The sequence below is a fragment of the Streptomyces sp. NPDC048696 genome, assembly GCF_043198895.1.
GTDB lineage: Bacteria > Actinomycetota > Actinomycetes > Streptomycetales > Streptomycetaceae > Streptomyces.
Genome location: NZ_JBICVJ010000034.1, coordinates 1 through 45491, shown reverse-complemented (window position 1 = coordinate 45491; position 45491 = coordinate 1). Strand labels below are relative to the sequence as shown.

36 protein-coding genes and 2 pseudogenes are annotated in these 45491 nt (G+C 72.2%); 21 read left to right on the top strand and 17 right to left on the bottom strand.

Features of this window, described 5'->3' with window-relative positions:
- From ACGFRG_RS36180 to ACGFRG_RS36155, 6 genes and pseudogenes are all read left to right on the top strand, one after another.
- Nucleotides 1-336: pseudogene (locus ACGFRG_RS36180) on the top strand (ABC transporter substrate-binding protein); the annotation flags it as partial.
- A 217-nt stretch (nucleotides 337-553) separates the two neighbouring features.
- Nucleotides 554-1342 (top strand): ATP-binding cassette domain-containing protein, encoded by a 789-nt coding sequence (locus ACGFRG_RS36175; RefSeq protein ID WP_361432732.1) that lies wholly within the window; start codon nucleotides 554-556, stop codon nucleotides 1340-1342.
- Nucleotides 1339-2679, top strand: a complete 1341-nt coding sequence (locus tag ACGFRG_RS36170; protein WP_393270974.1) for a sugar ABC transporter permease — start codon at nucleotides 1339-1341, stop codon at nucleotides 2677-2679. The genes ACGFRG_RS36175 and ACGFRG_RS36170 overlap by 4 nt, the downstream gene beginning before the upstream one ends.
- Before the next feature lie 178 nt (nucleotides 2680-2857).
- A complete protein-coding gene (gene dxs, locus ACGFRG_RS36165; protein ID WP_361432730.1) occupies nucleotides 2858-4807 on the top strand; it encodes a 1-deoxy-D-xylulose-5-phosphate synthase in 1950 nt (649 codons plus the stop codon).
- A gap of 152 nt (nucleotides 4808-4959) precedes the next feature.
- Nucleotides 4960-6435 (top strand): amino acid permease, encoded by a 1476-nt coding sequence (locus ACGFRG_RS36160; protein ID WP_393270971.1) that lies wholly within the window; start codon nucleotides 4960-4962, stop codon nucleotides 6433-6435.
- A gap of 50 nt (nucleotides 6436-6485) precedes the next feature.
- Nucleotides 6486-8030: an ArnT family glycosyltransferase gene (locus ACGFRG_RS36155; protein ID WP_393270968.1), complete on the top strand. Its 1545-nt coding sequence runs from the start codon at nucleotides 6486-6488 to the stop codon at nucleotides 8028-8030.
- Between the two features lie 185 nt (nucleotides 8031-8215).
- Here ACGFRG_RS36155 and ACGFRG_RS36150 read toward each other — a convergent pair whose 3' ends face one another.
- The gene (locus ACGFRG_RS36150; protein ID WP_393270965.1) at nucleotides 8216-8608 is read right to left on the bottom strand and encodes an NTP pyrophosphohydrolase; all 393 of its coding nucleotides are present in this window, start codon (nucleotides 8606-8608) and stop codon (nucleotides 8216-8218) included.
- A 159-nt stretch (nucleotides 8609-8767) separates the two neighbouring features.
- Between ACGFRG_RS36150 and ACGFRG_RS36145 the strand changes: the two genes are divergently transcribed.
- A complete protein-coding gene (locus tag ACGFRG_RS36145; RefSeq protein WP_393270963.1) occupies nucleotides 8768-9925 on the top strand; it encodes a hypothetical protein in 1158 nt (385 codons plus the stop codon).
- A 92-nt stretch (nucleotides 9926-10017) separates the two neighbouring features.
- Here ACGFRG_RS36145 and ACGFRG_RS36140 read toward each other — a convergent pair whose 3' ends face one another.
- From ACGFRG_RS36140 to ACGFRG_RS36120, 5 genes are all read right to left on the bottom strand, one after another.
- Nucleotides 10018-12147 (bottom strand): 3-hydroxyacyl-CoA dehydrogenase NAD-binding domain-containing protein, encoded by a 2130-nt coding sequence (locus ACGFRG_RS36140; RefSeq protein ID WP_393270960.1) that lies wholly within the window; start codon nucleotides 12145-12147, stop codon nucleotides 10018-10020.
- Nucleotides 12144-13370: an acetyl-CoA C-acyltransferase gene (locus ACGFRG_RS36135; protein WP_361432716.1), complete on the bottom strand. Its 1227-nt coding sequence runs from the start codon at nucleotides 13368-13370 to the stop codon at nucleotides 12144-12146. The genes ACGFRG_RS36140 and ACGFRG_RS36135 overlap by 4 nt, the downstream gene beginning before the upstream one ends.
- Before the next feature lie 207 nt (nucleotides 13371-13577).
- Nucleotides 13578-14864 (bottom strand): HRDC domain-containing protein, encoded by a 1287-nt coding sequence (locus tag ACGFRG_RS36130; protein WP_393270957.1) that lies wholly within the window; start codon nucleotides 14862-14864, stop codon nucleotides 13578-13580.
- A gap of 216 nt (nucleotides 14865-15080) precedes the next feature.
- Nucleotides 15081-15743, bottom strand: a complete 663-nt coding sequence (locus tag ACGFRG_RS36125; protein WP_274563363.1) for a response regulator transcription factor — start codon at nucleotides 15741-15743, stop codon at nucleotides 15081-15083.
- A 671-nt stretch (nucleotides 15744-16414) separates the two neighbouring features.
- The gene (locus tag ACGFRG_RS36120; RefSeq protein ID WP_361432712.1) at nucleotides 16415-17059 is read right to left on the bottom strand and encodes a DUF3000 domain-containing protein; all 645 of its coding nucleotides are present in this window, start codon (nucleotides 17057-17059) and stop codon (nucleotides 16415-16417) included.
- A 91-nt stretch (nucleotides 17060-17150) separates the two neighbouring features.
- Here ACGFRG_RS36120 and hemE point away from each other — a divergent pair, with 91 nt between their 5' ends.
- Nucleotides 17151-18215, top strand: coding sequence for a uroporphyrinogen decarboxylase (gene hemE, locus ACGFRG_RS36115; protein WP_361432710.1), 1065 nt, complete (start codon nucleotides 17151-17153; stop codon nucleotides 18213-18215).
- Nucleotides 18216-18487: 272 nt separating this feature from the next.
- Here hemE and ACGFRG_RS36110 read toward each other — a convergent pair whose 3' ends face one another.
- Both ACGFRG_RS36110 and ACGFRG_RS36105 read right to left on the bottom strand, forming a co-directional pair.
- Complete coding sequence (locus tag ACGFRG_RS36110; protein ID WP_393270953.1) at nucleotides 18488-19864, bottom strand: FAD-dependent oxidoreductase; 1377 nt, start codon at nucleotides 19862-19864, stop codon at nucleotides 18488-18490.
- A gap of 14 nt (nucleotides 19865-19878) precedes the next feature.
- Nucleotides 19879-20529, bottom strand: a pseudogene (locus ACGFRG_RS36105) (DUF4349 domain-containing protein); the annotation flags it as partial.
- Nucleotides 20530-21066: 537 nt separating this feature from the next.
- Here ACGFRG_RS36105 and hemG point away from each other — a divergent pair.
- Complete coding sequence (gene hemG / locus ACGFRG_RS36100; protein ID WP_361432703.1) at nucleotides 21067-22497, top strand: protoporphyrinogen oxidase; 1431 nt, start codon at nucleotides 21067-21069, stop codon at nucleotides 22495-22497.
- Between the two features lie 4 nt (nucleotides 22498-22501).
- Nucleotides 22502-23215: a hydrogen peroxide-dependent heme synthase gene (gene hemQ, locus ACGFRG_RS36095; RefSeq protein ID WP_361432701.1), complete on the top strand. Its 714-nt coding sequence runs from the start codon at nucleotides 22502-22504 to the stop codon at nucleotides 23213-23215.
- Between the two features lie 75 nt (nucleotides 23216-23290).
- Here hemQ and ACGFRG_RS36090 read toward each other — a convergent pair whose 3' ends face one another.
- The 5 genes from ACGFRG_RS36090 to ACGFRG_RS36070 all read right to left on the bottom strand — a co-directional run bounded on the left by ACGFRG_RS36090 (nucleotide 23291) and on the right by ACGFRG_RS36070 (nucleotide 28936).
- The gene (locus ACGFRG_RS36090) at nucleotides 23291-24889 is read right to left on the bottom strand and encodes an alpha/beta hydrolase (protein WP_361432699.1); all 1599 of its coding nucleotides are present in this window, start codon (nucleotides 24887-24889) and stop codon (nucleotides 23291-23293) included.
- Between the two features lie 124 nt (nucleotides 24890-25013).
- Complete coding sequence (locus ACGFRG_RS36085; RefSeq protein ID WP_361432696.1) at nucleotides 25014-25760, bottom strand: TIGR04222 domain-containing membrane protein; 747 nt, start codon at nucleotides 25758-25760, stop codon at nucleotides 25014-25016.
- A gap of 74 nt (nucleotides 25761-25834) precedes the next feature.
- Nucleotides 25835-26605 carry a DUF4142 domain-containing protein gene (locus tag ACGFRG_RS36080; RefSeq protein ID WP_393270949.1) on the bottom strand — a complete coding sequence of 257 codons (771 nt, stop codon included), beginning with the start codon at nucleotides 26603-26605 and terminating at the stop codon, nucleotides 25835-25837.
- Nucleotides 26606-26785: 180 nt separating this feature from the next.
- A complete protein-coding gene (locus tag ACGFRG_RS36075; RefSeq protein WP_393270946.1) occupies nucleotides 26786-28078 on the bottom strand; it encodes a DUF692 domain-containing protein in 1293 nt (430 codons plus the stop codon).
- A 132-nt stretch (nucleotides 28079-28210) separates the two neighbouring features.
- Nucleotides 28211-28936 carry a peptidyl-tRNA hydrolase gene (locus ACGFRG_RS36070; protein WP_361432688.1) on the bottom strand — a complete coding sequence of 242 codons (726 nt, stop codon included), beginning with the start codon at nucleotides 28934-28936 and terminating at the stop codon, nucleotides 28211-28213.
- Nucleotides 28937-29006: 70 nt separating this feature from the next.
- Here ACGFRG_RS36070 and ACGFRG_RS36065 point away from each other — a divergent pair, with 70 nt between their 5' ends.
- Genes ACGFRG_RS36065 through ACGFRG_RS36055 form a run of 3 tightly spaced genes read left to right on the top strand, consistent with a single transcriptional unit; the run spans nucleotide 29007 to nucleotide 31239 of the window.
- Nucleotides 29007-29684: an AIM24 family protein gene (locus ACGFRG_RS36065; protein ID WP_361432686.1), complete on the top strand. Its 678-nt coding sequence runs from the start codon at nucleotides 29007-29009 to the stop codon at nucleotides 29682-29684.
- Nucleotides 29685-29689: 5 nt separating this feature from the next.
- Entirely contained in the window at nucleotides 29690-30574 is an 885-nt protein-coding gene (locus ACGFRG_RS36060) for an ATP-binding cassette domain-containing protein (protein WP_393270943.1), read from the top strand.
- On the top strand, nucleotides 30571-31239 hold the full coding sequence (locus tag ACGFRG_RS36055; RefSeq protein ID WP_393270941.1) for an ABC transporter: 669 nt from the start codon (nucleotides 30571-30573) through the stop codon (nucleotides 31237-31239). Before ACGFRG_RS36060 ends, ACGFRG_RS36055 begins: the two co-directional genes overlap by 4 nt.
- Before the next feature lie 66 nt (nucleotides 31240-31305).
- Here ACGFRG_RS36055 and ACGFRG_RS36050 read toward each other — a convergent pair whose 3' ends face one another.
- A complete protein-coding gene (locus ACGFRG_RS36050; protein WP_361432678.1) occupies nucleotides 31306-32199 on the bottom strand; it encodes a polysaccharide deacetylase family protein in 894 nt (297 codons plus the stop codon).
- Between the two features lie 673 nt (nucleotides 32200-32872).
- Between ACGFRG_RS36050 and ACGFRG_RS36045 the strand changes: the two genes are divergently transcribed.
- The 4 genes from ACGFRG_RS36045 to ACGFRG_RS36030 all read left to right on the top strand — a co-directional run bounded on the left by ACGFRG_RS36045 (nucleotide 32873) and on the right by ACGFRG_RS36030 (nucleotide 38908).
- On the top strand, nucleotides 32873-34156 hold the full coding sequence (locus ACGFRG_RS36045) for an MFS transporter (protein ID WP_393270938.1): 1284 nt from the start codon (nucleotides 32873-32875) through the stop codon (nucleotides 34154-34156).
- A complete protein-coding gene (locus ACGFRG_RS36040; protein ID WP_393270935.1) occupies nucleotides 34153-36039 on the top strand; it encodes an alpha/beta fold hydrolase in 1887 nt (628 codons plus the stop codon). Before ACGFRG_RS36045 ends, ACGFRG_RS36040 begins: the two co-directional genes overlap by 4 nt.
- A 222-nt stretch (nucleotides 36040-36261) precedes the next feature.
- Nucleotides 36262-38199, top strand: coding sequence for a RiPP maturation radical SAM C-methyltransferase (locus ACGFRG_RS36035; protein WP_393270932.1), 1938 nt, complete (start codon nucleotides 36262-36264; stop codon nucleotides 38197-38199).
- Between the two features lie 31 nt (nucleotides 38200-38230).
- The gene (locus ACGFRG_RS36030) at nucleotides 38231-38908 is read left to right on the top strand and encodes a DUF5825 family protein (protein ID WP_393270930.1); all 678 of its coding nucleotides are present in this window, start codon (nucleotides 38231-38233) and stop codon (nucleotides 38906-38908) included.
- 23 nt (nucleotides 38909-38931) lie between these two features.
- Here the strand turns inward: ACGFRG_RS36030 and ACGFRG_RS36025 are convergent, their stop codons facing one another.
- The 3 genes from ACGFRG_RS36025 to zapE all read right to left on the bottom strand — a co-directional run bounded on the left by ACGFRG_RS36025 (nucleotide 38932) and on the right by zapE (nucleotide 41566).
- Nucleotides 38932-39801, bottom strand: a complete 870-nt coding sequence (locus ACGFRG_RS36025) for a PPK2 family polyphosphate kinase (protein ID WP_393270927.1) — start codon at nucleotides 39799-39801, stop codon at nucleotides 38932-38934.
- A gap of 216 nt (nucleotides 39802-40017) precedes the next feature.
- Nucleotides 40018-40443, bottom strand: coding sequence for an OsmC family protein (locus ACGFRG_RS36020; protein ID WP_393270924.1), 426 nt, complete (start codon nucleotides 40441-40443; stop codon nucleotides 40018-40020).
- Between the two features lie 52 nt (nucleotides 40444-40495).
- Entirely contained in the window at nucleotides 40496-41566 is a 1071-nt protein-coding gene (gene zapE, locus ACGFRG_RS36015) for a cell division protein ZapE (protein WP_361432660.1), read from the bottom strand.
- Nucleotides 41567-41602: 36 nt separating this feature from the next.
- On the opposite strand from zapE, the gene ACGFRG_RS36010 reads away from it, so the two are divergent.
- The 4 genes from ACGFRG_RS36010 (at nucleotide 41603) to msrB (ending at nucleotide 45075) form a co-directional block, all read left to right on the top strand.
- A complete protein-coding gene (locus ACGFRG_RS36010) occupies nucleotides 41603-42367 on the top strand; it encodes a pyrimidine reductase family protein (RefSeq protein WP_393270922.1) in 765 nt (254 codons plus the stop codon).
- A gap of 161 nt (nucleotides 42368-42528) precedes the next feature.
- A complete protein-coding gene (locus tag ACGFRG_RS36005) occupies nucleotides 42529-43014 on the top strand; it encodes an indole-3-glycerol phosphate synthase (RefSeq protein WP_361432655.1) in 486 nt (161 codons plus the stop codon).
- Between the two features lie 227 nt (nucleotides 43015-43241).
- On the top strand, nucleotides 43242-44636 hold the full coding sequence (gene murC / locus ACGFRG_RS36000; protein ID WP_393270919.1) for a UDP-N-acetylmuramate--L-alanine ligase: 1395 nt from the start codon (nucleotides 43242-43244) through the stop codon (nucleotides 44634-44636).
- A 13-nt stretch (nucleotides 44637-44649) separates the two neighbouring features.
- The gene (msrB, locus tag ACGFRG_RS35995; protein ID WP_393270916.1) at nucleotides 44650-45075 is read left to right on the top strand and encodes a peptide-methionine (R)-S-oxide reductase MsrB; all 426 of its coding nucleotides are present in this window, start codon (nucleotides 44650-44652) and stop codon (nucleotides 45073-45075) included.
- Nucleotides 45076-45491: the final 416 nt, after the last annotated feature.

Genomic DNA, 45491 nt, shown 5'->3' with positions numbered 1-45491 from the left:
CTCCCCCCGGTCACCGGCCAGGACGCGGAACTCGCGGGCGTGCAGCGCATCGTCGCGGGCGAGCAGTTCATGAGCGTCTACAAGCCGTACGTCCAGGAGGGCCCGATCGCGGCCGAGATGGCCGTCGCGCTCGCCAAGGGTGAGAAGCTGGACTCGATCGCGAAGTCCAAGGTCGACAGCCCGACCACGAAGGGCGTCCCGTCGGTCATCCTGCCGGTCGTCTCGCTGACCAAGGACAACATCAAGGACACCGTCATCAAGGACGGCATCTACAAGGTCGACGAGATCTGCACCGCGAACTACAAGGCCGCCTGCGACGCGATCGGTCTGAAGTAGTTCCCCGCCGGGTCCCCCTCGCGTACGCGGCCTCCCGCTCGCGTACGTGACCGGCTCCCGGCCCCCGAAGCCCCTCCGGCGCCCTGCCCTCCTTCTCAGCCCCCGCTATCGGGCGGGGCGCCGGACGGAACGCTTCTCCTCCTCGTTCTCTTCTGCTCAACCTTCGCGCCCCCTCTCCTCGGGGCGCGGCATCCCCGCCGGTCAGGCGGCGAAGGAGATGGTTCACGTGTCCGCTACGCCCGTGCTGGCGTTGCGCGGGGTCTCCAAGCGGTTCGGTGCCGTTCAGGCGCTCACCGACGTAGAGCTTGAGGTCCACGCCGGTGAGGTGGTCGCCCTGGTCGGCGACAACGGCGCCGGAAAGTCCACGCTGGTCAAGACGATCGCCGGGGTCCACCCCATCGATGACGGTGTCATCGAGTGGGAAGGGAAGTCCGTACAGATCAACAAGCCGCACGACGCCCAGAGCCTGGGCATCGCGACCGTCTACCAGGACCTCGCGCTGTGCGACAACATCGACGTCGTCGGCAACCTCTACCTCGGCCGGGAGCTGCGCAAGCGCGGCATCCTCGACGAGGTCGAGATGGAGCGCCGCTCGCGTGAGCTGCTCACGACGCTGTCGATCCGCATCCCGAGCGTGCGCATCCCGATCGCCTCGCTCTCCGGTGGCCAGCGGCAGACCGTCGCCATCGCCCGCTCGATGCTGGGCGAGCCCAAGCTCGTCATCCTCGACGAGCCGACCGCCGCCCTCGGCGTCGAGCAGACCGCGCAGGTCCTCGACCTGGTCGAGCGGCTGCGCGAGCGCGGCCACGCGGTCATCCTCATCAGCCACAACATGGCCGATGTGAAGGCCGTCGCAGACAAGGTCGCGGTGCTGCGCCTCGGCCGCAACAACGGAGTCTTCGAGGTCAAGACCACCTCGCAGGAAGACATCATCTCCGCCATCACCGGCGCCACGGACAACGCCGTGACCCGCCGTGCGGCGCGCAACGCGGAGGTTCAGAAGTGAGCACCGACAAGACCTCCCCCGTGGACAAGACCCCGCCGGCCGACCCGACGGAGCCCATCCACCTCGACAAGCCGCACGAGGCCCCGGTCGACGCGCCGCCCGCCGCCGGCGAGGCGGTCACCGCCGTCGACCCGCGCCTGCTGGTGCGCGAGCAGGGCTTCGCCGGGTACGTGGGCGAGTTCAAGCGGAAGATGAAGGCGGGCGACCTCGGGTCCATCCCGGTCGTCATCGGCCTGATCATCATCATGGCGATCTTCCAGAGCCTGAACTCGAACTTCCTGACCGCCGGCAACCTCTCCGACATCTCCGTGGCCATGGTCGGCACGGGCATGATCGCCACCGGCATCGTCTTCGTGCTGCTGCTCGGCGAGATCGACCTGTCGGTCGGCTCGGTCAGCGGTGTGGCGGGTGCCACCTTCGCGGTGCTCAACGTCACGCACGGGATGACCGAGTGGGTGGCGCTGGTCCTCGCGATCCTCACCGGCACCGTCGCCGGCGCGATCCACGGCTTCGTGTTCGCCAAGATCGGCGTCCCCGCGTTCGCCGTGACCCTGGCCGGTCTGCTGTTCTGGAACGGCTTCATGCTCCAGATCCTCGGCAGCAACGGCACGATCAACCTGGACTCCGAGGGCCTGGTCGCCAAGCTGACCAGCTACTACTTCAGCGATGTGGCGGCCGCCTACGGCCTGGCCGTGGTCGCCGTGGCGCTGTTCTTCCTCACCTCGTTCCTCGACAGCCGCCGCCGCGAGGCGGCCGGTGTGCCGTCGCGGCCGCTGAGCGAGATCGTGCTGCGCACGGTGCTGCTCGCGATCCCCGCGTTCGCCGTGGCCGCCGTGTACAACCAGTACAAGGGCCTGCCGCTCGCGGTGGTGCTCTTCCTGGCGGTCCTGGTGATCACCGACTTCGTGCTGCGGCGCACCGCGTACGGCCGCAAGGTCTTCGCGCTCGGCGGTTCCATCGAGGCCTCCCGTCGCGCCGGCATCAACGTCGTGATGATCCGCACCTCGATCTACGCGATCTCCGGCACCTTCGCCGCCATCGGCGGTCTCTTCCTCGCCTCGAAGATCACCGCGGCCAACCAGGGCGCGGGCAGCGGTGAGCTCCTGATGAACGCCATCGCGGCGGCCGTCATCGGCGGCACCAGCCTCTTCGGCGGCCGCGGCCGCACCTGGAACGCGCTGCTCGGTGTGCTGGTGATCACCTCGATCCAGTACGGCCTGGCCCTGCAGGGCATCGCCTCGCCGATCCAGTACATGATCACGGGTGGCGTACTGCTCGCCACCGTCGTGATCGACGCCGTCACCCGCAAGACCCAGAAGTCCGCGGGCCGCGCCTGACCGCGGTCCCCCAAGGCGTGCCCGGTGCCCTCGCGGCGCCGGGCACGTCTGTGCGTACCCGCCGATGTCGGCCATTCGCGGGACGCGGAACCCACCGCCCGATGAACGCCGTCGCGGGCGGAACATTAGACTCGGCCAATCGGCAATGCTCGACCAGCACGGATGCAAGGAGGCACGGGTGCCGCTGCTTACCCGTATCAGGGGACCGCGCGATCTCGACCGGCTCAGCCCGGAGCAGCTGGACCAGCTGGCCGCGGAGATCCGGACCTTTCTCGTGGACGCGGTCTCCAAGACCGGCGGGCACCTCGGACCCAACCTGGGCGTCGTGGAGCTCACCATCGCGCTGCACCGCGTCTTCGAGTCCCCCAAGGACAAGGTCCTGTGGGACACGGGCCACCAGAGCTATGTGCACAAGCTCCTCACCGGTCGCCAGGACTTCGCCAGGCTGAAGATGAAGGGCGGCCTCTCCGGCTACCCGGCCCGTGCCGAGTCCGAGCACGACTTCATCGAGAACAGCCACGCCTCCACCGTGCTGGGCTGGGCCGACGGGCTCGCCAAGGCCAACGAGGTGCTGAAGCGGGACGACCACGTCGTCGCGGTCATCGGCGACGGCGCCCTGACCGGCGGCATGGCCTGGGAGGCGCTGAACAACATCGCCGCCGCCAAGGACCGCCCGCTGGTCATCGTCGTCAACGACAACGAGCGCTCCTACGCGCCGACCATCGGCGGCCTCGCCAACCATCTGGCGACCCTGCGCACCACCGACGGCTACGAGCGCTTCCTGGCCAAGGGCAAGGACCTCCTGGAGCGCACCCCGGTCGTCGGCAAGCCGCTCTACGAGACGCTGCACGGCGCCAAGAAGGGCCTCAAGGACTTCATCGCCCCGCAGGGCATGTTCGAGGACCTGGGCCTGAAGTACGTCGGCCCGATCGACGGCCATGACATCGAGGCCCTGGAGTCCGCCCTGACGCGCGCCAAGCGCTTCGGCGGCCCGGTCATCGTGCACTGCCTCACCGAGAAGGGCCGCGGCTACCAGCCCGCCCTGGCGGACGAGGCCGACCGCTTCCACGCCGTCGGCAAGATCCACCCGGACACCGGCCTGCCCGTGTCGACCTCGGGCCTGGACTGGACTTCGGTCTTCGGCGAGGAGATGGTCAAGCTCGGCAAGGAGCGCGAGGACATCGTCGCGATCACCGCGGCCATGCTCCAGCCGGTCGGGCTCGACAAGTTCGCCAAGGCCTTCCCGGAGCGGGTCTACGACGTCGGCATCGCCGAGCAGCACGCGGCGGTCTCCGCGGCGGGCCTGGCCACCGGCGGTCTGCACCCCGTCTTCGCCGTCTACGCCACCTTCCTCAACCGCGCCTTCGACCAGGTCCTGATGGATGTCGCGCTGCACAAGTGCGGTGTGACGTTCGTCCTGGACCGGGCCGGTGTCACCGGCACCGACGGTGCCTCGCACAACGGCATGTGGGACATGTCGATCCTCCAGGTCGTCCCCGACCTGCGGATCGCGGCGCCGCGCGACGCCGACCAGGTGCGCGCCCAGCTGCGCGAGGCCGTCGCGGTCGAGGACGCCCCGACCGTCGTGCGGTTCTCCAAGGGCGCGGTCGGCCCGGCGGTCCAGGCCGTCGGCCGGATCGGCGGCATGGACGTGCTGCGCACGGCCGGCGCCGAGCTCCCCCATAGCCTTAAGGGCATGGGAGGTGCCCCCACCGACGTCCTCCTCGTCTCGGTCGGCGCGCTCGCCCCGATGTGCCTGGAGATCGCCGATCTGCTCGACGCGCAGGGCATCTCGACGACCGTGGTCGACCCGCGCTGGGTCAAGCCGGTCGACGAGGCACTGGCGCCGCTCGCCGAGACCCACCGGGTCGTCGTCACGGTCGAGGACAACAGCCGCGTCGGCGGCGTCGGCTCGGCCGTCGCCCAGGCGCTGCGCGACGCGGGCGTCGACGTGCCGCTGCGCGACTTCGGCATCCCGCCGCGCTTCCTCGACCACGCCTCCCGAAGCGAGGTCATGGCCGAGATCGGGCTCACCGCGCCCGACATCGCCCGCCAGGTCACCGGCCTGGTCGCCAAGCTCGACGGCAAGTACGACAGCGAGCCCGCCGTGGAGCCCGTGCGCGACTGACGCGACCGCGCACACCGGTCAACGGGCCGGTCCGATCACCCTGTACGGGTGGTTGGACCGGCCCAATTGCGTGAATTACCGCCGCCGCCCGGTACCCGTACGGCCACTCCTCCCGATCATGGCGAGGACGTTGAGCTAGCGGAGGTGCACAGGTGGTCAGTAACGGTCTCTTTCGGACCAAATCCATTGAGAAGTCCATCAAGGACACAGAGGAGCCCGAACACGCGCTCAAGAAGTCGCTCTCCGCGCTGGATCTGACGGTCTTCGGCGTCGGTGTCATCATCGGCACCGGCATCTTCGTCCTCACCGGCAAGGTCGCCAAGGAGAACGCGGGACCGGCGGTCTCCCTGGCCTTCGTCGCGGCGGGCGTCGTCTGCGCGCTGGCCGCCCTGTGCTACGCGGAGTTCGCCTCCACCGTCCCGGTCGCAGGCTCCGCGTACACCTTCTCCTACGCCTCGCTGGGGGAGCTGCCCGCCTGGACCATCGGCTGGGACCTGGTGCTCGAATTCGCCCTCGGCACCGCCGTGGTGGCCGTCGGCTGGTCGGGGTATGTGCGCTCGCTGCTCGACAACGCGGGCTGGCACATGCCGGAGGGGCTCAGCGGCCGCGACGGCGCGCACGGCTTCGGCTTCGACATCCTGGCCGCCGCCCTGGTCCTGATCCTGACCGCCATCCTCGTCCTCGGGATGAAGCTCTCCGCCCGGGTCACCTCGGTCGTCGTCGCCATCAAGGTGACCGTGGTGCTCATCGTGATCATCGCGGGTGCGTTCTTCATCAAGTCCGAGAACTACACGCCGTTCATCCCCAAGTCCCAGCCGCAGACCGCGGGCGGCAGCCTCAAGGCGCCGCTCGTCGAGCTCATCTTCGGCTACGCCCCGACCAACTTCGGGGTGATGGGCATCTTCACCGCCGCGTCCGTCGTCTTCTTCGCCTTCATCGGCTTCGACATCGTGGCCACCGCCGCCGAGGAGACCAAGAACCCCCAGCGGGACATGCCGCGCGGCATCCTCGGCTCGCTCTTCATCTGCACCGTCCTGTACGTGGCCGTCTCCATCGTGGTCACCGGCATGCAGCACTACTCCAAGCTCTCCATCGACGCCCCGCTCGCCGACGCGTTCAAGAGCACCGGGCACCCCTTCTTCGGGGGCGTCATCAGCTTCGGCGCGGCCGTCGGCCTCACCACCGTCTGCATGATCCTGCTGCTCGGCCAGACGCGCGTGTTCTTCGCGATGAGCCGGGACGGGCTGCTGCCCCGGTTCTTCTCCCGTGTCCACCCGCGCTTTCGCACCCCGCACCGGCCCACGATCCTGCTCGGCTCCCTGATCGCGGTCCTGGCGGGCTTCACCAGCCTCAGCGAACTGGCCGAGCTGGTGAACATCGGCACCCTCTTCGCCTTCGTCGTCGTCGCGATCAGCGTGATCATCCTGCGCCGCACCCGCCCCGATCTGCCGCGCGCGTTCCGCACCCCGCTGGTGCCGCTGGTGCCCATCCTGTCGGTGGCCGCCTCCCTCTGGCTGATGCTCAACCTGCCGGCCGAGACCTGGATCCGGTTCGGGATCTGGATGGCGATCGGTTTCGTCGTCTACTTCCTGTACGGACGGTCCCACAGTCGAGTTAACGTACAGTGATGATATCGAGTTCCCGGAGTTGATCGACCGGCCCCGTATGTCCCGCTTCGATGGGAACTGCGGGGCCGGATAGCGTGCTTCCCGTGCACCGTACGCTCGTCGAGTCCGCCACCCCGTCACGCTCCGTACGCGCGTCTCGGGTGCCCCGGCCGCGGGCCGCGCCGGGGCGGGGGCGGCGCGCCGGGTACTGGACGCGGCTGCTGCCCGCGCTCGCCGCGCTGGCCGTGCTGACCCGGCTGCCGTCCTTCCGCCATCCCCTGTGGAACCCGGACGAGGGCTATCTCGCCGTCCAGGCGCGCCAACTCGCGGCCGGGGGGACGCTGTACGACACGGTCGTCGACCGCAAGCCGCCGCTGCTGCCCTGGCTGTACGAGGCGGCGTTCGCGCTCTTCGGGGACACCTCGCTCAGCCCGCTGCGGCTCGCGGCGGTCGCGGCGCAGCTGCTCACGGCGGTGCTGCTCGCCTCCACCGCCCGCCGCCGCTGGGGCGACCGGGCCGGGCGGGTCGCGGGCGTCCTGCATCTGCTCGTCTCCGTCGGCCTCAACCCCGAGGACGCGCAGGCCGCCACGTTCGAGATCTTCATGCTGCCGTTCACGGTCGCCGCGGTGCGCTGCGCCGACCGGGGCCACTGGGGCCGCGCCGGGCTGGCCGTCGCCGGGGCGCTCCTGACCAAGCAGACCGGCGGCGCCTGTCTCGTCCCGGTCCTGTGGCTGCTGTGGCGCACGGCGGCGCCGCGCCGAAGTGCCCTGCTGCGCACGGGAGCCGGGCTGTGCGGCCCGGTGCTGCTCGGCGCGCTCGCCACCGGACCGTCCCGCTTCCTGTTCTGGACGGTCACCGGCTCCGGCGCGTACGCCTCCTTCACCGGCTCCGAACTCCACGTACTGGCACGGGGCCTGGGGAACACGGCGCTGCTCGCGCTCGCCTGCGCGGGGCTGATCCCGCCGGTGGTGCGGGTGCTGCGGATCGCGCGGACCGGCGCCGCCGACGTGTGGCTGTGGCTCGCCTCGTCGGCCGGCGCCGTGCTCGTCGGCTTCCACTTCTTCGGCCACTACTACCTCCAGCTGATCCCGCCGCTGGTGCTGCTCGCCGCCGCGGCGCTGCAGATCCTGCCGCCGTACCGGCTGACCAGCGCGCTGCTCGCGTCCGCGTGCGGCTGCGCGCTCTTCCTCGGCTGGGGCCTGCTCGCGCCCCGCCCCGAACTCGCCCACGCCCAGCGCCTGGCCGCCGCCGTACGGGCCCGCTCGGCGCCCCGGGAGCGGGTGCTGGTCTGGGGCATACACCCCGAGACGTACTGGCTGGCCGACCGCACCCCCGCCACCCGCTATCTGACGGCCGGACTCCTCACCAACTACAGCGGCGGCCGCGACGGCCCCCAGGTCGGCGAGAAGTACGGCGTCGAGGGCTCCTGGACCGTCCTGCGCACGGAGCTGACGGCGCGGCCGCCGGTACTGATCGTCGACGACTCACGCGGCAAGCCGTACGCCCCCGAACGCCTCCCGAGCCTGCGCCGCCTGCTGGCCGCGCACTACGAACCGCTGGCGGGGACGGTCGACGGGGCGGTCCTCTACGTACGTACGCGGCCGTCGGGGGACTAGGGCCTGTCCGGTGGATCTTGCCTGGGACGCGGGGGTGTGGTACGCCCATCTGCCGCGTTGTCGTCGGTTGCCGACGCTCCGCCTCGCCGCCCTCCTCCGCCTTGCAGCTGGACGTACCACACCCCCGCTCACCAGCACCGAAACGGCGGCCCGGACCGAAGGCGGCCAGATCCACCGGGCAGGCCCTAGGGCCTGCCCGGCGCCTGGCGCACCGTCCGGGGGCCCGCGCACTCGGCGCCGTGCGCCTCGACGCGGCGGCGCAGTTCGCGGTCGGCCGTCACCACCAGGCAGGGGCGGTCCGCCGCCCGCCCGGCGACCAGGTCCACGATCGTGTCGTCGCCGCTGCCGGGCGCGGGCTCCACCCGTACGTCCGCCACCGACACCACACCCCGGGCCGCGCCCTCGACCACCAGGACCAGCTCCACCGGGCCCGCGAAGCCGGGCAGGCCGGTCGTGGCGTACCCGGCGAGGCGGTCGCGCAGGCGCTCGGCGGCGCCGCGCCGGTCGCGCCACCAGCCGTCCGGAACCGAGCCCACCACATTGGCCGCGTCCACGATCACCAGCGAGGTCGTCACCATCCCGGCAGCCTGGCACGGAACACGGCGAAATCGCACGTCGGGCCGGGTGAATCCGCGAATTGGGGCCCTTGGACCGAGTGTTATTGTCGCTGGAGTCTCATGGTGTGTCGCATCCGGCCGCTCGTCGCGGATCTGGTAAGGAAAGGTGGTCGGTGAGCCATGGCGTTGAAGCCCGCGCGGACGTCGAAGGGAGGGTCGGGCCGGGAGCCCGAGGCCCCTGCCCGCAAGGCCCCCGCCGCGCCCGGCCTCGCCCCCGTGCTCGCCACGCCGGACGGCCGCCCCACGGTCACCGGCTGGCTGCTGCGCGGCAAGGACGGCAGGCTCACGGCGTACGCGCCCGGTGACGGCGGGGTGCTGCGCTGGACCGAGGTCCGGCCGGGCGGCCCCGAGTGGACCGGTCCCGAGCTGGTCGCCCCGAAGGCCGGGCTCGACCCGTGTCTCACCGTCGCCCAGGGCGCCGACGGCTATGTGCACCTGTTCGCGCTGTGGCGGTCGGTGACGGCCGCCGGTGAGGCCCACACCGACGTCGTCCACGCCATCCAGTACCAGTCGGGCCGCCCGGTCAAGGACTGGTACCCGCTGGGCACCCCGTACCGCGACCAGACGAAGGCCGCCAAGGTCGGTCACCCGGCCGCCGTCGTCGACTCCGAAGACAACCTGCACGTCTTCATCCGCAACGCGGGGACCGGCCTGTGCGCCCGTGTCCAGGAGAGCTCCGGGAAGTGGAGCAAGTGGCTCGACCTCGACGGCTCCGGCTCGTACGCCGCGGTCTGCGCGGGCGCGGCCGACAACGGCAGGGTCGAGGTCGTGATGGCGGCCAAGCGCGGTGTGATGCGCTGGACGAAGGCGTCCGGGGACGAGGAGTACCAGCGGGTGGCCGACCTCAAGGAGCAGCCGGAGGACGGCTCCGTGGCGGCCCAGCACACCGGTGAGGACCGCATCACCTTCCTGTGGCGCGAGAGCAAGTCGGGCGAGGTGCAGGCCGTGCGCGGCGACGCGCCGCCCATGCCGCTCGGCGGCGCCGCGAGCGGCCCCATCGCCGTGCTGCGCACCCCGGTGGACGGCCACGACTGCACGCTGATGGCCCAGCGCGGCGCCGACGGCCGCCCGGCGCTGGCCGCCTACCCGACCGAGGCCGAGTCGGCCGGAGCCGTGTGGGCCTCGACCGGCGAGGTCTGCGTCGGGGTGCCCGCGCTCGCGACCGACGCCGCCGGACGGGTCGTCCTGGCCGCGTTCGGCACGGACGGCAGGCTGCGGATCACCCGTCAGAAGACCACCGAGCCGGGCCTCGCCATGGAGCCCTGGATCACGGTCTGACGCCGCACGGCGAACCGGTACTGCGACGAAGGAGGCCCCCGCTCACCGAGCGGGGGCCTCCTCGTATGTGCGGCCGGGGCCGCGAAGTGGTGTTACGCCGGGACGCTCGCGACGCCCTGTGCCAGGAACTTCTTCCCGTTCACGCGCTCCGAGACGCCCTCGCGGTCCAGGTACGGCGTGATGCCGCCCAGGTGGAAGGGCCAGCCGGCGCCGGTGATCAGGCAGAGGTCGATGTCCTGGGCCTCGGCCACGACACCCTCGTCCAGCATGAGCCCGATCTCCTGCGCCACCGCGTCCAGGACGCGGTCACGGGTCTGCTCCTCGGTCAGGACGACATCGCCCTGCTTGAGGAGAGCGGCGACCTCCGGGTCCAGCTCCGGCTTGCCGGAGTCGTACACGTAGAAGCCGCGCTTGCCGGCCTTGACCACCGCGGCCAGGTTCTCGGAGACCGTGAAGCGCTCCGGGAAGGCGCGGTTGAGGGTCTCGGAGACGTGCAGACCGATGGCCGGGCCGACCAGCTCCAGGAGCACCAGCGGCGACATCGGCAGACCCAGCGGCTCGACCGCCTTCTCGGCGACCTCGACCGGGGTGCCCTCGTCGATGACGTTCTGGATCTCGCCCATGAAGCGGGTCAGGATGCGGTTGACGACGAACGCCGGGGCGTCCTTCACCAGGACCGCGGTCTTCTTCAGCTTGCGCGCCACACCGAACGCCGTGGCCAGCGAGGCGTCGTCGGTCTGCTCGCCGCGCACGATCTCCAGGAGCGGGAGGATCGCGACCGGGTTGAAGAAGTGGAAGCCGACGACCCGCTCGGGGTGCTTCAGCTTCGAGGCCATCTCGGTGACCGAGAGGGACGAGGTGTTGGTGGCGAGGATCGCGTGCGCCGGGGCGACCGCCTCGACCTCCGCGAACACCTGCTGCTTGACGCCGATCTCCTCGAAGACGGCCTCGATGATGAAGTCGGCGTCGGAGAAGCCCTCGGCCTTGTCCAGCACACCCGAGACCAGGCCCTTGAGGCGGTTGGCCTTGTCCTGGTTGATCCGGGACTTGGCGAGCAGCTTGTCGATCTCGGCGTGGACGTAGCCCACACCCTTGTCGACGCGCTCCTGGTCGATGTCGGTCAGCACGACCGGCACCTCAAGGCGGCGCAGGAACAGCAGCGCGAGCTGCGAGGCCATCAGGCCCGCGCCCACGACGCCGACCTTGGTGACCGGGCGGGCCAGGTTCTTGTCCGGCGCGCCCGCCGGGCGCTTGGCGCGCTTCTGTACGAGGTTGAACGCGTAGATGCCGCTGCGCAGTTCCCCGCCCATGATCAGGTCGGCGAGCGCGATGTCCTCGGCGTCGAAACCGGCCTGGAGGTCGCCGTTCTTGGCGGCCTCGATGATCTCCAGGGCGCGGTAGGCGGCCGGGGCCGCGCCGTGCACCTTGGAGTCGGCGATGAACCGGCCCTTGGCGACGGCCTGGTCCCAGCCCTCGCCGCGGTCGATCTCCGGGCGCTCGACCGTGACGTCGCCGTTGAGGACGTTCGCGGTCCAGATCAGCGACTGCTCCAGGAAGTCCGCACCCTCGAACAGAGCGTCCGCGATGCCGAGTTCGAAGACCTGCTTGCCCTTGAGCTGGCGGTTCTGGTTCAGCGAGTTCTCGATGATGACCGAGACGGCCTTCTCGGCGCCGATCAGGTTGGGGAGCAGCGTGCAGCCGCCCCAGCCCGGGACCAGACCGAGGAAGACCTCGGGCAGCGAGAACGCGGGCAGCGCCTTGGAGACGGTGCGGTAGCCGCAGTGCAGACCGACCTCGACACCGCCGCCCATCGCCGCGCCGTTGTAGTACGCGAAGGAGGGCACGGCCAGCGTGGCGAGGCGCTTGAAGACGTCGTGGCCGCTCTTGCCGATGACCAGCGCGTCCTCGTGCTTCTTGAGGATCTCGACGCCCTTGAGGTCGGCGCCGACCGCGAAGATGAACGGCTTGCCGGTGACACCGACGCCGACGATCTTGCCCTCGGCCGCCTCCTGCTCGACCTGGTCGATGGCGGCGTTCAGGTTCGCCAGCGAGCCGGGGCCGAAGGTGGTCGGCTTGGTGTGGTCGAAGCCGTTGTCCAGCGTGATCAGGGCGAACCTGCCCGCGCCGAACGGCAGGTCGAGGTGGCGCACGTGCGCCGAGGTGACGACCTCGTCCGGGAACAGCTCGGCCGCACCCTTCAAAAGCTCAGCGGTGGTGCTCACTTGCTGCCTCCGGCGTCCTTGTGGTGCGGGTTCTCCCAGATGACCGTGGCGCCCATGCCGAAGCCGACGCACATGGTGGTGAGGCCGTAGCGGACCTCCGGCTGCGCCTCGAACTGCCGCGCCAGCTGGGTCATCAGGCGTACGCCCGAGGACGCGAGCGGGTGGCCGAACGCGATGGCGCCGCCGTACTGGTTGACGCGGGCGTCGTCGTCGGCGATGCCGTAGTGGTCCAGGAACGCGAGGACCTGGACGGCGAACGCCTCGTTGATCTCGAAGAGGTTGATGTCCTCGATCGACAGACCGGCCTTGGCCAGCGCCTTCTCGGTCGCCGGGATGGGGCCGTAGCCCATCACCTCGGGCTCGACACCCGCGAAGGCGTACGAGACCAGGCGCATCTTGACCGGCAGGCCGTTCTCGCGCGCGAACTCCTCGGACGCGATGATCGACGCGGTGGCGCCGTCGTTGAGACCGGCGGCGTTGCCCGCGGTGACGTTGCCGTGCACGCGGAACGGGGTCTTCAGACCGGCCAGGCTCTCCAGGGTGGTGCCCGGGCGCATCGGCTCGTCGGCGGTGACCAGGCCCCAGCCGGTCTCGCCCACCTCGGCGTTGGTGTTGCGCACCGAGATCGGCACCAGGTCCTGCTGGATCTTGCCGTCGGCGTACGCCTTGGCGGCCTTCTCCTGCGAGCGCACGGCGTACTCGTCGGCGCGCTGCTTGGTGATGTGCGGGTAGCGGTCGTGCAGGTTCTCGGCGGTCATGCCCATGAACAGGGCCGACTCGTCGACGAGCTTCTCGCTCACGAACCGCGGGTTCGGGTCGACGCCCTCGCCCATCGGGTGGCGGCCCATGTGCTCGACGCCACCGGCGATGACGGCGTCGTACGCGCCGAAGGCGATGGAACCGGCGACCGAGGTCACGGCGGTCAGCGCGCCCGCGCACATACGGTCGATGGAGTAGCCCGGCACGGACTGCGGCAGACCCGCGAGGATGCCCGCGGTGCGGCCCAGGGTCAGACCCTGGTCACCGATCTGGGTGGTCGCGGCGATGGCGACCTCGTCGATCTTGGCGGGGTCGAGGGCCGGGTTGCGGCGCAGCAGCTCCCGGATCGCCTTGACGACGAGATCGTCGGCGCGGGTCTCGTGGTAGATGCCCTTCGGGCCCGCCTTGCCGAACGGGGTGCGGACGCCGTCGACGAAGACGACGTCCCTGACGGTACGAGGCACGATGGCTCTCCTCCAGGGTGCGGGGTGGCACTGCTGCGCGTGGCGCGGACGCCTGAGCGCGCGCTCACCCCGACATGCTACTTGCGGGTAACCAAACTGCCCAGTCCCCTCGGCCAGAGCGGCGAAGGTCACACTCCGGATGGCCCTCACAACGGCCGTACCCCCTGATGACCGTGGTCGTCAGGGGGTACGTGAGGGCGCTGTGGATCAGGCCGTCTTCGTCGTCAGGGCCTGCGCGAGCAGCGGCGTGACCTGCTCGATCTGCCAGCGGCGGGCGCCGAACGCGGCCAGCGCCTCGGCCACCGCCGCCTCGGAGCGGTCGCCCGGCGGCTCCCAGCACACCCGGCGGACGGTGTCCGGGGTGATCAGGTTCTCCTGCGGCATGTTCAGCCGCTCCGCGAGCTCCGAGACGGCGGTACGGGCCGCCGACAGGCGCGCCGCGGCCGCCGGGTCCTTGTCCGCCCAGGAGCGCGGCGGGGGCGGGCCGGTGACCGGCTGGCCGGGCTGCGGCAGCGCGGAGTCCGGCAGCGCCTTGGCCCGGTCGACCGCCGCCTGCCACTGCTCCAGCTGGCGCCGCCCCATCCGGTGCCCGTAACCGGGCAGCGCCATCAGGGCCTGGACGTCCACCGGCAGCGCCAGCGACGCCTCGATGATCGCGGAGTCGCTGAGCACCTTGCCCGGCGAGACGTCACGGCGCTGGGCGACCTTGTCCCGGGCCGTCCACAGCTCGCGCACGGCGGCCATCTGGCGGCGCCGGCGCACCTTGTGCATCCCGGAGGTGCGCCGCCAGGGCTCCTTGCGCGGCGGCGCGGGCGGCGCCGCGGCGATCGCGTCGAACTCCTGGCGGGCCCAGTCCAGTTTGCCCTGGCGGTCCAGCTCCTTCTCCAGCGCGTCGCGCAGGTCGACCAGGAGCTCGACGTCGAGGGCCGCGTACCGCAGCCACGGCTCGGGCAGCGGCCGGGTCGACCAGTCCACCGCGGAGTGGCCCTTCTCCAGGGCGTACCCCAGGACGCTCTCGACCATCGCGCCCAGGCCCACCCGCGGGAAGCCCGCGAGCCGCCCGGCGAGCTCGGTGTCGAAGAGTCTGGAGGGGACCATGCCTATTTCCCGCAGGCACGGCAGGTCCTGGGTCGCGGCGTGCAGGATCCACTCGGTGTCGGCGAGCGCGTCGCCGAGCGCGGAGAGGTCGGGGCAGCCCACCGGGTCGACGAGCGCGGTGCCCGCGCCCGCCCGGCGCAGCTGCACCAGATAGGCGCGCTGGCCGTACCGGTAGCCGGAGGCGCGCTCGGCGTCGACGGCCACGGGGCCGGTGCCGGCCGCGAACGCGGCGACGACTTCGGCGAGCGCCTCGTCGGTGGCGACGACGGGCGGAATGCCGTCTCGGGGCTCCAGCAGGGGAGTCGGCAGCCCATCAACCGGGACGTCGTCGGCCGGGGGAGCGCCCCCGGTGGTTCGCAGTGCTGTCTCTGCTGCGGTCTTATGGGCGTCGGTCACCTGTCAAGGGTACTTGTGTATACGCCGCGTCCGTCGACGGAACGTTCCGTCGACGGACGCGCGAGGGGCGCACGGCGCTTCGTGGGGGGAGCATGCCCCTCGGGACCGGTGGGTCGGCAGGTGATCGGCAGGCGATCCGGGACCCCGGAGCCGGGTGGACGATTCGGGGTCCCCGAGCCGGTGGACGGCCCGGGATCCGCGAATCCGGTATCCGGGTCAGTGGATGATTCCGGTACGCAGCGCGACGGCCACCATGCCGGCCCGGTCGCCCGTGCCGAGCTTGCGCGCGATGCGGGCGAGGTGGCTCTTCACGGTCAGCGCGGACAACCCCATGGAGACGCCGATCGCCTTGTTCGACTGGCCCTCGGCGACCAGCCGCAGCACCTCGACCTCGCGCCCGGAGAGCTCGCGGTAGCCACCCGGATGGCTCGGGGTACCCGGGGGGCGGCGGTGCATACGGGCGGCCGCGGCGCCGATGGGCGCGGCGCCGGGGCGGGTGGGGTGGCCGATGTTGGTGCGCGTACCGGTGACGACATAGCCCTTCACGCCGCCCGCGAGGGCGTTGCGCACGGCGCCGATGTCGTCGGCGGCGGACAGGGCCAGGCCGTTGGGCCAGCCCGCCGCCCGGGTCTCGGACAGCAGGGTGAGCCCGGAACCGTCGGGCAGATGGACGTCGGCAACGCAGATGTCGCGCGGATTGCCGACGCGGGGACGTGCCTCCGCGATGGACGACGCCTCGATGACGTCCCGTACTCCGAGGGCCCACAGATGCCGGGTGACGGTGGAACGGACTCGGGGATCGGCGACGACGACCATGGCCGTCGGCTTGTTCGGGCGGTAGGCGACCAGGCTTGCGGGCTGCTCAAGAAGAACGGACACCAGGCCTCCTGGGAAGGTGCGGGACGGGGCCGGCTCGGGGATGAAGCCGGGGCGAACCGTGCAGATAGGGTCACAGACCTCTTCGGCAGGCAGCCCGTCCGGCTTTAGGGAATGATCACGATTTGGTGAGAAACATTTAGGGCAATTAGGACAGGTGGTCGATGGGGGAGTGACCGGACGAGTCCTCTCGGGGCCGAGCCCCGAATCCCCACGCGACCGGTTGCCCAAAGGGGGCCGCGTCGCCGGCCCCGGGCGCCAACCGGTTGCCTGACGGGGCGCGGGGCTGTGTCAATGCGCGGCTCCGCCGCGTGGGCGCGACCAGCGCCCTATAGGGGCGCGGGGAACTGCGCGCCCAGCCACACACGGCCCGCACCCGAATTCCCCACTCTCGCGAAGCGTCTGGCGCCTAGGGCCTGTCCGGTGGATCTGGCCGCCTTCGGTCCGGGCCGCCGTTTCGGTGCTGGTGAGTGGGGGTGTGGTGCTTCCCCAAGCTCTCAACTTCGTTCGAGCAGGGGAGACCCCAATGCTGCAAGGCGGAGGAGGGCGGCGACGCGTGGGGGTGCCCCCTGGTCGAGCGGAGCCGAGAGCTTGGGGGAGTCGGCAACCGACGACAACGCGGCAGATGTGCGTGCCAGGCCCCCGCGTCCCAGGCAAGATCCACCGGACAGGCCCTAGCGAGGATCCCGCCGTTGCGGCAGCGTGACCACACCCGCGTCCCCCGACGACACCGGCGGCAGCCCGGCGACCTGGCAGAGCAGATCGCACCAGGCCGTCAGATGCGCGGCAGCGTCCGGCACCCCGCCCCGCCCCTCCCGCGGCGTCCACGACGCCCGGATCTCGATCTGGGTGGCGGGCCGCCGCTGGGAGAGCCCGCCGAAGTAGTACGAGCCCGCCCGCGTCACCGTGCCGCTGGCCTCCCCGTACGACAGGCCCCGCGCCTCCAGCGCGCCCGTCAGCCACGACCAGCACACCTCGGGCAGCAGCGGGTCCGCCGCCATCTCCGGCTCCAGCTCCGCCCGTACGAGCGTGACGAGGCGGAACGTTCCCTGCCAGGCGTCGTGCCCGGCCGGGTCGTGGAGCAGCACGAGCCGCCCGTCCGCCAGGTCCTCGTCGTTCTCGACGACCGCCGCCTCCAGCGCGTACGCGTGCGGCGCGAGCCGCTGCGGCGGTCTGGTCTGGTCGACCTCGATCTCCGGCCGCAGCCGTGCCCCCCGCAGCGCGTCGACCGCCTGCCGGAAGGCGGGCGGAACGGTCCTGCCGTCCGCACTGTCCGTGCCGCCGGCGCCATCCGAAGTTCGTCCCTGAGCGGCAGTCATGCGGGGAAGACTAGGCGGAACGGGCGCCCCGCGCCCGTAGGGACACCCGGGCCCGGTCGACCGGGTAGGGGCACGTGCGAAGATTCTGGGCGTGAACGCCAACGATCGCCCTGCGGGCCCGCCGACACAGACCTACGACTCCGCCTTCCTGAAGGCGTGCCGCCGCGAGCCGGTGCCGCACACGCCGGTCTGGTTCATGCGGCAGGCAGGGCGCTCGCTGCCCGAGTACCTGAAGGTGCGCGAGGGCATCCCGATGCTGGAGTCGTGCATGCGGCCCGAGCTGGTCACCGAGATCACGCTCCAGCCCGTACGCCGCCACAAGGTGGACGCGGCGATCTACTTCAGCGACATCGTGGTCCCGCTCAAGGCCATCGGCATCGACCTCGACATCAAGCCCGGTGTCGGCCCCGTCGTCGCCGACCCGATCCGCACGCGCGCGGACCTGGCGCGGCTGCGCGACCTCACGCCCGAGGACGTCCACTACGTCACCGAGGCGATCGGCATGCTGACCGCAGAGCTCGGCGAGACGCCCCTGATCGGCTTCGCGGGCGCCCCGTTCACCCTCGCGAGCTACCTCGTGGAGGGCGGCCCGTCCCGCAACCACGAGCACACCAAGGCGCTCATGTACGGCGACCCGCAGCTGTGGGCCGACCTGCTCGACCGCCTCGCCGAGATCACCGGCGCGTTCCTCAAGGTCCAGATCGAGGCGGGCGCCTCCGCCGTCCAGCTCTTCGACTCCTGGGTGGGCGCGCTGGCCCCCGCCGACTACCGCCGCTCGGTGATGCCCGCCTCGGCGAAGGTGTTCCGGGCCGTCGAGAAGTACGGCGTCCCGCGCATCCACTTCGGCGTCGGCACCGGCGAACTGCTCGGCCTGATGGGCGAGGCCGGGGCGGACGTCGTCGGCGTCGACTGGCGCGTCCCGCTCGACGAGGCCGCCCGCCGCGTCGGCCCCGGCAAGGCGCTCCAGGGCAACCTGGACCCCGCGGTCCTCTTCTCGACGCCGGAGGCGGTCGAGGCGAAGACCCGCGAGGTCCTGGACGCGGCGGCGGGCCTTGAGGGCCACGTCTTCAACCTGGGCCACGGCGTCCTGCCGACGACGAATCCGGAAGCCCTGACGCGCCTCGTGGACTACGTCCACACGCAGACCGCGCGCTGAGCGCTTCCTAGGGCCTGTCCGGTGGATCTTGCCTGGGACGTGGGGGTGTGGCACGCCCATCTGCGGCGTTGTCGTCGGTTGCCGACTCCCCCAAGCTCTCGGCTCCGCTCGACCAGGGGGCACCCCCACGCGTCGCCGCCCTCCTCCGCCTTGCAGCATTGGGGTCTCCCCTGCTCGAACGAAGTTGAGAGCTTGGGGAAGCACCACACCCCCACTCACCAGCACCGAAACGGCGGCCCGGACCGAAGGCGGCCAGATCCACCGGACAGGCCCTAGTTCCCCGCCGCCCGCACCGCCGACACGGCCTTGCGGGCGGCGACCAGGACCGGGTCCCAGACCGGGGAGAACGGCGGGGCGTAGCCCAGGTCCAGGGTGACCAGCTGCTCCACCGTCATCCCCGCCGTCAGCGCCACCGCCGCGATGTCGACGCGCTTGGCGGCCCCGTCGCGGCCGACGATCTGGACGCCGAGCAGCCGCCCCGTACGCCGCTCGGCGAGCATCTTCACCGTCATCAGGGCCGCGCCCGGGTAGTAGCCCGCGCTGTTCGTCGACTCGATGGTCGCCGTCACGAACTGAAGGCCCGCCTCGCGCGCGTCGCGCTCGCGCAGCCCCGTACGCGCGATCTCCAGGTCGCAGACCTTGCTCACCGCCGTACCGACGACGCCGGGGAAGGTCGCGTAACCGCCGCCCACGCCCGAGCCGATGATCTGGCCGTGCTTGTTCGCGTGTGTGCCGAGCGCGATGTGCCGCTCGCGGCCCGACACCAGGTCCAGGACCTCCACACAGTCGCCGCCGGCCCAGATGTCCTCGTGGCCGCGCACCCGCATCGCCAGGTCGGTGAGCAGCCCGCCGTACTCGCCCAGCGGCAGCCCGGCCGCGCGCGCCAGCTCCGTCTGCGGCTCGACGCCGATGCCCAGGATCACCACGTCCGCCGGGTACTCGGCGTCCTCCGTGGCCACCGCCCGCACCCGGCCGTCGTCACCGGTCAGGATCTTCGTGACCTCGGCGCCCGTGACCGTGGTGATGCCCATCCCGTCCATGGCCTCGCGCACCAGGCGGCCCATGTCCGCGTCCAGCGTGGACATCGGCTGCTCGCCCCGGGTCACCACCGTCACCTCGTAGTCGCGGTGCAGCAGGGCCTCGGCCATCTCCACGCCGATGTAGCCCGCGCCCACGATCACCGCCCGGCGGCCGGGCGTCGAACGCAGGGTGTCCAGGAGCGCCTGGCCGTCGTCGAGGGTCTGCACCCCGTGCACCCCCGGCGCGTCGATCCCCGCCAGCCGGGGCCGCACCGGCCGGGCGCCGGTGGCGATGACGAGCTTGTCGTACGAAGTCCCGTACTCCTCGCCCGACTCCAGGTCCCGGGCGCGCACCCGCCGCCCGGCCGTGTCGATCTCCAGCACCTCGGTGCGGGTGCGCAGATCGATGCCACGCGCGCGGTGCTCCTCGGGGGTCCGGGCGATCAGGTCGTCCCGCTCGGGCACGTCGCCGCCCACCCAGTAGGGGATGCCGCAGGCGGAGTACGAGGTGAAGTGGCCGCGCTCGAACGCGACGATCTCCAGCTCCCCGGGCCCCTTGAGTCTGCGTGCCTGGGACGCGGCGGACATCCCCGTCGCGTCCCCGCCGATGACCACCAGTCGCTCCGCCATTGCGCACCCCTCGCTCAGTCCGTCCCGCTGTCTCCTTCGGAAGATACGTACGGCGGTCGCGCGGAATTCCCGGACGCGGCCGGGACCTTGACGGGTCCGGCCTGCACGGGCGCGGCGGAAGGCGTCGCGTGCCGGGGCAGCCGCGGGCGCACCACCCAGCGCCACAGCGCGTACAGCGCCGCCGGCGCGCCCGCGAACGGGGCCACCGCGCCCAGCACGATCACGAGCCACCGCAGCGCGGTGACGAACGCGTGCCAGCCGCCCGACAGCGCGTCGAGCACGCCGGGACCGTCGTCCTTCGCGGACTTCTTCGCGGGCGCCGCCTCGGAGAGCGCGAGAGTGATCGTCGCCAGGCTCGTACGGTCCTTCAGCGACGCCTGCTGGGCCAGGAGCGCCTCCAAGTCGGCCTGCCGACGGCCCAGTTCGCTCTCCAGCGTGACCACGTCGCCGAGCGCGCCCGCCCGGTCCATGAGCTCACGTACGCGCGCGACGCTGGCGCGCTGGGAGGCGATCCGGCTGTCCACGTCCACCACCTGGTCCGTGACGTCCCGCGCCTCCGCCTTGCGGCTGAGCAGGTGCCCCGAGCCGGACAGCGCGGCGAGGACGTCGTCGTAGTGGGCCTCCGGGATCCGCAGGACGACGTGCGAGACGGTACGTCCGTGCGCGTCCCGCTGGGTGCTCTCGTCGCCGACGAAGCCGCCCGCCGACGAAGCCGCCCGCCGCCGTGGCCGCCGAGCGGGCCGCGGTGAGCGCCTTGGGCACGTCCGGCACCTCGACGCTCAGCTCGGCGGTGCGCACGATCTGGGCCTGGACGGGCGGTGCGGGCGCCTTCGACGGCCCGGCCGCGCCGCTCGCGGAGCCGCCGGGTCGCTTCGCGGCGCCGTCCGCCGCGCCGCCTTGCGCGGGCGCGGCGGCCTTGCCCCGGTCGCCCGCGGCGGACTTGTTGTCGTCGGAACCCGCGCTGCACCCCGCGAGGGCCAGCGAGGCGGTCAGGAGAGCGGCGGCCAGGGCGGCCAGAGGCCGGTGCCCGGTGGTACGTCGTCCACGCATATCGGCTCCCTCGGGGGCGCGTTGGGTGTGGCGGGCGTTGGACGGACGGGGTGGGCGCGCGGGTTGCCGCATCCCGGTCCCGAAGCGATGACGGTCGGGACTCGGAACGGGCTCGGCGCCGCGGTGTCCGAGGCGTCTGAGACAGTGGAGGCATGGACAACGCCGTCGCAGGAACACCGCACATCGTCGTCGTCGGAGGCGGCATCGCCGGGCTCGCCGCCGCCCACCGGCTGCTGGAGTCCGGTGTGCGCGTGAGCCTGCTGGAGGCCACCGGCCGCCTCGGCGGCAAGCTGGAGTCGGGCGAGATCGCGGGCGCGCGCGTCGACCTCGGCGCCGAGTCCATGCTGGCGCGCCGCCCCGAGGCCGTGGGCCTCGCGCGCGAAGTCGGCCTCGGCGAACGGCTGCGGGAGCCCTCGGCCACCGCGGCGATCTGGACCCGGGGCGCGCTGCGTCCGATGCCCAAGGGCCATGTGATGGGCGTCCCGGCGGACCCGGCCTCGCTGTCCGGCATCGTCTCGGCCGAGGGCCTGGCCCGGATCGCCCAGGACCGCGAGCTCGCCCGGACCGAGGTCGGGGACGACATCGGGGTCGGCGAGTTCGTCGCCCGCCGGATCGGCCGCGAGGTCGTCGACCGGCTCGTCGAACCGCTGCTCGGCGGGGTCTACGCGGGCGACGCGTACCGCATCTCGATGCGGGCCGCCGTGCCCCAGCTCTTCGAGGCCGCCCGCGGCCACGCCTCGCTCCTCGACGGCGTCCAGGACCTCCAGGCGAAGGCCGCCGCGCGCCCCCAGGAGAGCGGCCCCGTCTTCATGGGCCTGGACGGCGGCATGGGCACCCTGCCGCTCGCGGTCGCCGACGCCGTACGGGCCAAGGGCGGCGTGATCCGTACCGAGACGCCCGTCGTCGCGCTCTCCCGCACCGCCGACTCCTGGCGCATCCGCACCGACCACGAGGTGATCGAGGCCGACGGCGTGATCCTCGCCGCCCCCGCCTGGTCGGCCTCCGCGCTGCTCGCCGCCGAGTCCCCGGCGGCGGCCGCCGAGCTGGCCGGTGTCGAGTACGCCTCCATGGCGCTGGTCACGATGGCCTTCCGGCGCGCGGACCTCGCTCACCTGGAGCGCGGCTCCGGCTTCCTGGTCCCGTCCGTGGACGGCCGCACGATCAAGGCGTCCACGTTCTCCTCGTACAAGTGGCAGTGGGTCACCGACGGCGCCCCGGACCTGTTCGTGCTACGCACCTCGATCGGGCGCTACGGCGAGGAGCAGCACCTGGAGCGGGACGACGCCGAGCTGGTGGACATGTCGCTGCGCGACCTCGGTGACGCGGTCGGCCTCGCCGCGAAGCCGGTGGCGAGCGAGGTGACGCGCTGGACAGGAGGGCTGCCGCAGTACCCGGTGGGCCACCTCGCGCGCGTGGCGCGGGTGCGCGCGGCCGTCGCCGAGCTGCCCGCGCTGCGGGTCTGCGGGGCCGCGTACGACGGCGTCGGCATCCCCGCGTGCATCGCGAGCGCGCGGCGCGCCGCGGACGAGATCATCGCCACGTCGACCCTGGCGCGGAACACTCAGCGTGACGCGGGACAATAGCCTCATGAGTGCACCGGAAAAGAGCCCGAACGCGGGGAAGAAGGCGAAGGACCTCAACGAGGTCATCCGCTACACGCTGTGGTCCGTCTTCAAGCTGCGCGATGTGCTGCCCGAGGACCGCTCCGGCTTCGCCGACGAGGTCCAGGAGCTGTTCGACCAGCTCGCCGCCAAGGACATCACCGTCCGTGGCACCTACGACCTGTCCGGCCTTCGCGCGGACGCCGACGTCATGATCTGGTGGCACGCGGAGACGGCGGACGAGCTCCAGAGCGCGTACAACCTCTTCCGCCGCACCAAGCTGGGCCGCGCCCTGGAGCCGGTCTGGTCGAACATGGCGCTGCACCGCCCCGCCGAGTTCAACAAGTCGCACATCCCGGCGTTCCTCGCCGACGAGCAGGCCCGCGACTACGTGTCGGTCTACCCGTTCGTGCGCAGTTACGACTGGTACCTGCTGCCCGACGAGGACCGCCGGCGGATGCTCGCCGACCACGGCAAGATGGCCCGCGGCTTCCCGGACGTGCGCGCCAACACGGTCGCCTCGTTCTCGCTCGGCGACTACGAGTGGCTGCTGGCCTTCGAGGCCGACGAGCTGCACCGCATCGTCGACCTCATGCGTCATCTGCGCGCCTCCGAGGCCCGGATGCACGTCCGCGAGGAGGTCCCGTTCTACACGGGCCGCCGCAAGTCGGTCGCGGATCTGGTGGCGGGCCTGGCCTGACGGCCGCCCACCACCGCGTATGCCCGGTGACCGGGCCCGTCGACCGCGGGCCCGATTCACCCCTGACCCGGAAGCTCAGAGAGCGGACGGCCGCTGCCCAGCCCTGGGCGTCGACCGCTTGTCCAACGACACCGGGTTCGGCTCCGGGTGCGGCGCGCACGCAGCGCGCCGCACCGGCGTCCGTCCATGCAGGAGATAGTCCTCCAGATAGCCGTTGACGCATTTGTTGGCGCCTCCGCCGATGCCGTGCGTGCCGGCGTCCTTCTCGGTCACCAGCACCGAACCGGGCAGCCTGCGCTGCAACTCCAGCGCCCCCGGATACGGCGTGGCCGCGTCCCGCTCGGCGGCCAGGATCAGCGTCGGCGGCAGCGCCCCGCGCGCCGTCCCCACGTCCACCGGCCGCTGCCGGGGAGCGGGCCAGTAGGCGCACGGCAGGTTCATCCAGGCGTTGTCCCAGGTCTCGAACGGCGCGATCCGGGCGAGCTCGGTGTTGTCCCGGTCCCAGGTCTCCCAGTCGGTGGGCCAGGGCGCGTCGTTGCACTCCACCGCCGTGTACACCGCGTTGCCGTTCTCGTCGTCCCAGGCGGTCTCCGGCCGGGGCGCGGCCTGAGCGATCAGCGGCTTGGGGTCGCCCTTGAGATACGCCGAGAGCGCGCTCGCCCGCATCGCCCAGAAGTCGTCGTAGTAGCCCGCTTTGAGGAACGCGGCCTGCAGCTGCGCCGGGCCGACCGTCCCGCCCGCCGGCTCCTGGGCCAGGCGTGCGCTCACCTTCTCGAAGTTCTCCAGGACGCGCTCGGCCGTGGTGCCCAGGTGGTAGACGTCGTCGTGCCGGGCGACCCAGGCGCGGAAGTCCTCCCAGCGGCTCTCGAACGCGAGCGACTGGTCCAGGTTGTCGCGGTACCAGATCTTGCGCGGGTCCGGGTCGACCGCCGAGTCGAAGACCATCCGGCGCACATGCGAGGGGAACAGCGTCGCGTACACGGCTCCGAAGTACGTGCCGTACGAGGCGCCGATGAACGTCAGCTTCTGCTGGCCGAGCGCGGCCCGCAGCACATCGAGGTCGCGCGCGTTGTTGAGGCTCGTGTACTGCCCCAGCGCCGCCCCCGCGCCGCGCGCGCACCCCTGCGCGTACGCCTTGGCCTGCGCGATCCGCTCCATCTTGTACGAGGGGGACGGGTCGGCCGGGGACTGCGTGGGCGCCTTGGCGAAGTCCTTCGGGTCCTGGCAGGACAGCGGTGCGGAGCGGCCGACCCCGCGCGGGGCGTAGCCGACGAGGTCGTAGGCCCGGGCGAGCCCCTTCCACTCGGGCAGCGGCGCGACCATCGGGAAGTACATGCTGGAGGCGCCCGGGCCGCCGGGGTTGTAGACGAGCGCGCCCTGGCGCTCGCCGGGCCCGCCCCGCGCCTTCACCCGGCTGACCGTGAGGGCGATCTGACGGCCTCTCGGATGGGCGTAGTCGAGCGGGACCCGGACCGTGCCGCACCGCACGGGGTCGGGCAGCATCTCCGCCTTGGGACAGCGGCCGAAGGCGATCCCGGCGGCCGCCGCGCGCTCGGCCGCGATCACGGTGCCACGCGCCTCGGCGGTGCGCGGGTCCGTGCCGGCGGCCGGCGCGGCGGCCAGGGCGGACAGAACAAGGGAACCGACGGTTCCGTACAGCGCTGCTGCTCTCATCCCACATCGATCCCTTCGGGCACATGCAGTACAAAAGGGATGATTATGGGGCTAATTGGCTAAGTAAAGCACCGGGGTGCGGTGCGCCGGGACCAATGTCCCCGGCGCGTCGTCGCCGAGCGCCTCAGCGGCCCCCGCGCAACGCGGTCCGCAGGGCCGGGTCGTCGACGGCGCTCACCCCGCGTACCGCGACCGCCGTCAGCGGGTCGCCCGCCGGGTCGATCCGGCCCAGCAGCCGCTGGCCGTCGGGGGAGGCCCAGCGGGTGTGCGGATGGACCTCCACGCGCGCGATGAAGAGGCAGCCGAGGGTGAGGACCAGCGGCAGCGAGAACCAGGCGGCGATCTCGGCCTGGGTGGCGCGGTCCTGACCGGGCATCAGCAGCGCCACCGCTCCGAGGAGCAGGGTGAGCACGGTGGCGCCGCGAACGGCCCGCACGGAGGCGGTGACGCCCGTCCTGGCCGCGTCCGGGACGGCGAGCCCGGCGGCGGCCAGCCGGTCGGCCAGCGCGTGCACCGCGTCGGCTGCGGCCGCGGTGGACCGGATCGCCGCTATCCGCGCCTGCCCCTCCGGCCCGATCGCGCCGATCACCGACCGCTCCAGGTCGTCGCGCCCCTCCGGGTCGACGACGGTGGCCCAGCCGGTGTGCGCCAGCAGCAGTCGGCGGGCCCGGTGCATCGCGACCAGGGTGAGGTCGGTGACCCGCAGCGGTCCACCGGACAGGAACGCGGCCTCGTACAGCGAGAGTTCGGTGTCCCGGGCCCGCGGCCGCACCGCCGCCGGATCGGCCGCCGCCGACGCGGCGAGGCAGAGCCGCGCGCAGCTGAAGGCGGACGCGAGGCACGCGACTACCAGGAAAAGTACCCAGAACATGGCCGAGTTGTATGTGACGCGACAAGCCCTGCGCCATGACTTTCCCATGATGTGGACATGGAGTTATCGGTTCGTTACGGAGTGTCGGTGGGGGAAGTGGTGGGGGGATCGGTGGGGTTGGCGCGGCTGGCCGCGGGCGGCAGCGGGAACGACGGGGTGACGGGGACGGGTGAGGCGGGCGTGGCTCCGGGGGTGGGCGGCGGCGGTCCGCTGGGGGAGGCCGTGGTGGTGGCGACGCTGTCACGGGCCAGCGCGTCGAAGTCGACCAGACCCGTGGCCTCCAGCATCTTGATGTGGTCCAGAACGGTCGTGTTGGCGTCGTCGGCGAGCGCGCGGACCAGGGAGTTGCGGGTGTTCGCCCGGATCTGCGCGACGAGCGAGAACACCTTGCCGTGCGCCGAGCGCAGGATGTTGGCGAAGTCCTTCTCGTACGTGGTGCCGGAGTCGGCCGTCAATGTCCGCAGCCAGGACTGCTGCTGGGCGTTGGGCTGGTCGGGCAGCTCCATGCCGAGCTGGGCGGCGACCTCGCGTACGCGCGCGTCGAGGAAGGCGTGGCCGTCGACGAGATGGTGGCCCGCCGCGGTGACCGCCTCGCTGGGGGCCCGTTCGACGGCCTGCTGACCGGCGGGCAGTTCCCACAGTCCGGCGAGTCTCACCCGTACCACGAAGTCCCGGTCGGCGGCCGACAGTGGTCCCCAATGGGTCGGTACGGACCCGGCGTTGAGATTGGCGAGCCCGGTTCCGGAGCGGTCGGCGTACGACCACATGGGGAAGAGCAGGGCGGCGATGGTCGCGGTCAGAGCGACGACGACCAGGCCGGTACCGGAAAGGAATATCCGACGCATGAAAGCCTCCAAGTGCGGTGCGCACGGTAGTGCGGAGGCGGGTGATCCGGGGAGGGGTTCGGGGAAATCAGTGACGGTGTGGTGTGGGAGGCATCACGTGTTGGACGAGTACGGGGCAACTTGATGGCGGGAGTGGTACTTTGCCCGCCTTCAGGAGGCGGGGTCGCGTCCGGGGGTGCGTCAGGCGGCCCGTACGAGTCCCCGCAGGAACCGGGTCGTGCGGCCCGGCGGACGTGCGCCGGAGCGCTCCTTCCACCAACGGGCGAGGCGGCGCCGGGTCTCGGCGCCCGGCACCCCGTCCGTGCCGTTCTCCCCGGCGAGCAGCGACTCGACGAAGTCGAGGGCGTCGCGGCGGTAGCCGTCGCCCAGCGGACGGCTGCGGGCGTACGCGAGGAACGCGGGGCGGTAGCCGTCGCCGAGGATCCCGGGCAGCTCGGGCGCGACCTTCGCGACGATGTCGGCCCGCTTCGCGGCCAGCGCGCGGGCCTGTACCCGCAGCCGCGCGCCGTCGAACCCGTACGGGACGGGGGTCCCGGCGACCAGCGCGGACAGCAGTGCCGTCTGGGCCAGCGCCAGCCGCTGTCGGGCGCCGGTGCGCGGGGCGTGAGCCGCCGACGCGGACGCGCGCGTGGACCGGGCCGGGGCGGGCGGCGCGCCGGCCCGCACCACGTCCCGGATCGCCGCGAGCTCCCCGGCCAGCTCCGACTGCGGCGGGAACGCGTCGTCGCGCTCCAGGAGCACGCCCGGAGGCGAGACGCGGGACACCAACCCGGCCAGGACGTCCAGGACTTCGGGCCCCACCGGATGCGCGTGCGTGTCGTGCCAGACGCCGTCCTTCTGCACGCCACCCGCCACATGGACGTACGCGATCGCCTCCACCGGCAGCTCCGCCAGCGCCTTCGCCGGGTCCTCGCCCCGGTTGACGTGGTTGGTGCGGAGGTTCGCCACATCGATGAGCAGCCGCACGCCCGTACGCTCCACCAGCTCCGCCAGGAACTGCCCCTCCGTCATGTCCTCGTCCGGCCAGTTGATCAGCGCGGCGATGTTCTCCAGCGCGAGCGGCACCGGCAGGGCGTCCTGCGCGATCCGTACGTTCTCGCAGAGCACGTCCAGCGCGTCCCGGGTACGCGGGACCGGCAGCAGATGTCCGGCCTCCAGGCGCGGTGAGGCGGTGCGCTCACCGCCCGCCCGTACGAAGGCGATGTGCTCGGTGACCAGGGGCGCGGACAGCGCCCGCGCGCACGCCGCGAGGTGGTCGAGGCGCGCCGGGTCGGGCCGGTCCGCGCCCCCGAGACCCAGCGAGACACCGTGCGGCACGACCGTCACCCCGCGCTGCCGCAGCCGCACCAGCGACTCGGGAAGGTGGCCAGGACACAGGTTCTCGGCCACCGCCTCCACCCAGTCGACGCCGGCAAGACCTTCCACCGCGTCGGCGATCTCGGGCCGCCATCCGATACCGATCCCCAGCTCCATGCTTCGCCTCCCCGGCGGGTCGATGTGGCCATGACGCGTGAAGGGGTCATGGCCCCGCCGTACGCCCGCCAATCCGCGAAGGCTTGCCTTCAGAGCTTCATTTGAGGTTGGGGCCGGTCGGACCGACGGGTGTCACCCGCGCAGCGCCGGATGATCCGCCACCACCGTGCAGGACCCCGGCGCGATCTCCGTGAAGCCCGCGTCCCGTACCACCGGCAGACCGCTCGTCGTCAGTGCCGTCCACTGGGTGCGCGCCGCGACCCGTACCGAGAGCGGGAAGTCCGCGTCCTGCCACGCCCTGCGGTCCGCCTCCGACAGGTCCCACCACGCCAGCTGGGCCCCGTGGCCGGCCTGGGCCATCGCCTTGCCCGCGGACATGTCGAGGTCCGGGTTGAGCCACAGGACGGGGGCGAGGGGGTCGGGGGCGCCGGGGGCCGCCGGGTCGTCCAGGTCCGTGCCGGACACCTGGAGCTTGGCCAGCTCTTTTGGCCAGCCGTCGAGCGGGACGGGCGGGAAGACGCGCACCTCGGCCGACTTCCCGGTGACCGTGATGCCCGGCAGCGCCGACGCCTTGCGCCACTCCGCGCCGCGCGCCCGGCGTACCACCTTGCGGATCCGGGCGTCCTGCCAGTCGCGCATCGCCTGGGCCCACTCGCCGTCGCCGAGCGAGCGCTCGTCGGCGAGCATCACCAGGACGGCCCGGGCCGCCGTCTCCAGGGCGTCGGTACGGGCGGGCGGCTCCGCCTTCTCTATGCGGACGACCAGCGGAAGCACGTACTGGGGTGCCTCGTCGCGGACGTTCGGCTCCTCGTGGAACGGGCTCGCGGAGGGCGTCTCGGGGGTCTCTTCGCTGCTCACCCGCCCAGTCTGCCAGTCGCGTCTTTCCGGTTTCTTGGCGGAATGAACCCTTCCGGGTCAGGATGCGCGCATGAAGAGCGATCTTTTTGCCACGGACAACGTGGCGCAGCCGGCCACCGCGCCGGGCATGACCCTGCAGAACGCCAAGTCGATCAAGTACGCGGTCGACGGCGAGATGCTGGCGCGCCAGGGAGCGATGATCGCTTACCGGGGGAACCTCCAGTTCGAACGGCGTGGCCAGGGCATCGGCGGCATGCTCAAGCGCGCACTCTCCGGCGAGGGCCTGCCCCTGATGTCGGTCTCGGGCAAGGGCGAGGCGTGGTTCGCGCACGAGGCGCAGAACTGCTTCATCGTCGACATCGAGCAGGGCGACGCCCTGACCGTCAACGGCCGCAACGTGCTCTGCTTCGACGCGTCCCTCTCGTACGAGATCAAGATCATGAAGGGCTCCGGCATAGCCGGTGGCGGCCTCTTCGGCAGCGTCTTCACCGGCTGGGGCCGGCTCGGCCTGGTCTGCGAGGGCAACCCGCTGGTGATCCCCGTGACCGCGCAGCAGCCGGTGTACGTCGACACCGACGCGGTCGTCGGCTGGACCACGAGCCTGACCACCTCGCTGCACCGCTCGCAGTCCATCGGCTCGATGATCCGGGGCGGCTCCGGCGAGGCCGTGCAGCTGATGCTCCAGGGCGAGGGCCATGTCATCGTCCGCCCGAGCGAGGTCGTCCCGAAGAAGGCCGAGCAGCACTGAACGCCGTGCGCTCGCTCGACTCGGTGGGCCGCCGGTACGGCATCGGCGGCCCCTGGGTGCTGCGCGGGGTCGGTCTTGAACTGCTCCCGCGCACCCTGGTTCGCGTCGAGGGCACCAACGGCACCGGCAAGTCGACCCTGTTGCGCCTGCTGGCCGGGATCGACGCGCCCACCGAGGGCCGTGTCCTGGGCCGCCCGCGCACGGCGTACGTGCCCGAACGTTTCCCCGCGGCCCTGCCGTTCACGGCGGCGGGCTACCTCACCCACCTCGGGCGCATCCACGGCCTGTCCCGGCGGACGGCCGCCACGCGCGCGGGGGAGTGGCTGGAGCGGTTCGGCGCGGGTGCCCACGCCCGTACCCCGCTCGCCGAGCTCTCCAAGGGCACCAGCCAGAAGGTCGCCGCCGCCCAGGCGCTGCTCGCCGCGCCCGAACTCCTCGTGCTCGACGAGGCCTGGACCGGCCTGGACACCGCCGCCCGCGCCGAGCTGGACCGCGCGGTGGCCGAGCGCGTCGCGGACGGCGCCGCCGTGGTCTTCGTCGACCACGACCCCCGGCGGCTCGCGGACGCGGTGGACGTGCGGTACACGGTCGAGGGCGGCGGCCTGGTCCGCCGGGCCGCACCCGCCCCGGCGGACGCCCCTGCCGAAGCCCCCGCAGCCGCCCGGCCGACCCGGGCGGGTGGCGATGAGCTCGTACGCATGGGTGAGTTCGTACGTATAGACGTCGTCGGCCCCGTCCCGCCCGACGGGCTGCCCGGCGCGCCCGCGCTGACCCACGGCCCGGACGGCGTCCACACCCTGACCGTCGCGGCCGCCCACTCCGACGCGCTGCTGCGCGCGCTGCTCACCGCCCGGCCACCCTGGCACATCCGAGGAGTGTCGCGCCCATGAGCCCGCTCGTGCGTTACCAGGGCGCCCTGCTGCTGCGCTCGCAGCGCTGGCTCGCGCCGGTCCTGCTGTACGCGGCGTTCGTCGGCGTCGGCATCCAGCCGGGCAACCCGGTCCTCGACTCCCTCGGCTTCGCGGCCGCCGGGCTGCTCCCCGTCGGCGCCTGGCTCGCCCGGGTCTGCGTCAATCAGGAACCGGCCGCCGCCCGTGACTGCGCGGCCGCGGCGGCGGGCCCCGGCCGGGTCCATCTCTCGGCGCTGGTCACGGCGTTGGCGGCGACCGCCGTGCTGGGGGCCGCCGGAACGCTGTACGTGGCGGCGGTGGGCGACCCGGCGAGCGCCGACCACCGGGTAGCGGTGCCGCTCGGGCCCGCCACGGCGGCCGGGCTGCTCGCGGGCGCGGTCTGCGCGCTGCTCGGCGCGGCGGTCGGGGCGCTCGGCACCCGCCCGCTGCTACGCGCGCGTGGCTGGTCGATCTGCCTCACCACGCTCGCCGCGCTGCTCGCCCTGGTGGTCGCGCCCTCGCCCGCCCGGTACGCCGTGGGCGGCCTCGTCACCGGCTCGCGGACCGGCGCCGTGCACTGGGCGGTGGTGCCGCTGCTCGCGGCGGCGGCCGTCACGGCCATGGCCTGGGCGGCCGTCTGCGCGCTCAGCCCTCGGCGCGGGTGACCACGTACAAGTACGTACTCGTACGTACACGACGAAGCCCTCCGCGCCGCCCGCTGAGCGCGGTGCTCAGCCCTCGGCGGCCGAGCCGATCAGCTCCGAGACCTTCACGAACCGGTAGCCGCGCCTGCGCAGCTCCGGCACGATCTGCTGGACCGCCTGGTCGGTGACGGGCGCCGCGCTGCGGGTGCAGTGCATGACCACCAGCGAGCCCGGCTGCACCCCGGTCAGGACCTGCTCGGCCACCGCGTTCGCGTCGTGCGCGAAGGCGTCGCCGCTGACCACGTCCCACTGGACGGCGGTCATCTTCAGCGGGGCCAGCGTCCGCAGCACGTCGTCGTTGTAGCAGCCGCCGGGGAAGCGGAAGTACGGGACGGCGTTGCGCACGCCCGCCTTGCGGAAGGAGGCGGTGGCCTTCTCCACGTCGGCGCGCATCTCGCCCTCGGCGACGACCGGCAGGCCGTAGCAGGGGGACTTGAAGGCGTAGTGGCTGTACGAGTGGTTGGCGACCTCGAAGTTCGGGTCGGCCCCGATGGCGCGTGCCTGGGCCGGGTACTCGTCGGCCCACCGCCCGGTCATGAAGACGGTGGCGGGCACCTTGAGCCGCCGCAGGTCGTCGATGAGCGCGGGGTTGTCGAAGTGCTCGCCCCGCGCCGCGCGCGGCCCCTGATCAGCGGTCATGTCCGCGTCGAAGGTGAGCGCGACGATCTTCTGCCCGCCCTTCGGCGCGCGCTCGAAGACCGGGGTGAGCCCGCCGGGCCCGGGCGCGATCGTGGGCGGCTGCTTACCGGCCTGCGGCCCCGAAGCGGCCGGGGACGAGGAGGAGGCGGTCGACGGTGACGACTTGCCGGCGCCCGGCGCCGGCTTCGCGCCATGGTCGGACGAGGCGGGATCCGAACCGCAGCCCGCGAGCGCGGCACCGAGGACGGCAACCGCCAGCACCTTTCGTACAGAAATGGTCACGAGCGGAAACTAACCGATCAAGAGGTGGGTGACGGTGCGCGCCGCCGCCGGGCCGCGCATGTTTCCAGCCAATGAGTGAACCGGATGGAACCCGTCCGGCCACAGCGGCCGCACAGGCCCCGGGGGGTCGGTGACCGGACATGGGCGGGCCCCGAGGCGCGGTCCGGTGCGGATTTCGTTGTGCGGAACCGTACGGACAGGTTCCCCGCCGGGAAGACGCATATGCCCGCCACCTGGGGGTGAACCGGCTCCTTCCGTCGGACCGTTCGCCACAGCGAAGCGCGGACCGGTGCGGCGGTCCGCCGCCGAGCCGCCCGAATGTGCGGATTCCCTTGCCTGGAAACGCAGTTGGGGTAAGACGCCACGGGCGATGAAGGTCCTGTACACGGCAAACGATTTCTTTGCCGACTGCTTACGGAGTCGGAATCCGGCCTCGGGAGCGGAACTCTTGTGACCGTCGTCGCGCCGTGGTTAGGCTCCCGCTCGTTTCGATTCCTGCACACTTTCTTCGCAACCTGACCAACTGTGGGGTGGCTGTGCGTGAACCAGGGTTATCAGAGTTAACTCTGTTACCAGTGGGGCACTGATGGGCTCCATCCGCGCGGCCGCCGGCAAGTCCGCCGCCCGCGCAAGAACCTCAAGGGCATCAAGAACCTCAAGAACCTCGCGGGATGTGCGCCTGTTCTGGTGGGCGAGCGCCACCGACGCACTCGGAACCCAGGCGTCCGGAGTCGTGCTGCCGCTGCTGCTCCTCGGGCTCGGCTACTCGGCCGCGGTCGTCGGGCTGATCGCGGGCGTGTCCACCGCGGCGGGGCTGCTCCTCGCCCCGCTGGCCGCCGTGCCCGCCGACCGGGGTGCGCGCAAGCCGGTGATGTTCTGGTCCGCCGTGGTGTCCGCGCTGGCCATGGCGGCCGTGACGGTCGCCGTCGCGGCGGGTGGCCCGCCGTTGGTCCTGCTGCTCGGCGTGGTTCTGCTGGAACGTTTCTCCACGGCCGTGTACGAGGCGGCCGCCGCCGGCACGGTGGTCCTGATCGCGCCACCCGACGACAACGCGCGCGTGGTGGCCGGGCTGTCGGCCGGGGACCAGGGCGCGCTGATCCTCGGCCCGGCCCTGGGCGGCGCCCTCTACCAGGCGTCCCGCGCCCTGCCCTTCCTCGCGGACACGGTGTCGTACGCGGTCGCGGCGGTGTGCGTACGGGCACTGCGCTCGGATTTGCGCCCGGCGAAGCCTGAGCCCGCGCCCGTGCTCGACGCGTCCGCTCCTGTGGTTCGCGACGCGTCCGGGCCCGCGTCCACACCCGAGCCCCCACACCCCCGCCGCCGTTCCGCCCTCGTCGCCGAACTCGGTGCCGGGCTCGCGCTCGTGCGTACCTCGCCGTTCCTGCGGCTCGTGCTCCTGTGGACCACCACCGTCAACGGCGTGATCGTCGCGCTGTACTACGGGGCCGTCTTCACTCTCCACGACGGCGGGCACGGCGGCGGCCCGATGGGTCTTGTGCTCGCGCTCTCCGGCGCCGCCGGGCTCGTCGGGTCGCTGGCCGCGCCCCGGATCGCGGGCCGGATCGGCGCCGCCAGGCTCCTCGTCACCGTGACGTGGCTGCTCGTCCCGCTCGCCGCCGGGCTCGCCACCGCCAAGGGGCCCTGGGCGTACGGCGGACTGTTCGGTGTGTTCTGCCTGCTGATGCCGCTGGTCACCGTGGTGCTCCAGTCCCGGGCCATCCAGGAGACCCCGCCGCACCTCCAGGCCCGTACCGGCGCGGTCCTCGGGACCGCCGTCGGCGGGTCGGCCGCGCTGGCGCCCGTGCTCGCCGGGCTGTTCGCGGCCCGCGCCGGGACCGCCGCGCCCGCGGTGGTGTGCGCCGGGGTGCTGACGCTGCTCGCCTGCCGGACGACGTTCGTCCGTATCCCGCCGGGCGGCGTCCCGGGACCGGTCCCGCCGAAGGGGGCGACCGTATGACCGGCCGCTACCAGGTCTACCGGGCCGCCCTGCCCGAAGTGTGCGCGGCCGACCCCGCGCGGATGGTGCTCACCGCCGACGCCCGAGGCCGCTGCGAGGTGTTCACCTGGGACGCCGCCACCCGCCGCTCCCGACAGGTCACCGACCGCCCGCTCGGCACCCTGCACCACGCCATCGACCGCGACGCCCGGGTGTGGTGGTTCGACGAGGACGCCCACGGCGTCGGGCTGTGGCGGTTCCAGCCGTTCGACGGCGGGGCGGACCGGCCGGGCCTGACCGGGGTCGCCCCGGGCCAGGCGCGCGGCCTCGCCGTCAGCGACAACGCGACGGTCGCCATGGGGCTGGGCGACGCCCGCACCACCGCCTTCCACATCGGCCCGCGCGGCGGCACCGCCCGCGAGCTGGCGCGCGTCGACGGACACGCCGGCCTCTCCGGCATCACCCCCGACGGCCGCCTCCTCGCCCTCAGCGGCGCGGCGGACTCGGCGCGGGCGGTGACCGTACTGGCCGACGACGGCACCACGCGCGCGGTGCTGCCCGGGGACGGGCCGCACGGCCGGCTCTGGAGCCTGGGCTTCGCACCCGTCGGCGACCGCGCCGAGCTGCTGCTCGTGCGCGAGACCGACGACCGCTATGTGCTGGCGAGCTGGCGCCCCGGGACCGGTGCCACCTGCGGTGTCGTCACCCACTCCTGGTGCGCCTTCGACACCGAGATCACCGCCCGCTGGCACCCCGACGGCCGCTCGGTCCTGGTCCGCCAGGACCGCCACGGCCGCAGCGCGCTGCACCGCGTGCACCTGGCGGAGCGCACCCGCGAGCCGGTGCCGACCCCGCGCGGGACCCTGCTCGACGCGGCGCCGCGGTCGGGTGACGAGGTCCACTACCTCTGGACCGACACGGCGACCCCGCCTCGCATGGGCTCCACCGCCGACACCCCGCTCCCGCCCACGCACGGCATCGCCGACCGGGTGCCCGGCGAGCACCGGGATCTGTGGACCCCCGGCCCGGACGGCCCGGTGCACTCGCTGCTCAGCCTGCCCGAGGGCCGCCGGGGACCGGTCCCGGCCGTGTTCCTGGTGCACGGCGGCCCCGCCGACCACGACCGGGACGCCTACGACGGCGTGGTGCACTCGCTGGTCGCCTCCGGCTTCGCCGTCGTACGGGTCAACTACCGCGGCTCGACCGGCTACGGGCCGCGCTGGCGGCGGGCGTTCGGCCAGGGCGTCGGCCATACCCAGGTGGAGGACCTGGTCGCGGTGCGTGCGGACCTCGTCGCGCAGGGCATCGTCCGCGCCGACGCGGTCGGGCTGTGGGGCACCTCGTGGGGCGGCTACCTGGTGCTGCTCGCCCTCGGCGTGCGCCCGGGCCTGTGGCAGGCGGGCGTCGCCGTGAAGCCCGTCGCCGACTCCGCGGCCGCCCACCGCACCGGCACCCCGGCCCTGCGCGCCCTGGACGAGCGGCTGTTCGGCGGCACGCCCGACGAGGTGCCCGAGCGGTACGAGCGGAGCTCACCGCTGCGGTACGCGGCGATGGTGCGGGCCCCGCTGCTGGTCGTCGCCGCCACCCGGGACGCCAAGTGCCCGCCCGGCCAGGTGCGTACGTATCTCGCCGCGCTGCGCCACGCGCGCGTGCGGCACGAGTCGATGTGGCTGGACACCGGCCACGACGGCTACCAGGCCGACGACCATGTGGCCGTCCTGCGCCGCGCCGTGGTCTTCCTCGACCGCGAGTTGCGCGGCCCGGCCCGCACCACCCCCCAGACCCCCCGCTCCGACCGGATCGGGGATCCCGGACGTGCCCGCGCCACGGCGCCCGTCGGGACCGGCACCATCCATCACACAGAGAGGAGTTCCGGCCATGCAGAAGGACATCATCCACAATGACCCGCTCGCGGGTGACGAGGAGAACCGCAAGCCGAGCGTCGGCGTGACCATCAAGGTTCCGTTCCGTAACGCCGAGGACGGCGAAGAGGACTGATCCTCGCCGGCCGGCCCGGCGGTTCGCCGCCGGGCCGGCCGGTGCCCCTCCACCAGAGCTTCCGGCCTGGTGATTTCGGCCCCCGGGCCTCTTTTCCGTCATGACTGCGCACTCCCCGAGGAGCCGACATGCGCGTTCTGTTGGTCAATATGCCGTGGTCCCCGATCGACCTTCCCTCGCTCGCCCTGGGCATCCTCAAGCGCAGCGTGGACGAGCGCGTGCCCGGTGCCCGGGCCGAGGTGCTGCACGCCAATCTCGAATTCACCGACTGGATCACCGAACGCACCGCATTCACCGCCGACGACTACGAGTACTACGCGCTCTCCTCCTATTTCATGGGCTGCGGCGACTGGGTGTTCTCCTCCGCCCTCTACGACGACCCCGGCTGGCGCGACGAGGAGTTCGCCGCCGCGATGAAGGGCAAACTGCGCAAGTCCCGGCTGCGTATGTCACAGGAACTGCACCGCCAGGTGCCGGAGTTCGTGGAGCTCATGGCCCGGCGGATCGTCGAGTACGCGCCCGACGTCGTCGGTTTCACCTCCACCTTCCAGCAGAACACCGCGGCGCTCGCCGCCGCCAAGCACGTCAAGCGGCTCGCCCCGCACATCGTGACCGTCATGGGCGGCGCCAACTGCGACGGCGAGCAGGGCGAGGCCGTCCACCGCAACTTCCCGTTTGTCGACCATGTGATCCGGGGCGAGGGCGAGTCCGCCTTCCCGCAGCTGCTGACCGCCCTGGCCGAGGGCGCGGACACGGCCGCGCTGTCCGCCGTGCCCGGCCTGTGCCACCGGGGGGCCGACGGCACGAGCGTGGTCAACCCGATGGCCACCAGCCCGCTGCCGCCCGTCGCGATCCTGCCGCCCGACTACAGCGGCTACTTCGAGCGCCTCGCCGAGTCCGTGGCCCGCAACTGGGTCGAGCCCAAGCTGGTCGTCGAGGGCGCCCGGGGCTGCTGGTGGGGCGAGAAGCACCATTGCACCTTCTGCGGCCTCAACGGCTCGTTCATGCAGTACCGCTCCAAGAGCCCGGAGACGTTCTTCGAAGAGATCATGGAGCTCGCCCGCCGCCACCGGGTGCTGGACATGTACCTCGTCGACAACATCCTCGACATGGGCTACCTCACCACGGTGCTGCCGCGCATCATCGAGAGCGGCTACGACCTGCGGATGCACATCGAGATCAAGGCGAACATGCGCCGAAGCCAGCTCCGTACGCTCGCCGAGGCCGGACTCATCTACGTACAGCCCGGCATCGAAAGCCTCAACAACCGGGTCCTCGACCTGATGGACAAGGGCGTCAGCGGCTGCCAGAACGTCCGGATGCTGCGGGACGGCGCCGAGACCGGACTCTCGGTGGCCTGGAACTATCTGCACGGCTTCCCGGGGGAGACCGCCGAGGACTACGACCCGGTCATCGCCCAGATACCGGCCCTGGAACACCTCAACCCGCCGGTCGACCTCTCCGCGCGCATCGCCATCGAGCGCTTCAGCCCGTACTTCAACCGCCCCGAGCTCGGCTTCGACGGACTGCGTCCCGAGGAGCACTACCGCTTCACCTACGACCTGCCCGAATCCGAGCTCTACGACCTCGCGTACGTCTTCGAGGCCCCGCAGCGCGGCATCGGCGAGCCCACGGTGACCGCGCTCAACGACGCGCTCGACGGCTGGAAGAAGCACCACGCGGACGCCCGGCTCACCCACGCCGACCTCGGCGACCGCATCGTCCTGGTCAGCAGGCGGCGCGGGTTCGACTGGGGCGCGCTGGAGCTGACCGACCCGTTCGAACTGGCCGCCTTCCGCCTCCTGGACCAGCCGCACACCGCCGCCGCCCTCACCCGCAAGGCCGCGGCCAGGGTCAAGGGCGCCGCCCGCGAGGAGAGCGAGGTGCGGCGCCTGCTCGACCACTGGCTCGCGCTCGGCCTGGTCTTCACCGACGGCGGCCAGTACGTCCACATCGCGCCCGCGGCCGTCAACGAGGACCTGCTCCGCCTGGACTTCATGCGCCACGCCCACGCGGCGCTCGACGAGGCCGGAAAGACCGCCCGGCCCGAGCCCGCCCACGTCTGACCGCGACCGTACGAGCCGGAGGATCCGCCCGATGAGCACCGCCCTCACCACGCGCCCCACCGCTGTGACCGTCGCCGCCTGGCGCGACTACGACCCCGAGGCCTGCACCCTGCCCGGGATGTTCCTCGGCGACCTCGAACTGACCGGCCCGGTCGGCGAGGAGAGCGACCGGCTCTGGCAGTCGGGCGCGCGCCGCGTCCGCCTCACGGCGCCGGTGGACCTCGCCGACCTGCGGGCGCCGGGCGCGGCCGAGCACGCCGTACGCGCCCTCAGCCTGGTCCGGGACCTGACCGCCCGGGCCGTCCTGGTCGAGTGGCGACTGCGGCTCGACCCGGCGGCGCCCGACGACACCTGGCGGGTGCTCAGCCATCTCCAGCCGCCGCAGCGCCTGGACGGACCCGCCGACGCGGCCGGGGCCCTGCGCGGCTGGCGCGAGGGCCACTACCTCTGCAAATGCCTGTGGCGCCAGGGCCCGGGCTTCGTCCAGATCCGCGACCGCCGCTGGGGCGACCTGCGCCGCTTCACCGCCGAGGAGCCGGAGTACCGGGAGGTCATCGGGGCACTGGCGTACGGCGCCCGGGCGGACTCGGTACCGGACGCCGTCCTCGCGGACTTCGTGGGGGAGCGGCTGGTCCTGGAGGTCGGCGACCTCGCGTGGTGGCTGCCGTACCGGGTGAACCGCTGGATCCAGGAGGCGATGGCAATCTGATAGAGCGTCAGGACCGTCGCCCGTCAGTCATCCGTCAGTCGCCGCCGGCACTCGGCCACGTCGAAGTCGCCCGCCGGATACTTCGGGTCGAGGTCGCGCAGATGCTCCAGGAGCAGCCTGCTGATCGCCCAGTTCCGGTACCACTTGCGGTCGGAGGGGACCAGATACCAGGGGGCCACGTCCGTCGAGCAGCGTTCGAGCGCGATCTCGTACGCCCTCTGATAGGCGGGCCACAGCGCACGCTCGTCGATGTCGCCCGGGTCGAACTTCCAGTGCTTCTCGGGGTTGTCGAGCCGCGCAAGGAGCCGACGGCGCTGCTGCTCGTAACCGATGTGCAGAAAGACCTTGATCACGCTCACCCCGTCGTCCGCGAGCGAGTCCTCGAACCGGCGGATCTGCCCGTAGCGGCGGCCCAGCCGCCGGTGCGGGACGAGCTCGCGGACGCGCGCGATCAGGACGTCCTCGTAGTGTGAGCGGTCGAAGATGCCGATCTCGCCCGGCTGCGGCAGCGCCCGCATGATCCGCCACAGGAACGGATGGTTCAGCTCTTCCCGGGTGGGCGCCTTGAACGACCTGATCCGGCAGCCGGACGGGTTGAACAGGCCGATGACGTGCTTGACCGTGCCGCCCTTGCCGCTGGTGTCCATGCCCTGGAGGACCAGCAGGACCCGGCGCCGGTCGCCCGCCGTGCTCGCCGCGAACAGCCGCTCCTGGAGCTCGGCCAGCTCCCCGCCCATCGCGGCGGTCGCCGCCAGACCCGCGGCCTTGCCGTCGGGCCCGCCCGTCGTGGCGTCGGCCGGATACCCGGTCAGGTCGACCGGCTTGCCCACCGGGAGGCGCAGCAGAGCGCGGAGGTCCTGCCGCTCGGGCTTCTTCTTGCCCTTCTTGGCCACTGCGCACCCCTTCGGTCGGTTCCCTCGATCGTGCGACGGAACGGAACGCGGCGCGAGCGCTGACGGGCGCGGGGTGCGCCCCCCTCGCGCGCAGTTGGCCGCAGTGCCACTGCGGCCAGGAGGCGGACAGGAACACGTGACCCGCATGACCGGATCACCCCAAGGGTGACCCATGAATCATGCGGGTCGTGTCGCTCAGACGGCCTCGGCCGCGGCTCAGGCCAGCTCGGCCGAGAGCGTGATCGTCGTGCCCGTCAGCGCCTGGCTGACCGGGCAGTTCTTCTTGGCGTCCTCGGCGGCGGCCTTAAAGCCCTGCTCGTCCAGGCCCGGCACCTCGCCGCGCACGGTGAGGTGGACACCGGTGATGCCCTCGCCCGGCTGGAACGTCACGTCCGCCTTGGTCTCCAGACGGGTGGGCGGGTTGCCCGCGCCGGTCAGAGCGTGCGAGAGGGCCATCGAGAAGCAACTGGAGTGGGCCGCCCCGATCAGCTCCTCCGGGCTGGTCTTGCCGTTGGCCTGCTCGGCGCGGGACGCCCAGCTGACCGGCTGCGAACCGATGCCGGACGAGTCGAAGGTGACGGTGCCCGAGCCCTTGATGAGCTCGCCTTCCCAGACCGTGTGCGCCGTACGCGTGGTGGCCATGATGTTTCCCTTCTGGTGGCTAAGGGGGATTTCGGCCCCCTGTGCGCCAAACCTACTGCCCCACAAGCCCCTTCGCGTCGCGCGCGAGGGCGGTGAGGCGGGAGATGGCCCGGAAGTACTTCTTGCGGTAGCCGCCGTTCAGCATCTCGTCACTGAACAGCTTGTCGAAGGGGACGCCGGAGGCCAGCACCGGCACCTCGCGGTCGTACAGGCGGTCGGCGAGCACCACAAGCCGCAGCGCCGTCGACTGGTCCGGAACCGGCTGCACATCGGTGAGGCATACCGCCTTCACCCCGTCGGTCATCGCCCCGTAACGGCTGGGGTGGACCCGCGAGAGATGGTCGAGCAGTCCGGGGAAGTCGTCGAGCGCCGCGCCCTCGGTCGCGTACGCGGTCTTGGCGACCTGTTCGTCGGAGTACGGCGGCGGGGCCTCGGGCAGCCCCCGGTGGCGGTAGTCCTCGCCGTCGATCCGCAGCGGCCGGAAGTGCGCGGACAGGCCCTGGATCTCCCGCAGGAAGTCGACGGCCGCGAACCGGCCCTCGCCGAGCTTGCCGGGCAGCGTGTTGGAGGTCGCGGCCAGCGCCACCCCCTCCTCGACCAGCTTCGCGAGCAGCGAGGAGACAAGGACGGTGTCGCCCGGGTCGTCGAGCTCGAACTCGTCGATGCAGAGCAGCCGGTGCCCGCTCAGGGTGCGCACGGTCTGCTGGAACCCGAGCGCGCCGACCAGATTGGTCAGCTCCACGAAGGTGCCGAAGGCCTTGAGCGCGGGCTCGGCCGGAGTGGCGTGCCACAGCGAGGCCAGCAGGTGCGTCTTGCCGACGCCGTAGCCGCCGTCGAGATAGACCCCGCGCGGCGCGGCGGGCGCGGCTGGTTTGCGGCCGAACCACTTGCGGCGCCCGCTCCCGGTGGCGTGCGCCCCGCCCAGACCCGCCGCGAAGGAGCTGAGGACGGTGACGGCCTCGCGCTGACTCGGCTGGTTCGGGTCCGGTACGTACGTCTCGAAGCGGACCGAGTCGAACCGCGGCGGCGGCACCATCTCGGCGACCAGACGGTCGGCGGGGACATGGGGCTCACGGGCGCAGAGCGACAGCGGGGCCGCTTCGGTTATCGGGCTGGTCGACACAGTTCCCCACTGTAAGCGCCGTGTAAGACTGCACGGATGCGACGCCTGTTCCCTGTGACCGACCAGACACCGTCCGAGCCGGAGGGCGAGTGGTCGTTCGACGCGCTGGCCGAGGCCTACGCGTACCCCAAGACGGACGGCCCCTGGCTGCGGGCCAACATGGTCTCCTCGCTCGACGGCGCGGGCCAGCACGAGGGCCGCTCCCAGCCGCTGTCCTCCGACACCGACATGCGTGTCTTCGGCACGCTGCGGGCGCTGGCCGATGTGGTCGTGGTCGGCGCGGAAACGGTACGGCAGGAGGGTTACCGCCCGGCCAGGGCGCGGGAGGCCTTCGCCGCCCGGCGCGAGGCGGCGGGCCAGGGACCGGCCCCGGTCATCGCGGTGGTCACGGCCGCCCTCGACCTGGACTTCGGCCTCCCCCTCTTCACCTCGCCGCTCGTCCCCACCCTCATCCTGACGGGGGCCGCCGCGCCGCCGGACCGGGTGCGCGAAGCCGAGCGCGCGGGCGCGGTCGTGGTGGTCGCGGGCGACGGGCCCGGCGTGGAGCCCGCCCGGGCCGTCGAGGCGCTGGCGGGCCGCGGTCTGCCGCGCATGCTGACGGAGGGCGGGCCCCGCCTGCTGGGCCAGTTCGTGGCCGCGGGAGTCCTCGACGAGCTCTGTCTGACGGTGGCCCCGCTGCTGACGGCGGGCACCGCCCAGCGCATCGCGGGCGGGCCCCCGGTGAGCGTCCCGGAACGCTTCCGTCTGGAGTCCCTTCTGGAAGAGGCCGGGTTCCTCTACACGCGTTACCGTCGGATCTGACAATCAGCGGAATTTGCCGTTCCGGTTAGCTTCCGGCGGGCACACTTACTCACGCAGACCCCGTGCGGGCACGGGGAAGGATGGTTTCCGCAGGGGCCGGGCCGCCGCCGAAGGCGATTCGAGGCGGCACCGGCCACGGAGAGAAGAGAAGGGCGTTTGTCGTGTTCACAAGCGTTTTGATGATCGAGAAGCCCCTGACCTCCGTCGACGTGGAATTCGTCACCACCCTGCACGGCGACGAGCCGGTCTCCTTCGTCGTCCTGATGCAGCCCAGGGGCGACCAGGACCGCCTGCTGCGCGCCATCGACGACGTCGCGCTCGGCGAGCTCGACGAAGCCGTCCACGAGGCCGACGAACCCGAGGGCAGCGACGCGCGCCGGCCCGCCGAGCTGGGCCTGCAGTACTCGCTCCAGGTCCTGCGCGACCAGGGCTGCCAGGCCGTCGGCCAGATCGTCGAGGACCACCCCTTGGACCTGCTGAAGTCGGTCGTGGACGAGGTGGGCGCCGACGAGGTGATCGTGCTGACCGCGCCGCACTACGTGGAGGAGTTCTTCCACCGGGACTGGGCCTCCCGCGCCCGTCACAAGGTCGGCGTACCGGTCCTGAAGCTGTTCGCGCACGGCGAGGAGGCGCACAGCGAGCAGTGAGGGGGCGCTCCGGCGCTCGCGGCTCGACGGTGGGGCACCGGCGGGCGTGCGGGCGATGCCCCGGGGGAGCGGCCCGAGGGCGGGCCACCGCGCGCGTGGAGCCCGGGAGCGAGCCACCGCGCGCAGGGTGCGCCACCGCACCACGAGCCGTCCCGGACCGCGACAGGCCGGACACCGCATAGGCTGATGCCCATCTCTGTACGTCGCACCCCCGGGAGACACACGCAATGGCACCCGCGATTCCCACCGCCATGGAACGGCCGCACTTCATCGGCATCGGCGGTGCCGGAATGTCGGGGATCGCGAAGATCCTCGCCCAGCGCGGTGCCAAGGTCGCGGGCAGCGACGCCAAGGAGTCCGGCACGGCCGAGGCGCTGCGGGCGCTTGGCGCGACCGTCCACATCGGGCACGCCGCCGATCACCTCGCCGCCGACGCCAGCTGCGTCGTCGTCTCCAGCGCCATCCGCGCCGACAACCCGGAGCTCGCCCGCGCCGCCGAGCTCTCCATCCCGGTCGTCCACCGCTCCGACGCGCTCGCGTCGCTCATGGGCGGCCTGCGCGCCATCGCCGTCGCCGGCACCCACGGCAAGACGACCACCACCTCGATGCTGGCCGTCGCCCTCACCGAGCTGGGCCTCGACCCCTCGTACGCGATCGGCGGCGACCTCGCCGGACCCGGCACCAATGCCCGCCACGGCGAGGGCGACATCTTCGTCGCCGAGGCGGACGAGAGCGACCGCAGCTTCCAGAAGTACGACCCCGAGGTCGCCATCGTCCTCAACGTCGAGCTCGACCACCACGCCAACTACGCCTCGATGGACGAGATCTACGACTCCTTCGAGACCTTCGTGGGCAAGATCGTCCCCGGCGGAACGCTCGTCGTCGCCGCCGACCAGCCCGGCGCGGCCGAGCTGACCCGCCGGGTGCGCGACCTGTCGTCGCTGAAGGTCGTGACGTACGGAGCGGACCCCGAGGCGGACGTACGCGTCCACAAGGTCACCCCGCGCGGCCTGACCAGCGAGGTCACCGTGCTGCTCGGCGGCAAGTTCCTCACCTTCACGGTCTCCGTCCCGGGCCGCCACTACGCCCACAACGCGGTGGCCGCGCTCGCCGCGGGTGTCGCCCTCGGCATCCCGGCGCACAACCTGGCCTCGGCCCTGGGCAAGTACACCGGCGTCAAGCGCCGCCTCCAGCTCAAGGGCGAGGCGGCCGGCGTGCAGGTCATCGACTCCTACGCGCACCACCCGACCGAGATGACCGCCGACCTGGAGGCGATGCGCTCCGCCGCCACGGACTCGCGCCTGCTCGTGGTCTTCCAGCCGCACCTCTTCTCCCGCACGCAGGAGCTGGGCGCGGAGATGGGCCGGGCGCTCGCCCTGGCGGACGCCTCCGTCGTCCTCGACATCTACCCCGCGCGCGAGGATCCGATCCCGGGCGTCACCAGCACGCTGATCATCGACGCGGCCCGCACGGCCGGCGCCGACGTCACGGCCGTCCACGACAAGACGACCGTGCCGGACGTCATCGCGGGAATGGCCAGGCCGGGTGACCTCGTTCTCACCATGGGCGCGGGCGACGTGACGGACCTGGGCCCCCAGATCCTGGCCCGCCTGTCCAACTGAGGGAGTTCCTGCCATGTCGTACGAGGTCGAGAAGCCGGACGAGCAGTGGCGCGCGGAGCTGAGCCCGGCGGAGTACGCCGTGCTGCGGAAGGCCGGCACGGAGCCCGCCTTCGTCGGCGAGTACACGGACACCAAGACGAAGGGCGTCTATTCCTGCCGGGCCTGCGGCGCCGAGCTCTTCACATCGGAGACCAAGTTCGAGTCGCACTGCGGCTGGCCGTCGTTCTTCGACCCGAAGGACACGGACGCGGTCGAGCTCATCTCGGACCACTCGCACGGCATGGTCCGCACCGAGGTGCGCTGCGCCCGCTGCGGCTCGCACCTGGGCCATGTCTTCGAGGGCGAGGGCTACCCGACCCCGACGGACCAGCGGTACTGCATCAACTCCATCTCGCTGCGGCTGGAGCCGACGCCGGAGCCGGGACCGGGCGAGGCCTGAGCCGGTCGGCCCGGCGCCAGCCGGGCCCGGCCGGTGTCGGGTTGACGTGAGTCCAACGGGCGCGTAATGTTCTCCGAGTTGTCGCGGAGCCGGAACGGTTCTGCGACAGCCATCCGCCGCAGACTTGCGGCAACCCAACTCAGCACGACCTCCCGACCGGGATGAATTTCGGCATGCCGAATTACATTTCGAATGGAGTGGGAGTGCACTGATGGACCGAACGACTCGCTCGATTAGGAGTCACCCGGGAAATCGGCTAGAGTCTGGGACGTCGGAACGGCCCAACAGCCGGAAAGACAAAACGACTTGAGCCTGGGAGACCGGGAATCGGACACGAAAGAGTCTGATAGAGTCGGAAACGAAGGAAGCGCCCGGAGGGCCCGGAAACGGGAACAAAGGAAGCGTCCGTACCTTGA

Coding starts and splice junctions, on each gene's coding strand:
- ACGFRG_RS36110 (WP_393270953.1), bottom strand. CDS start 19,864: ATGGCGGAGCGACTGGTGGTCATCGGCGGGGACGCGACGGGGATGTCC.
- ACGFRG_RS36175 (WP_361432732.1), top strand. CDS start 554: ATGGTTCACGTGTCCGCTACGCCCGTGCTGGCGTTGCGCGGGGTCTCC.
- ACGFRG_RS36010 (WP_393270922.1), top strand. CDS start 41,603: ATGCGACGCCTGTTCCCTGTGACCGACCAGACACCGTCCGAGCCGGAG.
- ACGFRG_RS36040 (WP_393270935.1), top strand. CDS start 34,153: ATGACCGGCCGCTACCAGGTCTACCGGGCCGCCCTGCCCGAAGTGTGC.
- ACGFRG_RS36150 (WP_393270965.1), bottom strand. CDS start 8,608: ATGGTGACGACCTCGCTGGTGATCGTGGACGCGGCCAATGTGGTGGGC.
- hemQ (WP_361432701.1), top strand. CDS start 22,502: ATGAGTGCACCGGAAAAGAGCCCGAACGCGGGGAAGAAGGCGAAGGAC.
- ACGFRG_RS36090 (WP_361432699.1), bottom strand. CDS start 24,889: ATGAGAGCAGCAGCGCTGTACGGAACCGTCGGTTCCCTTGTTCTGTCC.
- ACGFRG_RS36055 (WP_393270941.1), top strand. CDS start 30,571: ATGAGCCCGCTCGTGCGTTACCAGGGCGCCCTGCTGCTGCGCTCGCAG.
- hemG (WP_361432703.1), top strand. CDS start 21,067: ATGGACAACGCCGTCGCAGGAACACCGCACATCGTCGTCGTCGGAGGC.
- msrB (WP_393270916.1), top strand. CDS start 44,650: ATGTCGTACGAGGTCGAGAAGCCGGACGAGCAGTGGCGCGCGGAGCTG.
- ACGFRG_RS36085 (WP_361432696.1), bottom strand. CDS start 25,760: ATGTTCTGGGTACTTTTCCTGGTAGTCGCGTGCCTCGCGTCCGCCTTC.
- ACGFRG_RS36030 (WP_393270930.1), top strand. CDS start 38,231: ATGAGCACCGCCCTCACCACGCGCCCCACCGCTGTGACCGTCGCCGCC.
- ACGFRG_RS36035 (WP_393270932.1), top strand. CDS start 36,262: ATGCGCGTTCTGTTGGTCAATATGCCGTGGTCCCCGATCGACCTTCCC.
- ACGFRG_RS36155 (WP_393270968.1), top strand. CDS start 6,486: ATGGGAACTGCGGGGCCGGATAGCGTGCTTCCCGTGCACCGTACGCTC.
- ACGFRG_RS36065 (WP_361432686.1), top strand. CDS start 29,007: ATGAAGAGCGATCTTTTTGCCACGGACAACGTGGCGCAGCCGGCCACC.
- murC (WP_393270919.1), top strand. CDS start 43,242: ATGGCACCCGCGATTCCCACCGCCATGGAACGGCCGCACTTCATCGGC.
- ACGFRG_RS36080 (WP_393270949.1), bottom strand. CDS start 26,605: ATGCGTCGGATATTCCTTTCCGGTACCGGCCTGGTCGTCGTCGCTCTG.
- ACGFRG_RS36075 (WP_393270946.1), bottom strand. CDS start 28,078: ATGGAGCTGGGGATCGGTATCGGATGGCGGCCCGAGATCGCCGACGCG.
- ACGFRG_RS36145 (WP_393270963.1), top strand. CDS start 8,768: ATGGCGTTGAAGCCCGCGCGGACGTCGAAGGGAGGGTCGGGCCGGGAG.
- ACGFRG_RS36020 (WP_393270924.1), bottom strand. CDS start 40,443: ATGGCCACCACGCGTACGGCGCACACGGTCTGGGAAGGCGAGCTCATC.
- ACGFRG_RS36120 (WP_361432712.1), bottom strand. CDS start 17,059: ATGACTGCCGCTCAGGGACGAACTTCGGATGGCGCCGGCGGCACGGAC.